The 57,523-nt window shown below is 62.0% G+C and carries 53 protein-coding genes and 2 pseudogenes (1 of these 55 cut by a window edge); 29 read left to right on the forward strand and 26 right to left on the reverse strand.

Annotated features, from left to right (window positions below):
• Positions 1–812 (forward strand): annotated as a pseudogene (locus tag C100_RS26990) (septum formation inhibitor-activating ATPase); the annotation flags it as partial.
• Positions 813–1,008: 196 nt separating this feature from the next.
• Here C100_RS26990 and C100_RS26995 read toward each other — a convergent pair.
• Entirely contained in the window at positions 1,009–1,752 is a 744-nt protein-coding gene (locus C100_RS26995; RefSeq protein WP_148564661.1) for a hypothetical protein, read from the reverse strand.
• Between the two features lie 178 nt (positions 1,753–1,930).
• Here C100_RS26995 and C100_RS27000 point away from each other — a divergent pair, with 178 nt between their 5' ends.
• Positions 1,931–2,713: a hypothetical protein gene (locus C100_RS27000; RefSeq protein ID WP_019054343.1), complete on the forward strand. Its 783-nt coding sequence runs from the start codon at positions 1,931–1,933 to the stop codon at positions 2,711–2,713.
• Between the two features lie 34 nt (positions 2,714–2,747).
• Here C100_RS27000 and C100_RS27005 read toward each other — a convergent pair whose 3' ends face one another.
• The 3 genes from C100_RS27005 to C100_RS0123855 form a co-directional block, all read right to left on the reverse strand.
• Positions 2,748–3,266 (reverse strand): hypothetical protein, encoded by a 519-nt coding sequence (locus C100_RS27005; RefSeq protein WP_019054342.1) that lies wholly within the window; start codon positions 3,264–3,266, stop codon positions 2,748–2,750.
• 205 nt (positions 3,267–3,471) lie between these two features.
• Entirely contained in the window at positions 3,472–4,188 is a 717-nt protein-coding gene (locus C100_RS27010; protein ID WP_026149955.1) for a hypothetical protein, read from the reverse strand.
• A gap of 94 nt (positions 4,189–4,282) precedes the next feature.
• On the reverse strand, positions 4,283–5,971 hold the full coding sequence (locus C100_RS0123855; protein ID WP_349255103.1) for a strawberry notch C-terminal domain-containing protein: 1,689 nt from the start codon (positions 5,969–5,971) through the stop codon (positions 4,283–4,285).
• 312 nt (positions 5,972–6,283) lie between these two features.
• Between C100_RS0123855 and C100_RS0123860 the strand changes: the two genes are divergently transcribed.
• Positions 6,284–7,588, forward strand: a complete 1,305-nt coding sequence (locus tag C100_RS0123860; protein ID WP_082737013.1) for a hypothetical protein — start codon at positions 6,284–6,286, stop codon at positions 7,586–7,588.
• On the opposite strand, the gene C100_RS27015 is transcribed toward C100_RS0123860, so the two are convergent.
• From C100_RS27015 to C100_RS27040, 6 genes are all read right to left on the reverse strand, one after another.
• Positions 7,578–8,594 carry a tyrosine-type recombinase/integrase gene (locus C100_RS27015; protein ID WP_019053426.1) on the reverse strand — a complete coding sequence of 339 codons (1,017 nt, stop codon included), beginning with the start codon at positions 8,592–8,594 and terminating at the stop codon, positions 7,578–7,580. The two genes, C100_RS0123860 and C100_RS27015, sit on opposite strands and share 11 nt — an antisense overlap.
• A complete protein-coding gene (locus tag C100_RS27020) occupies positions 8,591–9,505 on the reverse strand; it encodes a tyrosine-type recombinase/integrase (RefSeq protein WP_019053427.1) in 915 nt (304 codons plus the stop codon). Before C100_RS27020 ends, C100_RS27015 begins: the two co-directional genes overlap by 4 nt.
• Positions 9,499–11,046: a tyrosine-type recombinase/integrase gene (locus C100_RS27025; RefSeq protein WP_026149763.1), complete on the reverse strand. Its 1,548-nt coding sequence runs from the start codon at positions 11,044–11,046 to the stop codon at positions 9,499–9,501. Before C100_RS27025 ends, C100_RS27020 begins: the two co-directional genes overlap by 7 nt.
• 145 nt (positions 11,047–11,191) lie before the next feature.
• Positions 11,192–13,642: a strawberry notch-like NTP hydrolase domain-containing protein gene (locus C100_RS27030; RefSeq protein WP_024018136.1), complete on the reverse strand. Its 2,451-nt coding sequence runs from the start codon at positions 13,640–13,642 to the stop codon at positions 11,192–11,194.
• Positions 13,643–13,779: 137 nt separating this feature from the next.
• Entirely contained in the window at positions 13,780–14,358 is a 579-nt protein-coding gene (locus C100_RS27035) for an NAD(P)H-dependent oxidoreductase (protein WP_019054338.1), read from the reverse strand.
• 80 nt (positions 14,359–14,438) lie between these two features.
• The gene (locus C100_RS27040) at positions 14,439–15,275 is read right to left on the reverse strand and encodes a DUF7146 domain-containing protein (RefSeq protein WP_024018137.1); all 837 of its coding nucleotides are present in this window, start codon (positions 15,273–15,275) and stop codon (positions 14,439–14,441) included.
• An 868-nt stretch (positions 15,276–16,143) separates the two neighbouring features.
• Here C100_RS27040 and C100_RS27045 point away from each other — a divergent pair.
• A complete protein-coding gene (locus C100_RS27045) occupies positions 16,144–17,277 on the forward strand; it encodes a replication initiation protein (protein WP_019054795.1) in 1,134 nt (377 codons plus the stop codon).
• A 45-nt stretch (positions 17,278–17,322) separates the two neighbouring features.
• On the opposite strand, the gene C100_RS27050 is transcribed toward C100_RS27045, so the two are convergent.
• The 3 genes from C100_RS27050 to C100_RS27060 all read right to left on the reverse strand — a co-directional run bounded on the left by C100_RS27050 (position 17,323) and on the right by C100_RS27060 (position 20,856).
• On the reverse strand, positions 17,323–17,718 hold the full coding sequence (locus C100_RS27050; RefSeq protein ID WP_019054794.1) for a hypothetical protein: 396 nt from the start codon (positions 17,716–17,718) through the stop codon (positions 17,323–17,325).
• Positions 17,711–18,397, reverse strand: a complete 687-nt coding sequence (locus C100_RS27055) for a ParA family protein (protein WP_019054793.1) — start codon at positions 18,395–18,397, stop codon at positions 17,711–17,713. Before C100_RS27055 ends, C100_RS27050 begins: the two co-directional genes overlap by 8 nt.
• Positions 18,398–19,644: 1,247 nt before the next feature.
• Positions 19,645–20,856 (reverse strand): hypothetical protein, encoded by a 1,212-nt coding sequence (locus C100_RS27060; RefSeq protein WP_024018138.1) that lies wholly within the window; start codon positions 20,854–20,856, stop codon positions 19,645–19,647.
• Positions 20,857–21,011: 155 nt separating this feature from the next.
• On the opposite strand from C100_RS27060, the gene C100_RS27065 reads away from it, so the two are divergent.
• Together C100_RS27065 and metB are read left to right on the forward strand one after the other, a co-directional pair.
• Positions 21,012–22,250 carry a tyrosine-type recombinase/integrase gene (locus C100_RS27065; RefSeq protein WP_024018139.1) on the forward strand — a complete coding sequence of 413 codons (1,239 nt, stop codon included), beginning with the start codon at positions 21,012–21,014 and terminating at the stop codon, positions 22,248–22,250.
• A gap of 81 nt (positions 22,251–22,331) precedes the next feature.
• Positions 22,332–23,483 carry a cystathionine gamma-synthase gene (metB, locus tag C100_RS27070; RefSeq protein WP_024018140.1) on the forward strand — a complete coding sequence of 384 codons (1,152 nt, stop codon included), beginning with the start codon at positions 22,332–22,334 and terminating at the stop codon, positions 23,481–23,483.
• Between the two features lie 191 nt (positions 23,484–23,674).
• Here the strand turns inward: metB and C100_RS47680 are convergent.
• Positions 23,675–24,620 (reverse strand): IS630 family transposase gene (locus tag C100_RS47680; protein WP_442800297.1). Its coding sequence is split into 2 segments (ribosomal slippage): positions 23,675–24,281 and positions 24,280–24,620, totalling 948 coding nucleotides; the frame shifts between segments, so codons are not numbered across the junction.
• A gap of 118 nt (positions 24,621–24,738) precedes the next feature.
• Here C100_RS47680 and C100_RS27075 point away from each other — a divergent pair.
• Positions 24,739–25,761, forward strand: a complete 1,023-nt coding sequence (locus tag C100_RS27075; protein ID WP_024018141.1) for an IS110 family transposase — start codon at positions 24,739–24,741, stop codon at positions 25,759–25,761.
• A gap of 457 nt (positions 25,762–26,218) precedes the next feature.
• Here the strand turns inward: C100_RS27075 and C100_RS27080 are convergent, their stop codons facing one another.
• Positions 26,219–26,644, reverse strand: a complete 426-nt coding sequence (locus tag C100_RS27080; protein ID WP_024018143.1) for an Rrf2 family transcriptional regulator — start codon at positions 26,642–26,644, stop codon at positions 26,219–26,221.
• Between the two features lie 115 nt (positions 26,645–26,759).
• Here C100_RS27080 and C100_RS0123875 point away from each other — a divergent pair, with 115 nt between their 5' ends.
• From C100_RS0123875 to C100_RS27130, 12 genes are all read left to right on the forward strand, one after another.
• Positions 26,760–27,209 carry a group III truncated hemoglobin gene (locus tag C100_RS0123875; RefSeq protein WP_031308568.1) on the forward strand — a complete coding sequence of 150 codons (450 nt, stop codon included), beginning with the start codon at positions 26,760–26,762 and terminating at the stop codon, positions 27,207–27,209.
• Positions 27,202–27,477: a DUF1971 domain-containing protein gene (locus C100_RS0123880; protein ID WP_031308569.1), complete on the forward strand. Its 276-nt coding sequence runs from the start codon at positions 27,202–27,204 to the stop codon at positions 27,475–27,477. Before C100_RS0123875 ends, C100_RS0123880 begins: the two co-directional genes overlap by 8 nt.
• Before the next feature lie 40 nt (positions 27,478–27,517).
• Positions 27,518–28,729 (forward strand): NO-inducible flavohemoprotein, encoded by a 1,212-nt coding sequence (gene hmpA / locus C100_RS27085; RefSeq protein WP_024018144.1) that lies wholly within the window; start codon positions 27,518–27,520, stop codon positions 28,727–28,729.
• An 11-nt stretch (positions 28,730–28,740) separates the two neighbouring features.
• Positions 28,741–29,205: a hypothetical protein gene (locus C100_RS27090; RefSeq protein WP_024018145.1), complete on the forward strand. Its 465-nt coding sequence runs from the start codon at positions 28,741–28,743 to the stop codon at positions 29,203–29,205.
• A gap of 180 nt (positions 29,206–29,385) precedes the next feature.
• Entirely contained in the window at positions 29,386–31,029 is a 1,644-nt protein-coding gene (gene ccoN, locus C100_RS27095; RefSeq protein WP_024018146.1) for a cytochrome-c oxidase, cbb3-type subunit I, read from the forward strand.
• Between the two features lie 3 nt (positions 31,030–31,032).
• The gene (gene ccoO / locus C100_RS27100) at positions 31,033–31,785 is read left to right on the forward strand and encodes a cytochrome-c oxidase, cbb3-type subunit II (protein WP_024018147.1); all 753 of its coding nucleotides are present in this window, start codon (positions 31,033–31,035) and stop codon (positions 31,783–31,785) included.
• A 15-nt stretch (positions 31,786–31,800) separates the two neighbouring features.
• Complete coding sequence (locus tag C100_RS27105; RefSeq protein WP_024018148.1) at positions 31,801–31,971, forward strand: cbb3-type cytochrome c oxidase subunit 3; 171 nt, start codon at positions 31,801–31,803, stop codon at positions 31,969–31,971.
• Positions 31,962–32,840: a cytochrome-c oxidase, cbb3-type subunit III gene (gene ccoP / locus C100_RS27110; RefSeq protein ID WP_024018149.1), complete on the forward strand. Its 879-nt coding sequence runs from the start codon at positions 31,962–31,964 to the stop codon at positions 32,838–32,840. Before C100_RS27105 ends, ccoP begins: the two co-directional genes overlap by 10 nt.
• 198 nt (positions 32,841–33,038) lie before the next feature.
• Complete coding sequence (locus C100_RS27115; protein WP_031308570.1) at positions 33,039–33,857, forward strand: DUF2189 domain-containing protein; 819 nt, start codon at positions 33,039–33,041, stop codon at positions 33,855–33,857.
• A gap of 2 nt (positions 33,858–33,859) precedes the next feature.
• Positions 33,860–36,115, forward strand: a complete 2,256-nt coding sequence (locus C100_RS27120) for a heavy metal translocating P-type ATPase (RefSeq protein WP_024018151.1) — start codon at positions 33,860–33,862, stop codon at positions 36,113–36,115.
• Positions 36,112–36,312, forward strand: a complete 201-nt coding sequence (gene ccoS, locus C100_RS27125) for a cbb3-type cytochrome oxidase assembly protein CcoS (protein ID WP_024018152.1) — start codon at positions 36,112–36,114, stop codon at positions 36,310–36,312. The genes C100_RS27120 and ccoS overlap by 4 nt, the downstream gene beginning before the upstream one ends.
• A 630-nt stretch (positions 36,313–36,942) precedes the next feature.
• Positions 36,943–37,278, forward strand: a complete 336-nt coding sequence (locus C100_RS27130; RefSeq protein WP_024018154.1) for a cupin — start codon at positions 36,943–36,945, stop codon at positions 37,276–37,278.
• Here the strand turns inward: C100_RS27130 and C100_RS27135 are convergent, their stop codons facing one another.
• From C100_RS27135 to C100_RS27165, 8 genes and pseudogenes are all read right to left on the reverse strand, one after another.
• A complete protein-coding gene (locus C100_RS27135; protein WP_024018155.1) occupies positions 37,279–38,478 on the reverse strand; it encodes an NnrS family protein in 1,200 nt (399 codons plus the stop codon).
• Positions 38,475–40,724 (reverse strand): nitric-oxide reductase large subunit, encoded by a 2,250-nt coding sequence (locus C100_RS27140; RefSeq protein ID WP_031308574.1) that lies wholly within the window; start codon positions 40,722–40,724, stop codon positions 38,475–38,477. Before C100_RS27140 ends, C100_RS27135 begins: the two co-directional genes overlap by 4 nt.
• Before the next feature lie 350 nt (positions 40,725–41,074).
• Positions 41,075–41,206 (reverse strand): annotated as a pseudogene (locus tag C100_RS48110) (IS3 family transposase); the annotation flags it as partial.
• 348 nt (positions 41,207–41,554) lie between these two features.
• On the reverse strand, positions 41,555–41,797 hold the full coding sequence (locus tag C100_RS27145; protein WP_024018157.1) for a hypothetical protein: 243 nt from the start codon (positions 41,795–41,797) through the stop codon (positions 41,555–41,557).
• A 210-nt stretch (positions 41,798–42,007) separates the two neighbouring features.
• Positions 42,008–42,331 carry a four-helix bundle copper-binding protein gene (locus C100_RS27150; RefSeq protein ID WP_235218991.1) on the reverse strand — a complete coding sequence of 108 codons (324 nt, stop codon included), beginning with the start codon at positions 42,329–42,331 and terminating at the stop codon, positions 42,008–42,010.
• A gap of 451 nt (positions 42,332–42,782) precedes the next feature.
• Positions 42,783–43,169: a Cu(I)-responsive transcriptional regulator gene (gene cueR / locus C100_RS27155; protein WP_024018159.1), complete on the reverse strand. Its 387-nt coding sequence runs from the start codon at positions 43,167–43,169 to the stop codon at positions 42,783–42,785.
• Positions 43,166–45,535, reverse strand: coding sequence for a heavy metal translocating P-type ATPase (locus C100_RS27160; protein WP_037529499.1), 2,370 nt, complete (start codon positions 45,533–45,535; stop codon positions 43,166–43,168). Before C100_RS27160 ends, cueR begins: the two co-directional genes overlap by 4 nt.
• Before the next feature lie 100 nt (positions 45,536–45,635).
• Entirely contained in the window at positions 45,636–46,550 is a 915-nt protein-coding gene (locus tag C100_RS27165) for an NAD(P)/FAD-dependent oxidoreductase (protein WP_024018161.1), read from the reverse strand.
• A 285-nt stretch (positions 46,551–46,835) separates the two neighbouring features.
• Between C100_RS27165 and C100_RS27170 the strand changes: the two genes are divergently transcribed.
• Positions 46,836–47,108, forward strand: coding sequence for a flagellar biosynthetic protein FliQ (locus C100_RS27170; RefSeq protein ID WP_024018162.1), 273 nt, complete (start codon positions 46,836–46,838; stop codon positions 47,106–47,108).
• Between the two features lie 112 nt (positions 47,109–47,220).
• The gene (locus C100_RS27175; protein ID WP_024018163.1) at positions 47,221–48,504 is read left to right on the forward strand and encodes a hypothetical protein; all 1,284 of its coding nucleotides are present in this window, start codon (positions 47,221–47,223) and stop codon (positions 48,502–48,504) included.
• A gap of 11 nt (positions 48,505–48,515) precedes the next feature.
• Here the strand turns inward: C100_RS27175 and copD are convergent, their stop codons facing one another.
• Entirely contained in the window at positions 48,516–49,451 is a 936-nt protein-coding gene (gene copD, locus C100_RS27180) for a copper homeostasis membrane protein CopD (RefSeq protein ID WP_031308578.1), read from the reverse strand.
• A gap of 3 nt (positions 49,452–49,454) precedes the next feature.
• Complete coding sequence (gene copC, locus C100_RS27185; RefSeq protein ID WP_024018165.1) at positions 49,455–49,847, reverse strand: copper homeostasis periplasmic binding protein CopC; 393 nt, start codon at positions 49,845–49,847, stop codon at positions 49,455–49,457.
• Between the two features lie 216 nt (positions 49,848–50,063).
• On the opposite strand from copC, the gene C100_RS27190 reads away from it, so the two are divergent.
• The 7 genes from C100_RS27190 to C100_RS27225 all read left to right on the forward strand — a co-directional run bounded on the left by C100_RS27190 (position 50,064) and on the right by C100_RS27225 (position 56,133).
• Positions 50,064–50,660, forward strand: a complete 597-nt coding sequence (locus C100_RS27190; RefSeq protein WP_031308581.1) for a c-type cytochrome — start codon at positions 50,064–50,066, stop codon at positions 50,658–50,660.
• 113 nt (positions 50,661–50,773) lie between these two features.
• On the forward strand, positions 50,774–51,055 hold the full coding sequence (locus tag C100_RS27195; RefSeq protein ID WP_024018167.1) for a hypothetical protein: 282 nt from the start codon (positions 50,774–50,776) through the stop codon (positions 51,053–51,055).
• On the forward strand, positions 51,052–51,489 hold the full coding sequence (locus tag C100_RS27200; protein ID WP_024018168.1) for a periplasmic heavy metal sensor: 438 nt from the start codon (positions 51,052–51,054) through the stop codon (positions 51,487–51,489). Before C100_RS27195 ends, C100_RS27200 begins: the two co-directional genes overlap by 4 nt.
• The gene (locus C100_RS27205) at positions 51,486–52,055 is read left to right on the forward strand and encodes an RNA polymerase sigma factor (RefSeq protein WP_024018169.1); all 570 of its coding nucleotides are present in this window, start codon (positions 51,486–51,488) and stop codon (positions 52,053–52,055) included. Before C100_RS27200 ends, C100_RS27205 begins: the two co-directional genes overlap by 4 nt.
• A 95-nt stretch (positions 52,056–52,150) precedes the next feature.
• Positions 52,151–54,103 carry a copper resistance system multicopper oxidase gene (locus C100_RS27210; RefSeq protein WP_024018170.1) on the forward strand — a complete coding sequence of 651 codons (1,953 nt, stop codon included), beginning with the start codon at positions 52,151–52,153 and terminating at the stop codon, positions 54,101–54,103.
• Positions 54,100–55,323: a copper resistance protein B gene (locus C100_RS27215; RefSeq protein ID WP_031308582.1), complete on the forward strand. Its 1,224-nt coding sequence runs from the start codon at positions 54,100–54,102 to the stop codon at positions 55,321–55,323. The genes C100_RS27210 and C100_RS27215 overlap by 4 nt, the downstream gene beginning before the upstream one ends.
• Before the next feature lie 366 nt (positions 55,324–55,689).
• On the forward strand, positions 55,690–56,133 hold the full coding sequence (locus tag C100_RS27225) for a DUF411 domain-containing protein (RefSeq protein WP_024018174.1): 444 nt from the start codon (positions 55,690–55,692) through the stop codon (positions 56,131–56,133).
• Positions 56,134–56,206: 73 nt separating this feature from the next.
• Here C100_RS27225 and C100_RS27230 read toward each other — a convergent pair whose 3' ends face one another.
• On the reverse strand, positions 56,207–56,866 hold the full coding sequence (locus tag C100_RS27230) for a class I SAM-dependent methyltransferase (protein WP_024018175.1): 660 nt from the start codon (positions 56,864–56,866) through the stop codon (positions 56,207–56,209).
• 93 nt (positions 56,867–56,959) lie between these two features.
• Between C100_RS27230 and C100_RS27235 the strand changes: the two genes are divergently transcribed.
• Positions 56,960–57,523, forward strand: partial view of an AraC family transcriptional regulator gene (locus C100_RS27235; RefSeq protein ID WP_024018176.1) — the 5' portion only. 159 nt of this gene lie beyond the right edge of the window; only the first 564 of its 723 coding nucleotides appear in the window; its start codon is at positions 56,960–56,962; the stop codon falls past the right edge of the window.

A 57,523-nucleotide genomic window follows, 5' to 3' on the forward strand; every position in this document is an offset into this window, starting at 1 on the left:
GGCGGCAACCACCCCATCTCGGCGGTGAACGGGCAGCTCCAGCCCGTCAGAAGGGTGTCGCGCTGGTCCAGGCGGCCTATGCGAATCTCGACGACGAGGAAGCCACCTACGAGGACATCAGGGTTCGGATGGCCGATCGCGCCGAAGCCTGGGACAGCGCGAGTGACCGCCCCCTGGCAGCGGACGAATGGCGCGCGGTGCAAATCCGCCAACTGTTCCGTCTTGCCCTCGAAGGCATGTTTTATTGGACGATCGGCGCACTCCTGCCTGGTCCTCGCTCGACGACACAACTGGCCCGGGCCTTCATCGGCGCTCTCGATAAGAAGTCATTGGCGGATAGTGCCGAAGCCTGGATTCTCGCATCAAAGGACGCAACCAACCCGGTGGAACGTCTTCGCGCCCTGCAGGGAGTCTTGCGTGACCAGGACCAGCTTCCAGCCGCTATCGTCGCTGCCCTCGCGCTCTGCCTGCGGGAAGCGCCGAACCAGGGTCATCCGTTCGAAAATCCGGATCGCTTGCCCCTGAGCCGGGCCAAGCGGGAGGCGCAAGGCTGGGGTGAGCTGACGCCGGCCGGTTTCGTCTGCCACATGCTCGAGATCTGGATCATGGCTCAGCACGCCTATTGGTCGGTAGGAAGAGGCCTTGCCGATGCACGCAATCGGGGCAAGACGATCCTGCGGTTGCGGATTGTCATGGACGAGGGCGGATGGACGCTGACGCCGGGCACCACCCGGCAGGGCAATCCGCCGGAGCCGACGCCGGACCGGCTGGAGACAGCCACCAGCCTGCTCGTCGAGTGCAGGCGACTCTAGAGAGCCGCTAGTGTCGCATCCGTGCAAGGAAATGGATGCGCGCTGCGATACAATGTTGCTGCGACCCGAGGGGCCTTCGAGTCGAAAGTTTCGGCGGCCTCCCACTTCCAAGCCTGTCCGGTCCTTACCGGGCAGGCTCTTTTTATGAGGTACGGGCGTGCCGCCAGCTCATGCCGGCAGCGCGCAAAGTCGGGCTTCAGCCGAACGCCGCCTCGTAGAAGGCAAGCCTCAGCGGCTCGTCCAGATAGGCTTCCTGCTCGATCCTGAGCGCTGAAGGGAAGACATCGCCGCCCGCGAGCCAGGCGGCTTCGGCATCCGGCGCCGCGACTACATCGGCGAGCGCAGTGGCAAGATCGAACCGGTCCACCGCATAGCCGGCGTTGAGCAGCGCGCCCTGCAGCGCGATCTCGTAAACCGCGCGCAGGGCGACCGACGCCAGCACGGAGGGGATAACGGCTTCCTCGGGATTGCTCGTGGCAATCCGGCACTGCTCGGCGTCAAGCGACACGGTGGTGCGGGATACGATCGGCCGGCTCGGATGCGCGGTGCAAAGGCCATCGGCGAGAACCGCGCAGGGCGCCAGGCTCTCGAGCAGCGGTCGATCCCAGCCGTCGCGGCGCCGCGTGGCCAATGCGGGAACGGCCTCCACGACCCCGGCGGGAAGGCTGCGCGCGAGGAACAGGATTTCCGGTGCGGTCGCCGCGACGCGCGTGTGACAACACCAGGCGCAGCGCGGACCGCATGCAGCTTCGGTCCGGATCTGCGCTGGGGTTCGCCGCTCGATGGTCGCATAGAGATAGCCGAAGAGCGGGTCGAGGGTGCCGGCGGAGCGCGCTTCGTCGATGGTGCGCCGTATCGAGCGCATCTCCCGGACGATCTCGCTGTCCGGGCTTATGTATGGGCGAGCCTCGCCAACAGACGAGGAAACCACGTCCGTCACGGCATGTTCTCCCGGCTATATTATCGTTATTTGCGCGCATTGAGATAGATAGATCATATCTGCCATTACTGCTACGCGCCGGTCCTCATTTCTTGTAATTTTACAGTGTTTTACAAAAGCAGCCCGTGACCCGCCGGGTTCGACCATGGAAGTAACCTGCGTAGCTGAAGGACGTCGAATGTTCAGCCCTGCGTTCAAACCAGACTGGCCTGCCGCCGCCGAACTCGGGCGGCAACTTCGCTTCGTCGACCCAGTGGCGCTCATGCACCTCTCGCGCGGCCTTACGTTCAATCCGCTCCGGTCAGCTGAAGTGCTGGACGATGTCCTCGTCCATTTCAACGAGACCAGCGGCTATGTCGCCGAGGTCGAAACCTGGGTTCGCGCAGGGGGGCTGCAGGCCGGGGCTTGCCCGGCTTATCCCGGCGGGCGGATCATCGCCGATGTAAGAGAGGCGGCGAACGCCGAGGGAAAGACAGCACACACTGCGGCTATCCTCAAAGAGGCGCGGGAGGCGGGCGTCGCGCCGGCCGTCTTCCTCAGCATGGTCTCGCCTCTCCTCGACGTCGCCATGCGCGTCGAACTGCCGATGCGCGCAATTCTGCACGGGAATCCAGCTCTCGCGTGCACTTACACGCTCTATCTCCACACGCTGTTGACCAGCGAGGGGGAGGCCTATCTATATTACGGGATCACCAAGCGGGGCTGGAACATCCGTTTCCACGAACACACCCGCGCGGCAGTCGCGACAGCGTCCAAACGCCTTTTCGCGCGCACGCTCAACGCGCTGATCGATGCGCGGATCGCCGAGCGCACCGGCAGGGCCGACGATCGGCCCAAGCTAGCGGGGCTGATTACCACCATTTGTGCCACCGGCTCTCTCGCCGGGAAGCGCATGACGCGGAGGCGGCTATGGTCGAGAAATATAGCCTCGCGTCCAAATATCCCCTCGGTCTCAACATGATCTCCGGCAGCGCAGCCGGGGCGCACAAGGTAGGTCAATCAACATCTGGGGAATGATAAACAAGACGCTCCGGCATGGCTCGCCAGAACGCCTCTAACGCGCCCGCGAAATCGTCGAAGTCGCTGTCAGTGATTTCGAGCCACCGATAATCGAGATAGAGCGTGCCGGTCCACGACTGGACGCCGAGCTTGCTCATAAAGTGCGGATAGGCCTTGTGCAGGCGGGTAAGCGCGGCACCCTTGCCATGTTTGTAGACGTTCACGACGAGGTTGCAGGCATCGATCTGCGGGTAGAAAGCCTGCTGCTTTGCCTGCCATCCAAACTCGCCAAACATGTCGAAAATCTCGATGGTCTTGGCGTTCCAGATGTTCTTGTCGATCCATTTCGTATCGACATAGTGCCGGAATTCATTGGCGAGATATTCGCGCAGCTCCTTGTCCCACTGATGGAACATGGCGGCCGTGGTGGCGAGGCGGACCTGTTTGCGCATCTCATCGAGCAACATGTAATGTCCGGCGGCATCACTCGTCACCGCATCTGCGATGTCGCCCATATCGGGCTCTTCACCATGATAGGGCGCTTTAATAGCCGCTTGCCAGGCATCCTCCTGATAGCGTTCAGCTTCACCTTCGATATCGTCGAACTGGGTGAGCAGGCGGCTTTTCGCTTCAGCACAAAAAACAGATGCCGCTCCACAATGACGGAACGGATATAATCGTGCATCTGCAACTCGATGGATCGTCGCCGCAGCACGGGAGTCACCGTATCCTGGCGCGATAGGCAGCGATCGCCCTGTTGCAGCCAGCTAGAGTGCCAATCGTGGAAGGATCGGAAAGACCCTCGTCGAATGACTTGGAATAGTAGTCCCGAACGCGGGGATCATCCGACTGGCCATATTGCCTGACCAGAGCGTCCGACCGCAGGGCTCCGATCTTCGACCGGCAGGTGCCGGCCAGCATCATCAGATCACCGCGTGCCTGGATCTGCGGGGTCTGCCAACTCGCGAGGCCACCGACCTCCAGCATGCTGTCCGTTAGTTCGGTCGCTGCGGTCTCGAGATTGAAGCCGGGTGGCGGAACGATGAGGGAAGAGAAGATAGGTTCGCCGGACGCCTCCATGCACGTGCGGCCATAGCCCAAAAGTGTATGCTTCAGGTCGCGGAGCTGAGCGTCGGTTTTCGCGCCGTCGGCCGCTGATTGAAGATCAGTCGCAAGCATGCGGCTCTGACGGTTGATCGCTTCGCCCTTCAAGCGCGCCACCGTCGCGGGCGCGACCGCCCAGGCCGCTGTCTCGGCGTTCAGCGCGGCTTCCGCCTTCACTGGCAAGTCCGGGTCGAGTTTCATGCCGAGTCTTTCGCACATGGGTGCCGTCACGACGAACTGCCCCACGCGGTTTAGTCGGTCCTGCTGCGCCTGGGTCTGTGCCATGGCCGGCAGCGACAGGCCGAGTGCAATCAAAAAAGAAATTATGCGCAATGGTTTCCCCCGAAACGGCCCTGCTCGGTCTAGCCCAATGAGACAAGACAGACCATCCCGGCCCACATACTTTAGGCAGCGTCTCCGAGCGCCGTCATCTTCCTTCGAGTAGCTTCCCCAGGACCGCCTCCGCCGTCGCCATGGGTACGAACATCCGCGTGCGATACTGGATGATCTCGGTGAAGCAGCCGATCGACTTGAGCCACGGCAGACGGTCGTGCGGGCAGCCGACGAGCTCGATCCGCTGGGAGCCGTTGACGACCGAGCGCTTGATGGTGAGCGGGAACGGATGCGACACGTCGACGCTGCGGCCCGCGGACACCGCCTTCGCGACCGCGTCGGGCGGCAGCGTATCGGACCGATCGATCCCGAGCTTGGTGAAGAGCTGGGGCACATGGTCGTCGAAGACGAGACGGCCGAGCCAGGACTGCCCTTCCCCGTCGACGATACGGTTGACCGCCATGTGATCGCTCGGAAGTGCCGACCAGATCGGCAACAGCAGCCCCGTGGCCAACCGGATCGTCTCGCTGTCGACCGTCTCCCGGGCGATGTCCACTTCCTCCGACCAGGTCGCCGTGAAGGCCTCGCGGGTCACCTCCTCCCAGGAGGATTCGTAGAGATCGTCCTCGCGCATATATTCGTTGCGCGTAGGTCGCATCATCTCGACGCGCGGGATCGGCGTGCCTTCCTTCTCCTCCATGAGCGAGCGCGCCCGCGTCCTGAGCGCCGCCTTGCCGGACTTGCGGTTGATCATGAAACCGGCGCTGGCATCGCCGTCGGCGATCCTCAGGATGCGCTCGAGGGAAACAGGGTTGCGGCGCCGCGCGATCTCGATGGTGAGAAGATGCGAGGTCGCGCCGGTGCGGGGATCGGTCCGCAGTACGACGTCGTCGAGGAGGGTCGCCTTGTCGACGAGGATCGTCTCGACGCCGACATCGAGCCGTCCCGCCTCGCGCGCGGCCGAGACGCGGGTTTCGATCAGCGACAGGAACTCGTCGAAGATGCTGTTCTGCAGCGCGATCGGCAGGGCCAGGATGCGGTTGAGCCAGCGCTGGATCGGCGGCATCTCGTCCTTGAGCACGCCGTCCTTGTCGCAAAGCTCGAGCCCGGTGCGGTGCTGGAAATCGTCGAGCGTCGTGCTCGAAAGCTTGCCCGCGGCGAGCAGGTCGAACCAGGAGAGGAGCGCCGCGCAGGCATATTCGCTCTCGAGATTGTCGGCCGGGTCGAAGAGCCCCTGCCCGCCCGTCTGCCGCTGGCCGCGCGTCAGCGCACCGAGACTGTCGAGACGGCGTGCGATCGTGCTGGTGAAGCGCAGCTCGCCCTTGCAGTCAGTGGTCACCGGCCGGAACAGCGGCGTGGTCGCCTGGTGCGTGCGGTGGGTTCGGCCCAGGCCCTGGATCGCGCGATCGGCGCGCCAGCCGGGCTCGAGCAGAAGGTGGACGCGCTGCTCCTGGTTCATCACGTCGAGCGAGGCGTGGTAGCTTCGCCCCGTGCCGCCGGCGTCAGAGAAGACCAGCATGCGTTTCTTGCCGGCCATGAAGGCAGCGGCCTCGGCCTGGCTGGTGCGCGCCGAGCGGCTTTCCAGTTTCTGGCGGCCGTCGCTTACCGTGATGAGGCGCTTTGTCCGGCCCGTGACCTCGGCGACATTGTCGTGCCCAAAATGTTCGAGCAGCGCATCAAGCGCCGACATGATCGGCGGCATGGCGCAGAGCTTCTCGATGAGGTCATCGCGCGCGGCCTGAGCCTCGGGATTGTAGACCGGGTGGCCGTCGTCATTCACCATCGGCAGAGAACGCGGCGTGCCCGTGTCGTCCTTGAACACGCGCATCTGACGGGTCGGGAATGCGCGCTCGAGGTAATCGATGATGTATTCTTTGCAGTCGCAGTTTATGTCGAGCGTGGCGGCGGGGGGCGCAGGGTTCCTTCGGGTTTCCATGATTTCACTCCAGATAATTGCCTGACAAGGTTGAATGCTGGGGCCGTTAGGATTGTCGGCACCGCTGGAATGGTGCAGGTTGTAGAAAATCCCCGAGGCAGTCGTTCGTCGCTTTCAATCGAGGTCCCGATGCAAGGCTGTCCGCCATGGAGATCTGCCATGCCGAACAAACTGCCCAAGCGCCCCATTATCGTTTTTCTCGCAGGGATTTTTCTGGGCTTGCCCGGCGTCGCAGGCGCAGTGACATTGACGTCATTAAAAGGCATGGATCTCGAAGGAAGCTATGGCTCGTATGCGCCGCGTGGCGATTGCTCTCGAGGGGCGAGCCTTGAGATCAACGAAACCGGCTTTACTTTCAAAGCGTCTGGTCAGACTGTAAAAAGCACCCGGTTTGAGTACGCGGCTTCGTTTCTTGGCCCGACCTATGAAGGCGTTAGCGCGGTCTTTTTTCCTTTTCCTGTCAATGCCAACGATTTCGGACGCGTGATCTTGACGGTCAATGACGACGAAAAGCGAGGCGTAGTCCGCCTTGAAGCAGACGTCGCGCCTGGACAGCGCCTGGATCCGTTCAAGTCAGCGCTCGTGTCGCAATCCCCACTGCTCTTGTGCAAGGGGTCTGGGCCGGCATCTGCTGCTTCAAAAGCACCTCTGCAAGCAAGGCCAGTCTTGGGAAAACCGACGCCGCTAGCCTGGACCAATCTTGCGAGTTCCATAGGAAAATTCCAAAGTGATTCCGATCCCAACGGAATAGATCTTTTGACAAGTGGTCCGATAGCTGACGCGATACGTTCGCGTTTGGGCCGCAAAATAGACCTGCTGGCCAGCAATCTTTCGGCGATATCCGGTCTCCAACGACAAGGATCTCTCTATTGGGTTACGGGAAATGCGCCGCATCAAGGCGGTGTAGAGCAAGCCTATGTTTTGCTTGATGCAAATCGCCGTGCTGTTCAAATTGGCCTTTGGGAAAAGGGAAAGTTGACGGTCTATGCGCCTCAAGGAGGCCGCTTGCCCGTGCCCCAGGACATTGCTCGCCTGCTTATGGACAGCCCACCTGAGGACGCAGTGCCGCTGCCTGGGACTGCTTGGGAGGTCGTGCCGGTCCAAGGTCGCGCCCCAATGGCCTATGTCGATGTAGCTGCTTCGCCAAACATCAAGTCGTTTAGCCTGTTTTGTGAAGGCAACCGCCCCATGATGGCCATGCTCCTTAACAAGCCCGCGACGGTGCCGCGCGTTACGGTTACATGGAATTTTGCTGGTCGATTAATTGACATTCCGACCGGCCGCGCGAACGCTCAGAGCACGTTTTGGCAGGCCAACCTCACTGGTTCCCAACTCATTCCGATGCTTCTCCGTCAAAACGGTTCGGTTATGCTACGCATCAACGGCCGCCTCGAAGGCGAAGCTTTGTTGGCGGGAGCGCCACTGGCGCTTCGAACTGCGATGCGGACCTGTGTCAAATTTTGACATGACCTCCTGCACGTATTTCCTGAAGCATTGATAGTAGATCGTCGCTTTGCGGCTTGAAGCGCCCGGGCCTGATGGCGGGTGCGCCGTGAGCCGCGAGGATTTGCAGCTTCTCCTCGGGATCGGCGCGCAAATAGGTCTCGGTGCTCTGGATGCTGGCGTGGCCGAGCCACAATGCAACCTTGCGAATGTCCCCGGTCGCCGCGAGCGTGTGCATCGCACAGGAATGCCGCAGCACGTGCGGCGTAACCCGCTTGCCAAGGATCGACGGCTGCTTCGTTGCCGCGGTCTTGACGTGCTCGGCCAAACGGAACGCAAATCCGTCGCGGGTCATGGGCTGCCCGTTGGCATTGAGGAATATCTCGGCAGCTTGCGCGTCGGGCCGTATCGCAAGCCACGCGCGCAATACGAACTGGGTCTCTTTCCAGAGCGGCAGGACCCGTTCACGCCGACCCTTGCCCATGATGTGCACGGTGGACAGGGAGCGGTCCGGGAAATCGCGCAGCTGCAGCGTTACGAGTTCCGACACTCTCAGCCCGCCGGCATAGGCCAGATGCAGCATCGCGCGATCGCGGGTGCCAAGGCGTGTCCGGGGATCCGGGGCATCGAGCAAAGCCTTGATCTCGGCCCGGTCGAGGTAGTCGATCAGCGCCTTGTCGGTCTTCTTGGTCGGGATCGATCTGACGCGGAGGGCCAGATCCAGGCAGGCCGGAATCCGATACTCGATGTACCGGAAGAAGGACCGGATCGCGGCGAGCCTGCCATTGCGGGTCCGCACACAGCTGCCGCGCCCGGTCTCGACATGGTCCAGGAAAGCCATGATCATGTCGGGGCCGAGATCCTCGATCTCAAGATCGGTCGGCCGACGCTTCAGCCGATCGGCAGCGAACTGAACGAGGAGGACGAAGCAGTTGGCATAAGTCTTCACTGTGTGCGGGCTGACAGCACGTTCGCGTGGCAGATGCTCACGCAGGTATGCCGAGAGATGCGGAGCGAGCGCCGTCATGCCGCCTCTCCCCGGTAAAGCTGCTCGCTCGCAGCCGCAATGTCGCGCAGCAGCACCGGAGTGGCCTCGAGATACCAGTACGTGTTGGCGACCGACGCGTGCCCCAGATAGACACTGAGACCGGCCATGTGGTGAGCGATGGCCTCCCTGTCAGGTGGGCAGGACTCAAGGGAACGGACAGCGAAGGTGTGCCGCAGATCGTGGAGTCGCATGCCCGCCGTACCGGTTGGTCCACGATATCCGAGCTGCCGGGCCAATCTGACGAACACGACGTGGGCGCGCACCTTGTGCGGTGCCCGTCCCCGGATAGTGACGAACAGGTCGTTGCCCCTGGCCGCGTGCTTCTCGCGGAGGGCGAGATAGGCTTCGAGTGCTTGGCGCGTCGATGGCTGCAAGGCAATCAGCCGCTGCTTGCCAAACTTGCCGTTGCGGACGATCAGGCCATCCTCGACCAGATCTTTGCATTGTAATGCGAGGGCCTCGGAAATCCGGAGACCTGTCGCCGCCAGCAGCCCGAACAGGTAATGGTACGTGTGTGGGCTGATCGTGCCTTGGGGTGGAACGTCCAATGCAGCAGTCATGATCGCCCGCACCTGGTCCGGCTCAATGATGGTCGGCGTCGGGCGTGGCCGCTTGCCCCGACCGAAGACGCCGGCAGGCGGAACTTCGTGGCCTGAATCTTCGGCGTGAGCGAAAAGGCTGAAGTTACGTGCGGTGTCGAACCTCCGGCGGGCCACATATTGTGAGCTCGACGTATGGCACCAGTCGTAGATGCGCTGGACCTGAGTGTGCCGATCGCCGAAACCCCCGGCGTAGGCGGCGTACAGGCGCAGCATGCGTTCCTGTTCAGAGAACTTCAGCCCGAGGCTGCGATGCAGCGCCACGTATCTGGAAATGTGGATGTTCAGCATGACTGTTCTCCCGGCCAGGGCTGCGCGATCTTCATGAGCATCGGCAGATCGACCTTGGCGTAGATGGCAGTGGTCTCGGGCGAGCTGTGACGCAGGATGGTCCCGACGGACTCCAGGCCTGCGCCCGCGCGCAGCAGGTTGGTGGCAAGCGAATGCCGGAATATGTGCGACCCGGTCGGCACTCCTTCGATCCCACCGCGGTCGCGCGTACGAGCGACGATGCCCGCTATCTCAGCGGACGAGCGGAATGGCCGAAACGGTGCTTGTGCACGCAGGAACAGATGCTCTTCGGCGGCCTTCGGGCGGGCTGCCGCAAGATATGCCAGGATCGCGTCGCCAACATCCTGCGGCAATGGCAGGCGGTCCGGTCGACGCGTCTTGCCCTTGACCGTCAGGTGGCCGGATCGCCAGTCGATGTCGTCGAGACGCATGTTCTGAATATCGGCAGCCCGCAGGCCGAGCCTGGCGAGCAGGAGAATGATGGCCTTGTCCCGGACTTCCACCGGACGATCTGTCGGACAGGCCGCAATGATCCTCTCGATCGTTGCCGGGTCGACGTGGCGCGGCAGCGTCGAAAGGCGGTAGCGCTGTACTGATGGAACTGCATGCAACAATGCCGGCCGGCACTCGCCACGCACGACCAGAAACCGGATGTAGCTCCTCATTATCGTGACGAGCAGCGATGCCGACCCCGGCGTCTCCTTGCTTCGTCGTTGGAATGCGCTCCTGAGTCCGGCGGCATCCCATTGCGAAGGCTCGCCCAGCATTGGCATGAGCCGTCTGATATCGGTCCGGTAGCGCCGGATCGTCTCGTCCGTGGCGCCGCGGTGTTGCTTGAGCCATGCCAAGTAAGCCGACATGTGCGGGTCATCGTCCGCCACCGGTTCAACCAATGGGATGGCGCCCCGGCCTCGCAGGAACTCGACGAAGTGCCGTGCGCATCGCCGCCGCCGCTTGGTGCCCGTTGCGACCAACTTGCCCCGCTTGCGCCAGACCGGGCATCGGCAATCATGCGCTGCATAGTGGTCGATGATCGTGTCATCGATATCGATCCATTGGCGCCGCGCCATGCGAAGCCAGGCCACGAAATGCTCGGCCTCGGACCGATAGGCCTGTGCCGGTCCCTCGGCAAGTTGCAGGCGATCGATCGCATCGGAATAGTCGGCGAGGTGCCGTGGCAGATCGTCGATCCCGTCGTCGACTTCGACGTAGCCTTGATCTTCCAGGAACCGGACGAAGCGCCTGACCCTTGCTGCTTGGTCAGCCTTGTAGTGCGCTTGCTGCGCCGAATACCGGTGGCACCGGCACCCATGCTTTTCGAACCGCCGGACAGCCCGATCGTCAATCGTGCGGATGGCGATCCTATGCAGGCCCAGCCAATGCAGGAAATGGCGGACCGCCGCGCCATACAGAACCGCACAGCCTGACTTCTCGTCGAGCGACTGAGAGGAGAGGAATGTGGTGAGAAGGGTGCCGTGACTGGGCGGGTCTTCGACCCGGAGCGGGGCCGCTCGAAACGGCAATGATGATCTTGATCGCATGTTGGTTCCTTCGACTTGTTGAGGTCGAGGGAACCGTAATTATCTGGAGTGAAATCATGGAAAACCGAAGGAAACCTGCGCCTCCCGCCACCACGCTCGACATAAACTGCGACTGCAAAGAATATGTTTAATGTTGAGCTCAACATTAAACGTACTCACGCGGACTCAGATCAATCTCCAAATTCGCGCGCTCGTCGGGAGAGAGGTCGCCAAGGCGCCGGTCGAGGATCGATTCCGCGGTCGTCACCAGCTGAAGGACCACCGACTGCCCGGCAGCGAGATGGGCCTTCGCCGCCGCGATCACGGTCGGAAGCTTCATGGAGAGGAGGAGCTGACCGAAGAAGCGCTGCTTGGTCGACTCGAAGCGCGAGCGCGCCGATGCCTTCGCCCCGCTGTTGAGGGTCGCATTTTCGAGCCCGTCGACCACCGCGGTCAGTTCGAGCGCATGCTCCATGTTGCGGTGGATGATGCCCCAGGCATCGGCATAGGCGTCGTAGATCGCGATCTGTTCGCGGGTCAGCTCATGGCGCAGGATGTCATATTCGACGCCGGCGAAGCTGAGCGCGCGGGACGTGTAGAGGCCGAGCGCCTTCAAATCGCGGGCCACCAGTTCCATCGCCGCGATGCCGCCCTTGCGTATGCCCTGGATGAACTGCTCGCGGTTGCTGAACGCCGTTTCGGGTCCCCAAAGGCCGAGCCGCACGGCATAGGCAAGATTGTTGACGTCGGAAGCGCCGGTCGCCGAGGCATAGAGCACGCGTGCCTCGGGCAGGTGGTTCTGGAGCAGCACGCCGCTGATGCCCTGCTGCGAGCCCTCCTTCTTGCCGAGCGCGCCCTCGCCTCCCGCGACACCGCCCATTTCATGGGCCTCGTCGAAACCGATCACGCCTTCGAAGTCGTCGCCTGCCCAGTCGATGATCTGCTGCAGACGGCTATGGTCGCCGCGTGCCGAACGAAGGGTGGGATAGGTGACGAAAAGCACGCCCTGTTCGAGCGGGATCGCCTGATCGATCTTCCAGTTGGCGAGAGGCTGGATATCGGCCGCAAGGCCGCCGAGCGCAGTCCAGTCGCGGCGGGCGTCTTCGAGCAGCGCCTCGTTCTTGGAGATCCAGATGTTGCGGCGCCGACCCGCAAGCCAGCTGTCGAGGATGCAGGCCGCGACCTGCCTGCCCTTCCCCGCCCCGGTGCCGTCGCCGAGGAAATAGCCCATGCGGTAGGCGCGTCCGTCGTTCGCTTCCTCGAGACCGACGCCCTCCTTGGCGGGCCTGAACTTGCCCGGCAGGAACTGGTCCCAGGCATGGCCGGCATAGACGACAGTCTCGAGCTGCGAAGCCGATAGCAGGCGCTCGGAGACGGTCCGCTCGGGAAGCCTCGGGATGTAAGCTGGGATCGGGGCGGCGATCGAGCCCATCGCGACCGATTCGACAAGCGCGGTCGGATGTTCGCCGGCGGCGTCGAAGGTGATGCGGCTCGGGCGATAGGGAAGATAGACGCCGACCTGGTCGAGCAGCGGCGCGGGCGTGTCGAGCGACATGTAGTCGACCGGCAGCACATTGTTGCGCACGGGAGCGTGATAGGGCCGTGGCTGCGCGCGATTGCTCTTCATGGCGCGGAACAGCGAGGGACTGCTCGATCGCTTCGGGGCGGGCGCGGCCGCGGTGCCGAGCATCCCGCGTTCATGGATCGAGAGCGCGCCGATGAGTTCGCGGATCGAGGTGCGCTGGATTGTCGCGGGGATGGTTGTCCCGGGAACCTTGTCGATGACGAAGAGCCGGACCGCGATGCTGGTGCCGTGCTTCAGATAGCATTTCTCGAGCCGCACCAAGGTCCGCACGGTCACATCGCGCAGCGTGGTCTCGAAGAGGTCACGCATGCGCGCATTGGGTCCGAACCAGTCAGGCATGATGGCGACCAGCCGCCCACCAGTGCGCAGCCGGCGAAGCGCTGCCTGAAGGTGACGCACGGCGGCATGGGCGTCGGCGCCGAGCCCCACCGAGCGCGAGAAAGGCGGGTTCATGAGGATCAGGCTGGGACGCGGTGCCGCGGCCAGGCTCGAATTGATCGTCGCACCGTCGTGGCCGGTGACTACCGCGTCGGGGAAAACGTCGGCGAGGCGCGCGCGGCGAGCCGGTGCGTATTCGTTGAGCTGCAGGGCGGCGAAGCCTCGGCAATGTGCCACGAGGAGTCCGTTGCCCGCGCTCGGCTCGAGGATGACGTCATCGTTCTGGATATTGGCGAGCAGAACCGCGACGGCAGCGAGATCGACGGGCGTCGAGAATTGCTGCCATTCGATCTGGTCCTCGCTGCGCACGGTCTGCGTCGGCAGCCGGTCGAGCAGATCGCAGGCGGACGCAACGTCATCGAGCGAGCGCAGGGGATAGGGCCCGAACTGGAGGTGATGGGCAAGCGCGTGCTCCAGAATCTCGAAGCTGTCGCGCTGCGTCCAGAGCCCGTCGGCGTCCGTCCCGCCATAGCCCTCGACCATGGCCGCATTGAGGTCCGCCCTCGTGATCGGGTCGCTGGAGCGGAGACGGTCGACGAGAAGCGTGGCCGCGCGGCGTTCGGCCGCGGTGGCGGTATCGAAGAGATCGGACATTGAGGGGTCTCCGGACTGGCTGCCCCATCGGCAGCATCAATCCTTCGACCCCCCTTCCCTTTTCACGATTGCCCGACTGCGGCGAGGCTTGGTTGGCGCTGGCGGGACAGGGCTCGGGCCCCGCTGTTTGCCGAACGCTATCGCGCGTCCCGGCCGAACTGGCTGATGAGGCTCAGCCAGTGTTGCCGTTCGCCGTCGCTCGCCTCGGCGTCCCCGATGATGGAATGGCGAACGGGCGCGATCCCAGTGAAGCCGAGTAGATTTCGCGCCCAGCTCTTGAGGCTGTGGGCACGGTAGTAGAATCGATAGAAAGGGGCCGGCATTCCCATGGTCACCGCGACACGTGCCGGTCGGCCGCAGAGCAGCTTCGCATTCCGATCCGACACGGTTTCGTCGATCGCGAAGCCCGGCCGCATAACCTGTTCGAGAAAGGCCTTGAGGAGCGCCGGTAGGTCGCCGAGCCAAAGCGGAAAGAGGATGACCAGATGGTCGGCCCATCTGATGTCGATCTGCGCGTCGTGGATGGCTTTTGCGGGATCGGTCTCGCGCCATTCGTTTGCCGAGCGCAGGATGGGGAAATCCAGAGTCGCGACGTCGATCCGCCTCACTTCATGGATGGCGTCTTCTGCCCCGGCCGCATAGGCGTACGCGAGCGCATGGATGAACCGCGCGCGGTCCGGATCGGGGTGGCCATCGATGATCGTGATGCGTGCCATTCGAGCCTCCAGGCAAGGCGTTCCTCCGAAGCGCAGCCTCCCGCAATCCGGATGTTTCCGAATGCGTGCGCGGCAGTCGGTTATCGCCGGCTCAGTTCGAGGACCTTGGCCCAATCCTTGACGCGCTCTGGCGGCATGCTTCTGATTTTGAGGCCAGGGCGGGCATAGCGAAGGGTCGCGCGCTCCGCGGCGATCGCCCCTTCGGCGTCGTTGTCGGCGGCCAGGATCAGCGAGGTCAGCGTCTCGGGCAGTAGGATCTGGTCGAGACGACGTGCGCCCAGGCTCGCCCAGCAGGGGATGTCGTGAAGGAGCGTGAACGCCCGGGCCGTTTCGAACCCCTCGGCGAGTGCCAGGACATCGCCTCGCCCTCCCCCTTGCCAGGCACCGCGCGCCGGTCGGCCGAGCATGAGCTTCATGCGATAGCGCGCCGTCACTGGATCGAGGAATATGCGCTGCACCGCTGTCAGGCGCCGGCCCTCGCGAACCGCGACCAGCAAGGCGGGATGGTAGGTCGTCCACGGCTTTGGCCGGTAAGGGCAGCGCGGGTGAAACCGCAGATCCTGGCTGATCGGCATGAGGTGCCTGATCCCGAGATAGCGCTCGGCAAGCGTGCCGGCGACGGAAAGCGCCTCGTCCCATAGCCGGCTCGCATTGCCCGCCTGAGCCGCCGGGTTGTCGGTGTAGGCAAACCGCCCCCGGCTGGGCACGCGGCGCAGTTCCCGAAGGATGTCGTCACGGTCGCATCCGGCAAAGCAGGTGACGAGGATGCCTCGATTGCCTTGCCGGATGGAGAGGCTTGGGGTGCTGTCGGCGTGGGCCGGACACGGACACATCGCCGTGCGACCGTGCCAGGTTCCGCCCAGCGAGCCGACAAGATCGACGAGTTCCTGAGTGGGTTTGAGCGCGACCAGGGCCATTGGCTGCTCCTTTCGCGGTCCTTGCTCCCCCTTGCCTCTCTCCTTGGTCGCTCTATCCTGGCCGCCAGCCTGTCGGTGATGCGGAACCGTCGAGCTGCTACTCTCAAAGAATCAAATCTTAAAAACGCCCAAGCGGAGCGCGGGAGCTTCATAGATTCATGGATTCTAAGATTCGGGCACCATTTGTGACGGCAAACCAATAGCTTGAGTGCTCTCCTTGTGAGGATGCGGGGGCTTCTGCGTGAGTTCTCGGGGGCGTCTATGCGAGGCGATGGGGGCAAGAGCCTGAGCGATCGGGGGATAATGTGAGTTTTCGGGGGAATCAGGCGAAGCGGGCGAAGCGGGCTTAAGAGCAGTTTCGAAAGCCCTGAATCGCTGGGCGTTTTGCTGTCCATACGATGGCTGGCCGGCGATCCCGATGTTTATGTGAGCATGTGGGGGACCGAATTGGCGGGAGGCCGATCTTTGTGTGAGCGCACGGGGGCGGAGCCTTCTGTGAAGAGTATTCGAAATAAGGAATTCCCCCGCCTTTGTGTGAGCGATGGGGGGTGGCCAAGAAAACTCAATTAAAACAGCGGGATGTAGGGATCTATATGTGAGTCGCCGGGGGCATCGGCTCGTCGGGTCGGAATCCCCTCCCCGGCCCTTTCCAGGCGGACAAAAGTTCTATGTGAGTTTTCGGGGGAGCGGACGCGACTCGGCCTGTTTGTGCGAGTCGGCAGTTGGGGGCCCTTTGTCTTTATGTGAGTGCGTGGGGGCTGTCGGCCGAATGGTGCCAGCGAGGTTTATGTGAGCGCTCAGGGGCACGTCTATGTGAGTGAACGGGGGGGCTGTTCTCTTTATGACAAGCTGATGTTATGCAACTCACATGAAGCTCGATTCGGACACGGTTGAAATCGAGGTTCCGCCTGACCTTGAGGGTCTGAGCCGGACGTTGCGGGTGGCTGACGTGATTCGCCGCCGCGACCTCGACTTTGTAAGTAAACCCGGGGAATTAGTCGAATCCGAGTTCGAGACCGGGTCGTTGAGCGCCGCGGGAAGAAAGGCTTTTGCGCTGATGTTGCGCAAGGCTGGACCGGAAGCCGGGGAAGACAGCAAGACCTTCACGATCACCAAGAAGGAACTGCGCGGCACGCATAAGGGCAATGAGCGCATCCAGCCGGTGATGGATGAACTGCTGCGCGTCATTGTTCGTATCCGGACGACCTCGAAGAAGGGCAAGCCTGCGATCATGTCGCAGTCTTTGCTGTCGAGCTGCGTGGAGGAAATCTCCGAGGACGGCATGAGCGTCGTCGAGTATCAATTCTCCGAGAGTTTCAAGCGCGTAATCCAGCGTTCGGATTATTATGCGCGGGTGAATCTCGGCGTGATGCTTGCGCTTCAGTCGCGCTATTCGCTCACGCTGTATGATCTTGGCTGCCTGATCATCAATCGCCAGAACCGTGTCGTCAAAATGAACGTCGATGAACTGCGGCGGCGGCTCGGTGTGCCTGACGGCAGCTTCAAGAACTTCGCCGAATTTCGGCGCGACGTCCTCGCAAAATCGAAGGCGGAGATCGACCAGCTCGCCGATTTCATCGTGGAGTGGGAAGAAATCAGGGGATCAGGGCGTGGGCGGCCGGTTGAAGCGGTCAAGCTGACCTTCAGTCCCAAGGATCCTGTCGATCAGGAAGAGACCGCCAAGGAGCTCGATCGGCCGAAGGTCGGACGGCGGGCCAGGCGCGATGGCAGCGTCGAGCAGATCGCGGCGATCCCGGCGGCGGCTCCGGTAGCGGCGCTGGCTTCGAGCAAGCCCTTCCCCACAGGATCCATGCATTTCTGCGGGGATCAGCGTTTGCTCACGATTGTCGCCGATTTTGGAGGTGGTTGGGACAAGGACCTGATCGCCGGCGCGTTTCGGGAGAAGATGGGAGACAAGCTGAAGACGCTGACTGGCGTGCCTCTCTACAGATCGTGGGAAGGGTTCTGCAAAGCTTTCGTTGGAGCCCGGGGTCGGCCCTAGGGGAAGACCCCCTCCCCCGATTCCTCACATAAAGCGTAATAGCGCCTATTTGGGCGTGCCGCCCTCCCCTTCTACCAGATCGATCAGCGCCATGATTCCGTCCGGGAGGCTGAGATTGCGATCGTCGCACCAGCGCACGAGGCGGTCGCGCTCCGGGGGCGACAAGCGCATGCTGATATGCAGAGAACGAGCTGGCCCGCGCTGCGGTTTGCGCTTGGGCGTGACGCCTAGTTCTGCAGGAATTTGGTGGAAATAGTTCGCCGGCACAGCCGTGCCAGCGGGTTCACGTTGCACAGGAGGTGCGCCGCCGGGCTTGGGCGCTGCGGTTGCGGCTACGAGGCCCCGAAGGCGGTCGGCTGGCGCTTCGGGCTGTTCCAGTCGCTGGCGTGTAGAGCTGATGATATCGCCCATGCTGCTTGCGGCGGCCTTGTCTTCAGGCATCCACGGCCTCCTTGTTCTGAATTTCGCTGAGAATATCGGCAAGGACGCTTTGGGCGATGCGCCTGGCCTTTTCCGTCTTGGCGAGGTTGGCGGCTTCGACTTCAGCGAGAGTCATCCGGTAATTGGACATGGCGCGGAAGGCATCGAGCGTGAACATCTGGTCTGTGAAAGTTGGCAGGGCCTTCCTGATCTGCCCGTCGATCTCCCATTCGGCCTTCGAGCGGGCCACCTGCCCCGTCTGCGTGATGAGCACGCGGTACGGCACGCCACGGCACATCTTCTCGAGCATGTCGCTGGTTTCGACGGTCCGCTCGAGATCGAGCCGCGAGGAACGCGTGGGGATGACGACGAAATCCGAGTCCATGGCGGCGTAGGCCGTCTTGAAGTTCGAGGTTCCCTCAGAATCGACGACGACGAGCTGGGCCACTTCTCGGGCCCGAGCGATTGCGCCGCCAATATCGGAATCTCGAAGCTGCGAGGCGTCTTCGACGGCGATGCGCGAATCCCCTCCCCTGCCCGCTGCGATCCGATCCCGGTGCCAGTTGAGCAAGCTGTTCTGGCGGTCTGCGTCGAGCATGAAGACTGAACCGCCAAGCGCTTCGAATTCTGATGCCAGGGCGAGTGCGAGTGTCGTCTTGCCCGCCCCTCCCTTGCTCTGCGCGATAGTGATGACTGGCACGAAGGAACTCCCTGTGGGTCGAAGGCGCGGCACCCATGTAGCGTAAGATGGGCAGCGCGACACAATTGATATGCGCGGTGCATAGCGCCTGTGGATGCGCGGTGCAAGGCGTGGGCGCGGCTATAGTCGCAGGCGTAGGGCAAAGCGCGTATGCGAGCACATTGGCCAGCGCGTGCGCCATCGACAGCGCACGCGCTGGGAAAAGCGAGGTAGAAGGTGACAGCGCTGGGTACAGCGTCGCAGCATTACACGGCGTGAGCGCGTCACCTAGCGCGATGGCGTTACAACCCGCCAGCGCGACACCCAGCGCACGACAAAGCGCGGCACACAATGCGGCACATGCCAAAAGCCCGCAGAAATCAAGGAATCCGACGATGCCGACGCTGTGAGCTAAGGGACCCGGAGCGTTGCCATAGCGGAGTCAATGGCGCGCAAGCAGGCGATCGATCTCGGCCATTTCTTCGTCAAAGGTGTCGAAGATTGCCGACAAGCTCGGATCCGCGGGTAGGGGAGGGGGGCCAACCTTGGTCGGCCGCGCTTCGGGGATGCGTATCCGAACGTAACCGCAAGATTGGCCGCCAGGAATCTCCCCAAGGTGCGCGGTCGGGTAACCTCGACCACCAGACTCGCGGCAACACCACGGACCAGAAGCTTGCTGACTCCGGCCACGCTCAACTTCAACGCCTCCGGGACGAACTGCGGCGAAAGAATTGGACGATGAATAGAGAGAGGCAGGGGAGGGAAGGGTCCCTGCGCGAGAGAGGATAGCGTGCTGGGCGTCGCGATAGAGACGCTTGAGCTCATCGAGCCGTTCGGACCCTGAGACAGCCGCACCATGAAGCGATCGTACGCCCGCCAACCAGTCCGCGTCGGAAGGACGTGGCTTCAACCGCAACGTCTTCGCACCCCCGCACAGGCAGGGGAGGGGGCCTGCTCCACGCGATAACGGAGAACATCGGTTTCCCGCCGATCTGATATGTCCATTACCCAGCGCGCGGAAGCGCGGGGCGAACCGATCGGTCGCCCCCCGGGGCCTGAAGCCAATTATGGCTTCTATCGCTCGACGAACCGCGCATTGGTGCAAAACTGGGCAAATGAACGTGGGTGGACGGGCTCGGCTGGCAAAATCGTCCTCAGAAGCCCGCACAGCGCGATTAGGGGGTGCTCCCGTAGTCGGGGCTGCTTCACGCTCGTGTTGGCGCTGTAAGGGGCGTTTGCAGGGACAAACTTTTTGCCGGTTTTCAGGCCTAGTCGTCCGATCGATCGTCATAGCGCGCCAGCAGAGCATCAATCCGGGCGAGGGCGGCATCATAGTCCTCAATCGCCTCGCTGGAAAACCGGACCGGGTCATCGGCCAGCGGTGTAGGCGCAACGGCTGGTCTGCCGCGCATGACCGAATAGAGCTTGACCCCCGACAGGGTTTCAACGGCCAGATCGCCTCCGTCTGCCAGCGCGGCCAGCATGGTCCGGACCCCGAGCCGGGTCGCGCCGAGCACGGCCTCGATCTGGGACGAGCGCAGCGGGCCAAAGCCGGAGAGGAGGCCATAGAGCTGCTGCGCGCGCGAGTTCGTCCGTTTCGCGCGGTAGCGCTCGGCGAGGTGTTGGCGCGTGTCGCGGGCCTCAGCAACCAGGCGGTTGAGATGATTCAGGACATCGCGCAGCGCTTCGGCGTGAACGATGGCGGCGTGCGCCGGGTTGTCGTCAACTTCGGCCGCGCGCACCGTATCGAGCCGGATCAGGCCGTTGAGCGGCAGCGCCGCGCTATGGGCGCCGGTGGCTTGCAGATACGCGCCAAAGGCGCATTCGATCGCCCAGCGCGGGGAGGGCGGGCGAGGGCGCTCGATCACGACTTGCCGCGTGGCGAGCGTGATCGTCTCGGTCGCGCGTTCGGCCGGGGCGAAGCGCGGGCTTTGGCCGATGGCCCGGTGGAGGGCGGCCAGGGCGGAGAAGGGGAGGGGGGCCGGCTCGAGCGCCGTGATCAGCGCTGCGGCCTCGTCGATCGCGGCCCGTGCGGTTTCGACGGCGGCAGCGCTGTCAGGGTCGCGCAGCGCCAGGCAGGCTTTTTCCAGCCCCAGTGCCGCGTCGATGAGCGGCACCCAGCGGCTGCGGGTCATCTCGGCGAGCAGGGTGGTCGCGAGCGCGCGGGGGGCGAGTGCGAACTGGAGTGGTTCGTCGGAAAGGGGTATAAGGCCGGCGTACCAGGCATGGAAGCGCGCGTCGGTGAAGAGATGCCCTTCCTGCCGGAGCGCCGAGATCAGCGTCTCGCGGATCAGGCGCGCAGCGAGGATGGGGTGGATGTCGGACGGGCACCAGGTGAGGGCGGCATCGAGCCCACCGAGCGCGAAGGCCGCTTGCGCCTGGGCTGTCCCCAGCGCCTCGAGATCCGCCATCGAGGGCGGTTCGGTGGTCTCGAAGCCAGGAAACCCATGCGACACGGCCAGAAAATCCAGTAAAAACAATCGTATATAATCTATGTATAGCAAAGGAAAGATTGCTATACAACCGCTCTGATGGTTTTTAGCATCAACATGCGATAATTGCAGTTATCATATAAGCGGAATTGACGCCTCTTTATAAGATAAGCTACAAGCGACGTTGAGGAGCGTGGCGCATCATGGGCACCGAAACTGCCCGGGAAGGGCCGAAAACCGCTGTAGCGCCGTCGGAGGCGGACCTGCCGGCTGTCAGGGCCCCGGTCGACCTTGCCTGGACGATCGTGCAGATGCGCGCCGGCGAGCGTATCACCGTCAACGAGGCGCTGATCGCAGCGTACCAAGCCGCCTCGTCGCCGCACAGCATCCGCGCTCTAAAATCCGATGTCGAAGCATTCGATGCCTGGTGCCGGCGCTCCAACCGGATTGCGCTGCCGGCAACGGCCGAGACCGTGGCCGATTATCTCGATGCCCGGGCGGGGAAGGGGAGCCGGCCAGCGTCGCTCTCCCGCTACAAGGCGTCGATCGCCAAGATCCACCAGCTGCTCGATCTGAAGGATCCGACGCCCGCCCCATTGGTCAAGCTGCGGCTGCAGGCGGTCCGCCGCGAGAAGGGGGCGGCACAAAAGCAGGCGCGGCCCTTACGGTTCAAAGGTCCGGTACGCGACGTCGAGCGCGACAAGGCGCGCGGGCTCAACATCCGCGCCTTGCTCGAGAGTTGCGGAGACGATCTGCCGGGCCTGCGTGATCGGGCGCTGCTGTCGACGGCTTACGACACCGGGCTGCGGGCCTCCGAGCTGGTGGCGGTCGCGGTCGAACATATCGAGGAGGCGATCGACCCCGAGGCGCGTCTGCTGCAGATCTTGCGCAGCAAAGGCGATCAGGACGGGGAGGGGGCAACCGCGTTTCTGAGCCCGCGCACCGTCGCGGCGATCGCGGCCTGGACCGAGGCGGCCGGGATCACCGCAGGGCCGCTGTTCCGGCGGGTGCAGGTGCGGCGCTACAAGGCCCGCGCTGCCGTGCGGGGTCGGCCGATCGACAGCATCTCAGGGCGAGAGACGTGGGATCTGCGCAAGACCCTGTCGAAGCCGGCGCTACCGGCACGGGTCGAGTATGACCTCGGCACCGTGGCGCTTCATCCCGCGTCCATCGGCCCAATCTATCGATCGATGATCCAGCGGGCGTTCGATCGTGGCGCTCTGCCCGATCTGACCGCGGATGATCTGGCGCGGCTGCTCAAGGGGATCAGCGCGCATTCGACGCGGATCGGGCTCAACCAGGATCTGTTCGCGAGCGGCGAGGATCTGGCCGGGATCATGGACGCGCTGCGCTGGAAAAGCCCGCGCATGCCGCTCGCGTACAATCGCAATCTTACAGCTGAAGCCGGCGCAGTTGGACGGCTGATGGCCAAATTCCGGTAGCGGGCCCATCGGTGGCGCAAGCCCACAGCCTGGATCGTTGATTGGCTTTATCGTGCGATCCGCGGCGTATAAGAGGCCCTGATGACGAAAGAACAAGCACCCGAGACGATTGCCGCAACGTACGGCGTGGCAACCGATGCGGCATTTGGGGCGGTGGCTCCGCCGATCTATCTGACAAGCACCTTCACTTTCGAGGGCTTTGAGCAGCCGCGCGAATTTGATTATGGTCGCGCGGGAAACCCGACGCGGGCGATGCTCGCCGAAGCGCTTGCTCGCCTCGAACATGGCGCGGGTGCGGTCATTACGGCAAGCGGCATGGCCGCTGTCGATCTGCTTCTGGCGCAGATTGATTCCGACGATCTCGTGTTGGCACCTCACGACTGCTACGGCGGAACCCGCCGCCTCCTGCTGGCGCGAGCCGCAAAACGGCAATTCCGGGTAACATTTATCGATCAATCGGATGGGGATGCGCTCGCCGTTGCCTTCTCCGACAAGCCGGCGCTAGTCTTGGTGGAGACCCCGAGCAATCCGCTGATGCGCGTTGTCGATATTCGCGGGATCTGCGCGCTCGCCAAGGCCGCCGGCGCGCGAGTTGCAGTCGATAACACCTTCCTCTCGCCAGCGCTGCAACGGCCGCTCACACTCGGGGCGGATTATGTAATCCACTCCACCACCAAGTATCTCAACGGCCATTCGGACGTGATCGGCGGCGCTGTCATCACGGCCGATGCCGACGAATACCTGAAGCTCGCTGTCTGGGCGAACGTCGTAGGGGTGACGGGCGCCCCCTTTGATGCGTGGCTGACGTTACGAGGATTGAGGACGCTGTTCCCACGTATTGAGCGGCAGCAGCGGACCGCAGGCATGATTGCCAAATATCTGGAGCAGCACGCCCGAGTGTGCGCTGTGCACTATCCCGGCCTCGCCTCCCACCCAGGCCATGTCATTGCCACATCTCAACAGCACGGTTTCGGCGCCATGTTGAGCTTTGAGCTCGAAGGCGGGGTCGAGGCGGTGGGCCGCTTTATCACCGCGATCGGCACCTTTACGCTCGCAGAATCGCTGGGAGGCGTCGAAAGCCTCATCTCTCATCCGGCGACGATGACGCATGCCGACATGGGCGTTGAGGCGCGACAAATGGCCGGCATCAACGATGGCCTGCTACGGCTTTCAATTGGGCTTGAGCATTTAGACGATCTGATTGCTGGTCTGGAGAAGGGGTTCGGCGCATGAGCGAGGCCTCGGATTCGGTCCCGCTCTGTCGCTATGAAGAGTTGGTTCGCCGAGAAAACCGGCAAAGGGCGGCGCGCAGCTCAGCTGCGGTCGCAGCGCTTGAGCAACTCGCCGGTGCCGATAACCTCAAAAGTGGCGGGGTCGATATACCGGACAGGCTGTCCGGTGGAGAGAGCTAGAGTCTGTCCTGCTCATATTGAAGCATATCCGGAGTTTCGCAGGTAGCTTGCGCATTCGGCTGGAGGGAATGCGTCGAGGAGGGATCCGATCCGACGCCATGTGGCTTCGACCGATCGCTCAGCGGCCTTGCGGAGCAGGAGCTTGAGCTTCGCGAAGACCTGCTCGATCGGGTTCAGGTCCGGGCTGTAGGCTGGCAGGAAGAACAGCTTGGCCCCAGCGGAGCGGAGCGCCTTGCGGACTGCAGCGCCTTTGTGGCTGCCCAGATTGTCCATGATGACGATGTCGCCAGGCTTAAGTGTCGGCACCAGGAACTGCTCGACCCAAGCGGTAAAGATCTCCCCGTTTATCGGCCCATCGAGAACGCAGGGTGCATCGATCCGGTCATGCCGAAGCGCCGCGATGAAGGTGAGGGTGCGCCATTTGCCGAAGGGCGCCCGCGCCACCAGCTTCTGGCCGCGCCGGCACCAGCCCCGGATCGGCGTCATGTTCGTCTTGGCCCAAGTCTCGTCGATGAAAACGAGTCGTTTGGCTTCAAGCAGGTGCTGATACTTCTTCCACTGCTCGCGCCGTCGGGCGATCGACGGCCTCAACTGCTCGTCGGCGAATAGCGTTTTTTTTTAAGCTGAAACCGGCCGAGTGCAGCAGCGCCCAAACCGTGTTGTGACTGATCGTGCGGTATCCCCGCTCGCGCAGCTCGATCGCCAATGCCCGTACCGTCAGGTCCGGCTGCTCGGCCAGTCGGCCCAAAAGCCATGACTGCTCGGATGCTAGCAGCCGACCTGGTCGGCCAATCCTCGGCCGCGATGCCGCGGTGCCCGTCCCGCGCCAACGCTGAGACCATCTCACCGCGCTCGACACGCTTACCCGAAAGACACCAGCCGCCTCACGAACCGTTCGGCCTGACGCGACGAACTTCGCCACACGCTCCCGCAAGTCGTTTGAATAAGGTCTGGCCATTCCTGCTAGCCTCCACTCCAGCAGGAAGCTTGATGAGGTGGACGGCCCCTGACCCAGCGGCATCGATTCGTGCCAGGATGATGCTGTCAGCGACCATCAACGGGAAGGAGCCGTCCGGATGCAGATTACCACGATTGGCCTCGACATCGCCAAGAACGTTTTTCAGCTTCATGGCGTCGATGATGCAGGGCAGCCGGTGTTGCGTCGGAAAGTTCGACGGGATCAGTTGCTGGCGGTTCTCGGCGGCTTTGAGCCGTGCCTGATCGGCATCGAAGCCTGCGCGACAGCGCATTACTGGGCGCGGCAGCTCCAATGCCTGGGCCATGAGGTGAAGCTGATGCCGCCTGCCTACGTGAAGGCTTATGTGAAGCGGAACAAAAATGATGCAGCCGATGCCGAAGCGATCTGCGAGGCGGTGAGGCGACCGACGATGCGCTTTGTGGCGATCAAGTCGGCCGACGCGCAGAGCGTGCTGATGTTGCATCGCGCCCGTCACCTGCTGGTCCGGCAGCGGACCGCGCAGGTTAGTGCGCTGCGCGCGCATCTGGCCGAATATGGGATTGTGGCACCCAGAGGCCGCGCCCATGTCCGCGAGCTCGTCGGCGTTCTCAACGCGGGCGAAGCAGCGATCCCGGAACTGGCGCGGCAGACATTGCTGCTGATCGCCGGCATGATTGATGGCTTGAGCCAACAGATCCGTCAGATCGAGATCGAGTTGATGGCTTGGCATCGCGCCAATGCCGCGTGCAAGCGTTTGGAGACGATCCCCGGCATCGGGTTTATCACCGCCACCGCGCTCGTTGCGACCGTCGGCGACGCCGCTATCTTCCGTTCCGGTCGCCAGTTTGCCGCCTGGCTGGGGTTGGTACCCAAGCAACATTCCTCCGGCGGGAAGGAGCGAATGGGCGCGATATCGAAGATGGGGGATCGCTATCTGCGCCATTTGCTAGTCGTCGGCGCAACCGCCGTTGTCCGCTACACCCGGCGCAAGCAGACGACCGTCAGCATCTGGGCGAACCAGCTGCTCGAGCGCAAGCCCGCAAGGCTGGTGACCGTCGCGGTCGCCAACAAGATGGCCCGGATCGCCTGGGCCGTGATGGCGCGCGATGAAAATTACCGCGCCGGTCCGGTAACCGCCTGACCTGGCGCCAACCACTTTGGGCAGGAGAGAACGACACGCGTGATGCCGATCCGGGGCTTGCCGGGGATGGAAACAACCTGAGTGATTCAACGCGCATCACAGCGCGCCAGCTTGATGAGGATCCCATCCACCGACACCATCATGGCCAGCGGCCTTTCACGCCGCGCAAACAGGCCGGACACATGAATGAACCTGACCCGGCTCAGATCAACGCGTCAATTTCCCCCTTGCCCAACAGGGGCCGTCCACACATGAATCACATCTTACCCCGCTTGGGAATCCCGCAACCGATTCAAATCAGCCAGGACAGACTCTAGGCGCTGCGCACCTGGGTAACGGCGTCGGCCGGGTTTCGTTTCAGCTTGACCGAAGTATTGAAACTCCAAAACGGTGATCGGCGAGCCATCTTCTCCCTCACAACGATAGCGCGCGCATTCCTCCTCCATCGGCAGAGCCTCTATGCCGCTTCGGGTGCAAAGAGACTGAGCATATCGACCCGCCTCGCCAACAGGTCGTCGAGCGTGTAGCTGTCGAGCACGGCCATGAATGCGGCAAGCGCCTCGCGAAGAACGCCCGTCGCTCCGCACGCCGGCGCGATGATGCAGCTTCCGCAATCGACCAGATCGAACCCATCCTCCGTGTGCCGCACGACCGATCCGATGATAATCTCACCCGGCGGTCGCGCGAGGCGAATTCCGCCAAGACGCCCCCGAGCGCTCGCCACAAAGCCCGCTTTTCCGAGGTCGTGAACCACCTTCATCAAATGGTTTTGCGAGATCGCATAGGCACCCGCCATCTCGGAAATCGAGCATAGCCGATCAGGCCGCGCTCCAAGGTAAAGCAGCACCCTAAGGGCATAGTCGGTGTAGCGCGTCAGCTTCATGTCGCTTCCCGGTCACAGCGCCCAATCGACGCTGCACTAATATATATGCATTCTTGTTGCATGTTTCCAACCCGGTGATACATGTAGCGTAGATACATGATTTCGGAGTCGGTCAATGGATGACGATACGCAGGTTGACGAGGAAGGGCTAAGCCGTCTCGTGACGCTGTTCTATGCGCGGGTCCGCGAGGATGCCGAGCTGGGGCCGATCTTCAACGACGCGATCGCCGATTGGCCGGAACATCTCGAAAAGCTGGCGGCATTCTGGTCATCGGTGATGCTCACCAGTGGTCGATACAAGGGTCAACCGGTGCCGGCTCATTTGAAGCACAAATCACGAATTACGCCGGCGCTATTCGACCGATGGCTAACGCTTTGGGCTGAGGCGACCAACGAAATGATGTCGCCCGAAGCCGCCGCCGCTTTGCAAGCGAAAGCGAAGCGGATCGCCGAAAGCCTGCAGCTCGCCGTGTTTTTTCGGCTCGATCGGCAACGCGCGGAAGGCTCGGCAATCAATTCCGATACGCTGGATTGCCCAAGGCGGAGAGTGCAAAGCCATGCCTGACATCCTTCCCTATCGTTCCACACCGGTGTTTGATCAGGATACACTACCGGCTGCCTTGCGGGCGCGACACGATACCAAGGCCGGTGTCTGGGGCCTGATCCGCGTTTTGGAAGGCGAGCTTAAGCTCACCTATCTCGATCCGCCTTCGGAGATCGTGCTGACACCGAACCAGCCAGGATTGGTTCTGCCGCAGCAGCCGCATTTCGTGACGCCGATGGGGTCAATGAAGATGCAGGTCGATTTCTACGATCAGCCGCCCGCGCGCTGACATTGCCGGAAATTTCAACGCATTTCAGAAGGAGAAGTTCATGTCGCAACCTCTTAGCGATCAGACGATCGCGCTCGTCAAGGCGACCGTTCCCGCGCTGGAAGCGCATGGTCTGGACATCGTACACGAAATGTATTCCCGGATGTTCCAGAACCCGGAAATCCGCGACCTTTTCAATCAGTCGCATCATGGCGACTCCGGATCGCAGCCGCGTGCGCTCACGGGCGCCATTCTCGCCTATGCCAGCAATATTGAAAATCTCGGTGCGCTTGCGCCTGCTGTTGAGCGGATCGCGCAAAAGCATGTGGGCCTTCAGATTTTGCCCGAGCACTATCCGCACGTTGCCGAGGCGCTCCTTGGCGCGATCAAGGCGGTGCTGGGAGATGCAGCAACGGAGGAAATCCTTGCGGCATGGGGCGAGGCCTACTGGTTCCTCGCCAATATCCTGATCGCACGCGAGCAGCGGGTCTACACAGAGCAGAAGGACGCGGCGGGCGGATGGAATGGCTGGCGTGACTTCCGCGTCGAAGACGTCTTGCGCGAGAGCAGCGTCATCAATTCCTACATTCTCCGCCCGGTCGATGGCGGACCCGTCATGCAGCACAAGCCGGGGCAGTATCTGACTTTCTGGCTGGAGATTCCCGGTCATCCGCCGGTCAAGCGCAACTACTCGATTTCGGCGGCTGCCAATGGCGAAACCTATCGCATTTCGGTGAAACGCGAATCGCAGGGCCTGGCTTCGGGATGGCTTCATGACGAGGTGAAGCCCGGAACCGTGTTGAAGGTCGCCGCGCCGGCGGGCGAGTTCTTCCTTTCCGAGCACGTCGAACGTCCCGTGGTCCTCCTCTCCGGCGGTGTGGGCCTGACGCCAATGGTGGCGATGCTCGAGGCGCTTGCGCAGAGCGGCGCCGATGTGCCCGTTCACTATATTCACGGAACCCATGATCGCGACACGCATGCGATGCGCGATCATGTCCGCACCGTAGCTGGGCAGGGCAGCGCGGTGTCGGTTACCGATTTCCATCAAACTCCGCTGGAAGGCGAAGCGCAGGGCCAGGACTATGATGTCTCCGGCATCATCACCGATGAGTGGCTCGTCGCCAACACGCCGGTCGGTGAGGCCGACTACTATATTTGCGGACCGCGCCCGTTCCTGCGTCACGCGGTTTCGACCTTGTCGCTCGCCGGTGTGCCGTCCGACCGAATTCACTACGAGTTCTTCGGCCCGGCGGACGAACTTCTGGCAGCCTGACGGGAGACGTTATGGACGACATCACCATAGCTCGGGCGATCCATGTTCTCGCGGTTCTGCTCTGGATCGGCGGCGTGGCGTTTGTGACACTCGTGGTGATGCCGTCCATTCGCGCCGCGCATCCGCCAGCTGACAGGCTCGCGGCTTTCCACAAGCTCGAAGGCCGTTTCGCGGCGCAAGCGCGCATCTGGGTGCTGCTTGCCGGCGTCAGCGGCTTTTGGATGGTTGAGCGCGGGCAGATGTGGGATCGGTTCGCCGACCTGCGTTTCTGGTGGATGCATGCGATGGTTGGCCTCTGGGCGATTTTCGCTGCCATGCTGTTCGTGATTGAGCCGTTATTTCTTCATCGACGCATGGAGGATTCATCGCAGCCCGCCGCCGACTTCGATCGCATGGAGGTCGTTCATCGCGGGCTTCTGGGGTTTGCGGTGATCACGCTTCTCGGCGCCGTGGCAGGCAGTCACGGATTGTTGTGAGGGCATTGATTGGTGACCCCAATTGTGCCGTATGACTTGTCGGAAAGCGGGCGTGGCGGGAACCCGGAGCGGACTAAGGTGTTGCAGCTTATGCGCAAGTTCCGTGGCCCGCTCCCCGGAGTCAGTGCTGCGCTGAAAAAAAGCCGCGTGGCAGCGACCAAAGGGGGATATTGATCGGGCATGGTTAAAAGTTTGACCGAGGCCGAGCGGCAGATCGCGCTCGCAATTTCTGTTGCTGTCGCCTTTTGCGGTTTGGTCCTCGCCGCCGCAGGCACCCAGGACACGATAGAAGTTCACGGATGGCTGATCCTGATCTTCGGCGCCATTTGCGCAGTTGTTGTAATCCGAGACTTATGGGAGCCGGAGCCGCCAAAATCCCGCCTCGAAAGCTATTATGACGACCCGATCAAGGCCGGCATTATCGCGAGCATGGCCTGGGCAGTGGTCGCCATGTTCGTGGGAGTATGGGTGGCAGCCCTGCTCGCGTTTCCCGATCTGACATTCGATAGCGCCTGGGCGAGCTTCGGCCGCCTGCGACCGGTTCACACGAGCGGTGTGATCTTTGGATTTGGCGGCAACGCGCTCATCGCCACCTCGTTTCATGTCGTGCAGCGGACCTCGCGTGCCCGGCTCCCCGATCAGCTTTCCCCCTGGTTTGTCCTTGTCGGCTACAATCTGTTCTGCATCCTGGCCGCCAGCGGATATCTGCTTGGTGTCACCCAATCGAAGGAATATGCCGAAGCCGAATGGTATGCGGACATCTGGCTGGTGATCGTCTGGGTGACCTATTTCGTCCTCTACATCAGGACGCTGGCGCGCCGCAAAGAACCCCACATCTATGTGGCCAACTGGTATTTCATGGCCTTCATCCTCGTCGTCGCAATTCTGCATATCATCAATAATCTCGCTGTCCCCGTCTCGCTGGGGCACGCCAAAAGCTATACGATCTGGTCGGGCGTGCAGGACGCGATGGTGCAGTGGTGGTATGGCCACAATGCCGTCGCCTTCTTCCTCACGGCCGGCTTCCTGGGGATGCTCTATTATTATCTGCCGATACGGGCGCAGCGGCCGATCTTCTCGTATCGGCTGTCGATCCTGAGCTTCTGGGGCATCACATTTTTCTACATGTGGGCCGGCTCGCATCATCTTCACTATACGGCGCTGCCGCATTGGGTCCAGACGCTGGGGATGACCTTCTCGGTCATGCTTCTCGTTCCGTCCTGGGCCTCGGCCGGGAATGCCTTGCTGACGTTGAACGGCGCATGGCACTGCGTGCGTGACGATGCCACGCTGCGCTTCATGATGGTCGCAGCCGTGTTCTACGGCATTTCTACCTTCGAAGGATCCTTCCTGGCGATCCGCCCGGTCAATTCTCTCTCGCATTATACCGATTGGACCGTGGGCCACGTTCATGCAGGCGCACTCGGATGGGTCGCGCTCATTACCTTCGGCTCATTCTATACGCTGGTGCCGTCACTCTGGAAGCGCGAGAAGATGTATTCGTCGGCGCTGGTCGAGTGGCATTTCTGGCTCGCTCTGGCCGGGACACTTGTCTACATTTTCGCAATGTGGAATTCCGGCATTATCCAGGGCCTTATGTGGCGGACCTATACGGAGGAAGGCACGCTCGCCTATTCGTTCCTCGACTCGCTGCGCGCGATGTATCCCTATTACATCGCGCGTACCTTCGGCGGCCTGTTGTTCCTGATCGGAGCAGTGATCGGCTCTTACAATATGTGGAGGACCATTCGCGCATCGCCATCCAGCGCGGCGATAGAAGGCGACGTTCCTTTGAACGTCACCACCGCGGTGGTGAGGGGCTGAGCAATGGCGGAACTCTTTCATCGCAAGCTTGAGCGGAGCACCATCGGCTTCGTGCTCGCAATTGTCGCGGCTGCCAGTGTCGGCGGCCTTGTCGAAATAGCCCCACTCTTCACGATCGATGAGACAGTGGAGAAGGCGCCTGACATGCGGCTCTACACACCACTCGAACTGGCAGGTCGGAATATCTACGTTCGCGAGGGCTGCTATGCCTGCCACAGCCAGATGATCCGCACCTTGCAGGATGAGGTCGAGCGCTACGGGCCTTATTCTCTGGCGGTCGAGTCCAAGTATGACCATCCGATGCTCTGGGGCTCGAAGCGAACCGGCCCGGATCTTGCCCGCATCGGCGGCAAATATTCGGATTTCTGGCACGTCGCCCATCTGACCAATCCGCGCGAGGTCGTGCCCGATTCAAACATGCCCGCCTATTCCTGGCTGGCGCGCACCGCACTGCGGGTCGATGATCTGCCTTTGCATCTGAAAGCCCTGCGCGCTGCCGGCGTTCCCTACACCGACGCGATGATCGAAAACGCCAGCATCGATGCTTACGACCAAGCGACGCCGGAAAGCTCGACGTCGTCCGGTGTTGCGGATCGCTACGGCAAAGAAACGCAAGTGCGCGTGTTCGACGACGTGGCGACCGAAGTCACCGAAATGGACGCTTTGGTGGCTTATCTCCAGGTTTTGGGACGGCTGACCGATGCGCCGTATAAGAATACGGCAGCGCCGCAAAAGCCACCTGGGCCGGTGAAATGAGATGAGGAGAGACCCATGGATTTAAGCCACGACGCTCTCGTCGCATTCTCGAAAAGCTGGGGGCTGTTCTACCTCATCGGGCTGATGATCGGCGTGCTCATCTACACGTTTCGTCCTTCCAACCGAAAGAAGTTCGACAAAGCCAAGCAAAGCGTTCTCGATCAGGATGACAAGCCGTGGACGTAGAACGCGATCCCGTCAGCGGCCGCGAGACGACCGGCCATGTTTGGAACGGCATCAAGGAGCTTGATACGCCAGTCCCCAAAGGCGTGTTGATCTTTCTGATTGTCACCCATCTTTTCGCCTTTGCCTGGTGGATCCTCATGCCGACCTGGCCGGTGGGCCATACTTACACCAAGGGCATTCTCAACACGGACCAACGCACTTCGGTCGAGAAGCATTTGGTCGATGCGCAGGCGGGACGCGCGGCCTGGATGAAGCGGATCGAAAGCGAGAATCTCGAACAGATCGCGGCCGACCCGCAGCTCATGTCGATCGTGCGCAGCACCGGTCACCGGCTTTTCGGTGATAATTGTGCCGCCTGCCACGGCATCAATGCCAAGGGCGGTTATGGCTATCCCGATCTGACTGATGATGACTGGATCTGGGGCGGTGATCTTGAAACAATCGCGCAGACTATGCGCGTCGGGGTCAATGAACAGCATCCGCAGGGTCGGAACTCGCAGATGCCTTCTTTTGGTCGGGATGGCATTCTCGACGCCGATCAGGTCAGTCTGGCGGCCAATTACATCTATTCCTTGTCGCATCCCAAATTCGTGACGGCGGCCAACCGTGCCTCGGTTTTGTCGGGGCGCGAGGTGTTCATGTCGAATTGCGCGATTTGCCATGGCGAAGATGCGCGCGGCAAACGCGATGTCGGCGCGCCCAATCTATCGGACACGCGCTGGATCTATGGGGGCGACCTTGATCAGATTGTCGAGACTGTGCATGGCGGTCGCCAAGGCCATATGCCGACCTGGGATGAACGACTGAGCGCCGCCGATATCAAGATTTTGGCGCTCTATGTTCACTCACTGAGCTCGCCCGCGCCATGAATGTGACGCGAAGCAGATCGCGATGGATTGTTTGGAGCTTCGTAGCGGCCGGGCTGCTCCTGTTCGTTCTCGCCAATGCGCATTTGATTTACGTCGCGTTCCAATCGCAGCCCAATTGCGTTGGGCATTTGAAGGAGCGAGCGAGCGAGAGCGGCCAGTATCGCGCGGCGAAATCGGCATGCTGAAAGGTTGCTGGACATGACTGAGGAGAGCGCCTCTTACGGATTGCTGACCGAAACGTCGGGAATCGATGAAACCAGGAACGCCCGGCTTCAGCGCCACCTCCCGCCGCTCGTTGGCTTGCGCTGGCTTGGAGCGGGTTGGCGCGACCTAATGGATCGACCGGTGCCGAGCCTTCTTTACGGTCTGGGCACCTTTGTCCTGTCGGTCGCCGCGGTCGCGATCCTCGCCCTGTACGGGCGAGACTATATTCTTTTTCCCGCGCTCGCCGGCTTCATGATCGTCGCCCCGCTGCTCGCCGTAGGACTCTATGAAAAGAGCCGGGCTCGTGAGCAGGGCGAGACAATCGGCCTGCGCGGCATGCTTTTCGTGAAACCCGCAGCGGGCCCACAGGTCTATTTCACCGGGTTGCTGCTCAGTCTTCTCATGCTTTTATGGATTCGCTCGGCAGTCCTCATCTATGCCCTATTCTTCGGCGTCCGCCCGTTCCCCGGCATTTCGCATATTACGGCTTTCCTCCTGGCCGATCCCGTGGGCTGGATCATCCTTGGTGTCGGTACGGCAGTCGGTGGATTGTTCGCTTCCTTCGCCTTCGCGATCAGTGTTTTCGCGATTCCGATGTTGCTGGACCGAAAGGTCGATGCGCTCACGGCGATGGGGACCAGCATGGCGCTCGTATGGAACAACCTTGCGCCGATGATCGTGTGGGGAGGAATCGTTCTGGCGCTTTTCATTCTTTGCGCGGCAACAGGACTTCTCGGGCTCATCCTTATTTTCCCATGGCTGGGTCATGCCACCTGGCATGCCTATCGTGGGGTCGCCGAAGCGGACGCCTAGGAATGGCATCGCGTGCCGCTTTGAACGATATCGCGTTGCGACGAACACCGGCCCGCCAGTCGGTCGATGAACTCATCCTCGCCAGCAGAGTGCTGGATGATGGCCTCCTTCAGACCCAATTGTCGGTACCTACCGCGCACTGCGGCGGGTGCATGGCGAAGATCGAGCGGACCTTGGCTCAGCTCGATGGGGTGGTGTCGGCACGCGTCAACCTTTCGACGCGGCGGGCTACGGTTACGTGGAAAAGGACGGGGACTGCCCCCCCGCTGCTCGAAAGCTTGTCCAAAGCCGGCTTCGAAGCGAATCTGCTGAACAATCTCGAGGGCCAGCCGGATCGCGAAAGACGCAGGTTGATCGTTGCCATGGCGGTCTCGGGATTTGCGGCGATGAACATCATGCTGCTCTCGGTGTCGGTATGGTCAGGCGCTGACGCAAGTACGCGCCATCTCTTCCATGCGATATCGGCGCTGCTGGCGATTCCGACGGTAGCCTATTCGGGGCGCATCTTCTTTCAATCGGCATGGTCCGCCTTGCGTGCAGGTCGCACCAACATGGACGTGCCCATCTCGATCGGCATTCTCCTCGCGCTTGGCTTGAGTATCTTCGACACATTGCATTCCGGCCCGCATGCCTATTTCGACGCTGTCGTCACGCTGATCTTCTTTTTGCTGATCGGACGAACGCTTGATTATCTGATGCGCGACAAGGCGCGTTCCGCAGTGCTCGGCCTCGCGAAAATGATGCCTGCGGGCGCGAAGGTCATCGCCGAGGATGGTGCACGCACATTCGTGGCGCTCGACAGCATCGCGGTGGGCGATGCCATCGTCGTCGCGCCGGGAGAACGCGTGCCGCTCGACGGAGTCGTCATTGCCGGAGAGGGCGATGTCGACACTGCCGCTGTAACGGGCGAGGCGATGCCGACGCCCGTAATGGCTGGCAGCAAGCTTCTGTCCGGCATGCTCAATCTCAATGGCTCGTTGGAAGTCCGCGTCACCAGCACGAGCGCGCAGTCCTTTCTCGCGGAAATGGTCCTGATGATGGAGGCCGCCGAGCAGGGCCGCGCACGCTACCGGCGCTTGGCGGATCGCGTGGCGACCTATTATTCACCGATCATCCATTCGCTGGCCGTCGCCACCTTTGTCGGGTGGTTTCTGTCGACCGGCGATTGGCATCGGTCACTCACGATCGCGATTTCTGTGCTCATCATCACCTGCCCGTGCGCATTAGGCTTGGCCATTCCCATGGTGCAACTCGTTGCGGCGAAGCGCTTGTTCGAGCGCGGTATCGCCCTGAAGGACGGAAGCGCGCTCGAACGCTTGGCTGAGGTCGATATTGTCGTTTTTGATAAGACGGGCACGCTGACCATCGGCGATCTGCGCGTAACCGAAGCCGATATCGACAAGCGCTACCGCGAGGTCGCCTTGGCCATGGCGTCGCGATCCGACCACCCTGTGGCGCGCGCCATCGCAGCAAGTGGCGAGGGCCGTTCAGGCGTCAACCTGGAAAGCTTTTCCGAGCTTCCGGGAAAGGGGTTAGAAGCGCGCCGTGCCGGCCATGTATTCAGAATAGGCCGATCCGATTGGGCGCTGAGCACCAATGGCGATATCGACAGCCTCCACACGGTCTTTTCAGTTGATGGCGAACTGGCAGGCCATTTTCGCTTTTCCGACCGCGAGAAGGCCAGCGCGCGAGATGCGGTGCGTCAGGTGAGGGAACTTGGTCTGGAAGTGGAGTTGCTTTCGGGTGATGACCCGGGAGCGGTATCGGCGGTGGCGGGCTCGATCGGTATCGCGGAATTTCGCGCCGGCCTCCTGCCTCAGCAGAAAGTGCAGCGTCTCGAAGCGCTCGCCGATAAGCAGTGCAAGACCTTGATGGTGGGCGATGGATTGAACGACGGACCAGCTCTCTCCGCCGCGCATGTTTCCATGGCACCGTCCAATGCCGCCGATATCGGCCGCGCTGCCGCCGATATCGTGTTTTTCGGACAGGATCTCACAGCTATTCCGCAAGCCCTCCGGGTTTCCCGCGCTGCCCGTAGGCTTGTCCGGCAGAACCTCGTTTTTTCAGTCGGATACAACTTAGTGGTGTTGCCGATGGCCGTCACGGGTCATGTCAGTCCTTTGCTCGCGGCAATCGCAATGTCGCTATCCTCCATTTCAGTAGTGGCAAATGCTCTGCGCGTCCCTTCTCAGAGTGAACCCAGCCCAAATACGGCTCGTCGAGAGCGCGTGCTGGTTCCTACAGGGGGCGCGGCATGACGGCTCTCGCTTGGTTAGTGCCGATTGCGCTGGTAATGGGTTTGGTAGGCTTGGGCGCCTTCCTGTGGTCTATGAGCAGCGGGCAGTATGACGATCTTGATGGCGCGGCAGAACGCATCTTCATAGATGCCGATGCCGACATGCCCATGGTGAATACCCAGGAACAGGCGACCGAGCCGAAACCGTCCAGATCGTAGCGAGTTAATGAATGGGGATGATATTTGGCAAAAATGCGATCGAGGAAAATCTGATGACGCGCACACATGGTGGGAATTGGGTCGGCATCCTAGCCTTCGTCTGCGGTGCGGCGGTCATATTACCCAGCTTGGTCGCATTGGCGCTGAGTCTGCTTGCGGTTGTCCGAATTATATTTTGAAGCCCACTGAGGCCTCCAAATGACCCGTATTTCGTATTTATTCCGCCGTCAGAGCTTTTGGCACAATTCGAGGTTAAGTTAGTGGACTGCGGACGAGTTTGTCCCCCTAATCAGCGTCAGGTTTGTGGAGCCGTCGCCGAGCCGTTCCTGCATCACTGCGACGCTCAGGAAGCGCCGCTTCGGCAGGCGTTCTTTTCGGCGGCTGCTAGCGCGCGGTCCATCTCTTCAATTATGTCTTTCCGAGCCGGTTGAAATTTCAGATCACATGGCCGCCTTTCGAATATTTCGCCATAGCCTCCTCGTTAGCAAGTGTAACGAGCGTTTGGGCCTATCTCTTCCAGGTTCCCGCGTGTTTGGATGTTTGCTGGCGTATTCAGTGGCGCCGGTGACTTCCACGCCGTTCGCGTGTTGTCGGATATGATCGTAAAAAACTGTTAAAGAGGATCTGAGAATGGCGCTCCAGCATGCAAAGCCCGGCGAAGTGGTCCATCTTCCAACGCTGGCTCCTGAGCGCGGGACCACCGGGACGACCGCGCTGGTCAAATCCGACCGGTTCGAGGCCATTCACCTCGTCGTTCCCGCGGGATCGACCATACCGCCACATCATGTTGCCGGTTATCTGACGCTGCATTGCCTGGAAGGTCGGGTCACGTTGGGACCAACGAATATTGCGCTCGGCGCTGGCGATTGGGTCTATCTGGAGCGCGGCGATCAGCACTCCGTCCAAGGCATCGAAGATGCGCGGCTGCTGCTCACGATCTTGTTCGATACGCCGCCAACGCCGTGATCAGGCTTGATCTCTGGCAGGCCGTTGCAACGCCATGCGGCCGTAGACGAAGATGAACAGCAGGAAGGCGCCGCCCCACAAGCCGCCGGCCAGACGAATGCTCAGCATATAGTCGAGCGGCAGCAGCGGCGCGGCGACCCGCAGCAGCGCGCCGAGATTGACCAGCACATAGATGGCGACCGTGCCGCCATCCGCTTCCAACGGGCGGCCGGTATGACCGCGTGTCGCCCGCGTCATCACCGCCAGTGTCATTCCCGCCATCGCGCCGGCGCCCAGCGCATGCATTGCGCTCGATACGGGCACGACCGGCCACAGGATAGCAGCCCCGAGCAGCAGCAGGCCCGCCGGCAACCATGCGTAGGCGAGGTGCAGGACGAAGACCAATGGATCGCCGATCGCACTCAGCCCGGCCCAGCGGGTCTGCCGCACGGCATGCGATGCGCCGGCGACGAGCAGCAGCCAGGGCACCGGATGCGCCGCCGGTGCGAACACCCAGCCTGCCAGGGCAATCGCCGTGACCGCGAGCACGGCATGGTCGAACCGGTTGGCCATGATCGGCAACCCGTCCGTGCCGCCATGCTTGTTCAGCCAGTTGCGGGTAAAGGCCGGGATGATCCGTCCGCCGATGATCGCGATCAGCATGAGGACAAGCGCGAAGCCGGCCCGCATCCCGATCGCCGGATCGGTGGTTAGCCCCATCGCTGCGGCATGATCCAGCTCACAAGCGGCGGCGAACAGGAGGAGGACGATCAGGATCGGCTTGTTGCGGTTGCGCGCCGCGAAAATCTGCCGCGCCGCATAGCCGAATAGTGCGAGCAGGAAGCCGACATCGAGCACCGAGCCGACGAGCGGCGGCACATAAGCGGAGAACAGCACCGCGAGTCGGGCGGCCGCCCACAAGCCGACGAACGCCGCCACCGGCCAGCCCGTCATCACCGGCCGCCCGGTCCAGTTGGGGATCGCCGCGCTCAGGAAGCCGGCGATGACCGCGCCGAGATAGCCGAACAGCATCTCATGCTGATGCCAGACAAGCGGCTCCATTGCCGTCGGCACGGACCACGCTCCACCCAGCGCGCCGACCCAGAACGCGACGACGACAAGCGCCCAGAGCGCGCCGCCGGTGAACAGCAGCCGGAAACTGCCCTGAAGCCAGATCGGCGCTTCGGCAATGCGGTCCCGTTTGGCGGCGGCCTTAGTCATACGCGAGCACCCTTCCTCCACAGACCCAGGATCACCACCTGCCATGCGATAGCGATGGCGCCCACCATGAACACGACATCCCCGAAGGTACGGACCCAGCGCAGGGTTTCAAGGAAGCCTTGCTGCAGGAAGAAGTCGCTGCGCGCGTACCACATGCCGGTGGTGACGCTGGCCTGGAACTGGAACAGCCCGACCGGGAGCAGGCTGGTGAAGATCATCAGCACCAGCCCGGCGTTGAGCCCCCAGAAGCCGGTGGCCAACAACCGGTCGTTGAACCGAATGTCGGGCCGGATATAGCGCAGCACCAGCAGGGTGAAGCCGAGCGCCAGGAAGCCATACACCCCGAACAGCGCGGCGTGGGCGTGGACCGCCGTGGTGTTCAGCCCTTGGAGATAGAACAGCGCGACCGGTGTGTTGATCATGAACCCGAAGACACCGGCGCCCAGCATGTTCCAGAACGCCACGGCGATGAAGCACATCAACGGCCACTTGACCGCGCGCATCCAGGGCGTGCGCTCGCGCAGACTCCAATGTTCGAATGCCTCATAGCCGAGCACGATCAGCGGCACGACTTCCAGGGCGCTGAACGCGGCACCGACCGCCATGATCGGCGTGGTGGTGCCGGAAAAATACATGTGGTGGAAAGTGCCCGGCACACCGCCGACCATGAACAGCGAGGCCGAGGCCAGGCTGGCCGCCGTTGCAATCCGTCGCGAGACCAGGCCCATGGTTGCGAAGATAAAGGCGATGGCCGAGGTCGCAAAGACCTCGAATATGCCTTCCACCCACAGATGGACGACCCACCAGCGCCAATATTCCATGATCGTGATGTTGGTGCGTTCGCCGTAGAACAGCCCCGTGCCGTAAAACAGGCCGATCGCGATGGTGGCGATGGTGAGCAGCGCCAGCAGGCTCTTGTCGTCGCCCTTGGTGCGCAATGCCGGCACCATTCCCCGCAGCATCAGCACCAACCAGAGGAGCAACCCGACGAATAGCCCGATTTGCCACACCCGGCCGAGGTCCAGATACTCGTAACCCTGATGGCCCAGCCAGAAGCTGAGTTTCGCCGGTAGCGCATGGGAGAGCGCCAGATAATTGCCGATGAACGATCCGGCGACAACGACGATCAGCGCCCAGAACAGGATGTTGACGCCCAGCTTCTGGTATTTGGGATCGCTGCCGTGGATGACCGGGGCCAGGAACAGGCCGGCCGCGAGGAACGCCGTCGCGATCCACAGCACCGCACTCTGCACATGCCAGGTGCGGGTCAGCGCGTAAGGGAAATATTGCGAGACATCCAAGCCGTAAAAGCTCTGGCCCTCGATCGTATAATGGGCTGTGAAGGCGCCGATGAAGACCTGGAATATGAACAGCGCCAGCACCACGAACAGATATTTGCCGAGCGCCTTTTGCGATGGCGTCAGACCGGCGACTTGCAACGGGTCGTTCGCCGCCGCGACCAAGGGGGTATCATCGTGGCGGCGCAGGAACGCCCAACCCCAGATCAGCGCGCCCACTCCCGCGATCAGGATGACGACGCAGGCGAGCGACCACAGGATATTTTCCGGCGTCGGATAATTGCCGATCAGCGGCTCGGGCGGCCAGTTGTTGGTATAGGTCGCGACCGTGCCCGGCCGCTCGGTCGATGCGGCCCAGGCCGTCCAGAAGAAGAAATTGGTCAGCTTCGCCCGCTGCGCCGGATCGGGCAGCGTGCCTTCCTTCATCGCATAATTATCGCGGGTGGGCCGCAGCGTGGGATCGGAGCCGTAGAGCCGCTCATAATAGCTGGCGGTCTGGGCGAACGCTTGGGCGCGGCGGTTCGACACCGTCACCACGCCGCTCGCCCTATCATAGCTGTTGTGGCGATATTCCTGCTTGAGGCGATAGGTCAGCGCCGCCTTCTGTTCGCCGTCGAGCGCCTCGAAGGACTTCCCTTCGGTCTCCCGTGCCGCAAGATCGAGCCAGGCGACAAGTTCGCGGTGCAGCCAATCGGCGGACCAGTCCGGCGCCTGATAGGCGCCGTGCCCCCAGATCGAGCCAAGCTGCATGCCGCCGGTGCTCTGCCAGGCACTCTGGCCGTCGAGGATGTCCTCGCGCGTCATCAGCACTTGGCCCGTTGCGGTGACGATCTGTTCTGGGATGGGCGGAGCCTTCCGATAGATCTCCACCCCGGACACGCTCAATATGCCGAAAGTCACCGTCAGCACGGCGATCAGCGCCAACCACAGAACCTTATAGTTTCCCACGGCGCGATCTTTCTTTTCGATGGTCAAAGCCTGTTCGCCAATATGCCCAGAGCCCAAACTTGGCCTTCGCCGATGATGGGGCTCCAGTCGTTCGTCAGTACGGCTGGCAACCCTGGACAGATGGGGCGCGAAGATCGCGCGCCACGTCCGGCAGCGATGCTGGCTCGCGCCCGAGGCTTGCCCGGTAGCAGGGCGCCGCCGCCGTGTGCTGCGCTTCGAAAAGGAGCGTGGTCCAGAATCCGCCTCCGCCGACAGGCGCGAGCGCGATTGTCCCCCGTCACGAGATGCCTGCAGAGAAGGCCCAAATGATGACAAGTACGTAGCACAGTTCGTCCACTAAACCCATCCAGCGAGCAGCCGATCTTCGCCGCGATCGACTTCATCACTTCCCATTCCGAGCCGTACTCAGCCCGCTGCTCCGCGACCATAAGGACCGCGCGTTCCCGTACTTCGGGTGAAAATTTGTTCGTCGTCTTGCTCATAACGGCTCCTTGTCACAAGTGGGAGCCTCCTGAAAACCCGGGGCGCTTCGGGGACCGACTTGGTTTGGTCGATATCGGTCATCGCCAGCGCCGACATAGCCTGGTCCCCCTGTGGGAAGACTGAACACCGCGACCGCCGCCGAGGCCCGAGAGTGTCATCTCTTCTGTGGATGGCTCCCCTTTGCGAGTGCTCAACGAACTTATGGCAACGGTCAGTTGCAGTCTTCTGTTCGGCCTTTTGTGCAGCCTAGAATTCGACTGCTGGCCCTGATGAGGTCCGCGGACAAGATCCCAAACTAACTATCAGGCAGCGCTGTGCCAGTCCTCGCGTCTACCAGGCGAGTGCCGTCAGCCGTCACGACTTCGGCGACAGCTCGGCCAAGCCACATGCGATAGGTGACGGTCGACGGGCGCGGCAGTGGCGGCGGTGATCGCCGATGGCGATGCGAGCGCGAGGTGGCTGGGCAGGGCCGTGGTGGCGTTGCGCTCCACCAAGTGATCGCCATGCACGCGGTCGATGGGCAAGAAGCTCATCAACGCGCCGCTCGTGAACCAGAGGAGGAGCTGCGCACCGATGATAAGTGCAACCATTTGTGGGTGCGGCTCGCGAGGAGGTGCAGCCTTAGTTTCGCGCTTTTCAGAACCGCCCCTCCATAGTCGCTGCTGGCATCACTTCATGCCGGCATGTCTTTCATCATCTCGTCGTGATCGGCCGGCACACTCGCCACAAGCCCTTGTACTGCTCGCGCATCGTTCCCTGGAGCCTGGGCACGAACGCGAGCATACCCCGCGCGAAGAAGTTTAGGCGGCCATCTTTTCGCAGGCGTCGGCGCACTTGCGGCACGCGGCCACGCAATCCTCCATGCCGTCCAGGGATTCGCAGCTCGCGGCGCACGCTCGGCAGACCTCGGCGCACTCGCGACAGATATGCTGATGGTGCGACGACTTGCGCGCCATGAAGTCGATTGCGACTTCGCAAATCCTCGCACAGTCGAGCATGATCTTGATATGCTCAGGTGCGGCATGCTGGCCGCCCATTTCAAGGCAATGGTTCATTGCCATGTGCAGGCAGGTCACATGACACTCGTGGCAGGCGTCCATGCAGGCCTGCATGTCGGGGTTCATCTGATGCATCGATCCATCTCCGTCTGAGTCCCCCCACTAGAAGATACGCGCTTTGCGCGATAACCCCTTGCATAAAAATTCCAGCGGCGCTTGCCGGTTCCAGACCAAGCGATGTCGCCACCATAATTCCGCCGGCGAGCGCAAGCGGCGTCAACCGTCATCGTCGAGATCTGGCCCGCGCCCGCGCCCGCGCCCGGCTCTGCTGCCATGTCGGCCATCGGACCCGGAACCTGCTGAGCATGGGAGCGGCCATCTTTTCGGGCGTGACACTCTGCCCGTGGGGGGCCAGCGCGCGCATCGTGCCGATGACGTGCTTCAGCCACACACCCACGAGCCACAGGTCAACGCGATGTACCGTTGCGTACCGACAGCTTCGACAGTGCTTACGACACTCAAATGGGGAGCGACCTGAGGTGCGTCATCGAGGACAAGGCCGAGCCGCCAGATAGGCTCAGGACGCCAGACGCGTGAGTATAGGGCATTCGGGCCGCTCGTCCCCATGGCAGGCATTCGCAAGGTCGAGCAGTGCTTCGCGCATGGCATTGAGTGCATCCGCCTTCCGACCCAGGTCTCCCGCGCGCGATTCCGCCAGAGCCTTGACCTCCGCGCTCGCGCGCTCGCGGTCGGACCAGAGATCAAGCAGCACGCGGATTTCCCCAATGGGAAAGCCGAGATCGCGGGCGTTGGCGATGAAACGCAGGAGGTGCACGTCGGCTTGCGAATAGTCGCGATACCCGCTGTCACGTCGCGGCGGCGACGGGATAAGCCCGATCTTCTCATAATGGCGGATCATGCGCTGCGACACAGCGCTCGCATCGGAGGCCGCGCCGATGTTCACAGCGTCACCCGATTGAGACGCAGCGCGTTGGTGACGACGCTGACGGATGACAGGGCCATCGCCGCAGCGGCGATGACAGGCGACAGAAGGATGCCGAACACCGGATAGAGCAGCCCGGCGGCGATGGGGACGCCAGCGGCATTGTAGATGAAGGCGAAGAACAGGTTCTGGCGTATGTTGGCCATCGTTGCCTCGCTCAGGCGCCGCGCCCGCACGATGCCGTTGAGATCACCCTTGAGCAGTGTGATCCCGGCGCTTTCGATGGCGACATCGGTGCCCGAACCCATGGCGATGCCGACGTCCGCCGCCGCGAGAGCGGGCGCGTCGTTCACCCCATCGCCAGCCATGGCAACGACATGGCCTTCGCGCTGCAGCCGCAGGACGACAGCGCTCTTCTGATCGGGCAGCACCTCGGCTTCAACCGCATCGATGCCTAGTTTCCGGGCCACCGCCTCGGCGGTTGTCCGGTTGTCGCCCGTCAACATGACGACGCTCACGCCCTCTTTTCGCAAGGCGGCCAGCGCCTCCGCTGTGGTTGCCTTGATCGAGTCCGCAATGGCGAGAATTCCGGCGACCCGGCCATCAACGGCCGCGAAAATCGCCGTCGCTCCGTCCGCCCGCAGCTCATTGGCGCGTGCAGCCGCGGCTGACACATCGATGCCATTCTCTTTGAGATAAACGGCGCCGCCCAGAAAGATCCGCTTGCCGTCCACGGTCCCGACCGCGCCCTTTCCGGTAGGCGAGTCAAAGTCGGAAACCTCGGGAACGTCGATGTCACGATCCTTCGCGGCCGCGACGATCGCGAGCGCCAGCGGATGCTCCGACGCCCGCTCGACGCCCGCCGCCAGGCGAAGAAGATCGTGCTCCGAAAAGCCGTCCATCGCCACGATATTCGTGACCGATGGGCGCCCTTCTGTCAGCGTGCCGGTTTTGTCGACGACGATCGTGTCGACCTTTTCCATGCGCTCCAGCGCCTCGGCATTCTTGATCAGGACACCGAGGCCGGCCCCCCGTCCGATCCCGACCATGATCGACATCGGCGTCGCGAGACCCAGCGCGCAGGGACAAGCGATGATCAGCACCGCGACCGCGGCCACGAGGCCATGCGCCAGTCGCGGTTCTGGACCCCATATTCCCCAGATCGCAAAGGAGAGCAGTGCGACGGCAAGCACTGCCGGCACGAACCAGCCCGCAACCTTGTCGGCCATGCGCTGGATCGGCGCGCGCGAACGCTGCGCATCTGCCACCATCTGGACGATCCGCGCCAGCATCGTATCCCGGCCAACCTTGTCCGCGCGTATGACGAGCGATCCTGTTTGGTTTATCGTGCCCGCCACTACATGGGCATCGACCGTCTTCGTCACCGGCATCGACTCGCCAGTCACCATGGACTCGTCGATCGAAGAGCGGCCGTCCTCGACAATCGCATCCACAGGCACCTTTTCGCCGGGGCGGACGCGCAACCTGTCGCCGACCACGATCAGGTCAATCGCGACTTCCTCGTCGTGACCATCCGGCAGGATCCGGCGGGCAGTCTTGGGTGCCAGATTGAGCAGGGCCTTGATCGCGCCCGATGTCCGCTCTCGCGCGCGCAGCTCGAGAACCTGCCCAAGGAGCACGAGGACGGTGATGACCGCGGCGGCCTCGAAATAGATGGCGACCGTGCCATCCATCATGCGGAATGCCGCCGGGAATATTCCGGGGGCAAGCGTGGCCACCACGCTATAGGCCCAGGCGACACCGGTTCCCATCGCGATCAGCGTGAACATGTTCAGGTTTCGCGTCCGAATGGACGCCCAACCGCGCTCGAAAAACGGCCAACCGGCCCAAAGCACGACGGGGGTCGCCAAAGCGAGCTGAACCCACCCTGATATTCGCTCGGGGACGAGTTGATGAAGCGCGGGGAAAAGGTGTCCGCCCATTTCGAGTAGGAATATGGGCACCGTCAGCGCCAGGGCGATCCAGAAGCGCCGTGACATATCGACGAGTTCAGGGCTCGGGCCTGATTCCGCCGTTATGAGCTCGGGCTCGAGTGCCATGCCGCAGATCGGGCAAGGACCGGCACGATCTTTTCGGATCTCCGGGTGCATCGGACAAGTCCAAATCGTGCCAGGTTCTGCGGCCGTGGGCGTGTCGCCCCCGCTCGACAGATATCGTTCCGGCTCGGCGACGAACTTCGCCCGACATCCGGCACTGCAGAAGTGAAACTCCTGGTCGCCGTGTGAGGCATGGTGCGCGGTCGCGCCGGGATCGACCATCATGCCGCAGACAGGATCCTTCGCTGTCGTCGGACCTTGCGGCTCGCGGTGCTTTCCAGCGCAACAGTTATGCGCACCAGATGTGTTCGCGGAAATAGGATCGGTCATGGCTCGTCTCCTTGTCGACGCTAAACAATCTGGGGTCTGACATCGTGTCAGGGTCAAGGCCCCGGTTCAAATATTCTGTCCGCCAGACGCTGGAGCCTGATTATTCGAGCAAGAGATTGTGGATCGCGGTCGCTGCCTTGGCCGCCTGACCCGCCGCGACGGCAATCTGGTCCAACCCTTCGACGACGTCGCCGGCAGCGAACAGGCCGCTGATCGATGTTCGCTGGTGGTCGTCGACGATGATGCAACCCGACGCGCTCAACGAAGCACCGGCTACCCGCGCGAGCTCTGATCTTCCGGAACTTCCGAGCGCGACATAGAGCGTATCGAAGCTGAGCGATTGGCCATCGGACAGGCGCACGAGAACATCATCATCGTTTATCGATAATGTTTGTATGGCGGCACGTTCGACCGCAATTCCGCCGTCCGCAAGATCAGCTTGGTCGGCAAGAGAAAGCTGCACGGATTCTTCAGTGAGCAGGGTAACGGTTTCGCTGTAGCGCCGCACGAAGATCGCCTCGGCCGCTCCATGCTCCGAGCAGCCCAGGACTGCCACGCGCTTGCCGCGCACCTCGTACGCATCACAAATTGGGCAGTAGCGGATGAGGCCGCGCGAAACGCCTCTGTCATGTGCAGCTTGGGCGAGGTTGGGTCGGTGGTTTGCAACGCCCGGCGCAAGCAACACCGTCCGCGCCTCGAGGGTGCGGGAACTCATGCCCACGGCAAAGCCTGTCTTGGACTGCATGATACCGAGGGCCACGTCACTGACCAATTCCGCACCGTAGCCGACAGCGTGCTGACGCATACGCGACAACAACTCCTCACCAGATATCCCTTCCGGGAAGCCGATGAGATTATGCGTCGTGGGAATGCTGGCGGCACGTCCGGCCCCGGCGTCGATAACCAACGTGGCACGCAGAAATCGACCCAGGTAGGTGGCAGCTGTCAGGCCTGCGGGGCCTCCGCCAATGATAATGCAGTCGTACATGCGCACCTCGCCGACGGTGATCCTCATTTCTATTACGCGCGCTCGCCCATCTTCCCTCGCATGCCCTTCGATGTTTTGAAGAAATTGCTGGCCGGGGCGAGGGGTGCGCGCCGCCGGTGCGTAAGTCAGTAGTAGCCCGTCGAGAGACTCGATGGGCCATTCGGGAGCCCACGGGTCGCAGCGTGGAGCGGGGCGAGCGTCCAAGGGAAGACCTGATCGAACCAACGATCATCCGCTTGGCCGTTCGTCCCGCGATGGGCGGAACTGTTGGCTCCTTGGCACTTGCGAGCGCAAGTGCAGGGGGAGGTATAAATGGAGACCTACAGTCCTTTTTCTGTGTCGATGGGACGTGCGCTTTGGGTCATGGCCATGGTAGCGGGACCGCCTTTGATCATCATGGGTGTCGTGGGGCTGGTCATCTCGATTATTCAAGCCGCGACGTCGATCAACGAGCAAACGGTCAGCTTCGTGCCTAAATTGCTCGCGCTGCTGCTATTCCTGGTCCTCTTTGGTACCGCGATGGGAGCATTGCTTGTCGATTATACGCGCGACCTCCTCATCCACATTCCAGACGACATCCAGTGAACAGCGAGGCAATCGACTTCCGCATGGCGTGGCAGGGATCAGGAATCTGGCCTGCCGTCGACCACAATGCTAGCCTCTCGAGCTCATCGAGTAATCGACAAAGGGGGACGGTTTGGCGGATTTTGAATTGCTGGCACGGCAACTCATTCAGCGATGGAAGGAAGATCCGAACGCGACCTATCAGAGCTGGTTTTTGTGGGACGAGCGGATCAAGAATTTCCGCTCCATCCGCCGCGGTCTGGCCCAGGTGGTCGCCGAGATCGAGACGGGACGATTTGGCGTCGCTTATCGCGGCTCGTCGCTGGAAACCGTGGTTCATTCGGTCGCGGAACAACGGCAGATCTTCAAGGGGGCAGATCATGCCTTTTTGTGGAAGCCAAAGCTGCGGATACCGGACATTTATGAGAACGCGGCGCATCAGCGCGCCTTTGGCCGGTTGCTGGATCACTGCGCGTGCTGCGATACGGCGGAAGAAATTATTTCCGGCATCCATACGATCGACCGGCTGAACATTAAGGGGCTCGGGCCAGCGGTCGCCAATCTCCTGTATTTTCTGCATCCGACGCTGGTGCCGCCGTTCAACACGGCGATCGTTAACGGGTACAACAAGCTCACGGGCGGAAAGGTCAAGCTGGGGAGTTGGCCGCATTTCCTGGCAATGCGGTCGGAGGTTCTCGATCTCAATGAACAATTCCGGGATCTGCTGTCCAACGATCTTGGCGCCATTGGCGGTCTATTGTTCGACATCGGCTCAGGCCGATATCCGGCCCCGCCCCGCGGTGAGGAGGATCAAAGCGCTAGCGGCTGGACAGCTCGTCTCGAGCAAGCCCGGGCAGAAGCGCAGAACCTCAATAAGGCTGTTCAGAAGCAGGGCGAAAGCGATCGCACCCATTCGGAAATTCAAGCCTGGCTCCGCGATATCGGTCGGGCGCTTGGCTATGATGTCTGGATAGCGGCCAATGATCGCGGCCGTCTTCATAACGGGATACGCCTTGGGGAGGGGTGCCTTGAAAGCTTGCCAGCTTCCATTTCCACCTCGACCGGCGGCGACGCCATCCGCCTGATCGATGTGTTGTGGCTCGAACAGGGCGGTGATCGTGTTGCGGCGGCTTTCGAGGTGGAGCACTCGACTTCGATCTATTCCGGCATAGTGCGCATGCTCGACCTGGCCCTGAGCGGGAGCGCACTACACGCAACCGCTGGGCTGTTCCTCGTCGCCCCGGACGCCCGAGAAGCCGACGTGCGGGCGCAACTGGCGCGCCCCGCCTTCAGCCGTGTCGCCGATCTCGAGATCGCCTATCTTCCCTATGGCGAGCTGGAGCGGCACAAGGAGGCAATTTCGCGGTTCGGATCAGGGCTGAAGGCGATCAAGGCCATAGCCCGCACACTGCCCTAAAAATCTCTCACTCACATTCCCGATGCTGGTGGCGCAAGCAGCCCAAGCCACGCGACCAGCGCGAGGATCGCGATTGCGCAACTGCTTTCGATCAGGAGGCTCCGGCGTAATGCTCCGACTGCGGCTGCGCCCTCTCCGCGCTCCAACGCAGCCGCGAGCGCCGGCGTCAGAAAAAAGCGGTTCGCCGCGGCCAGGAGGAGCATCGCACCGAAAAGCAGCAACTTGCCTAGAAGCAGGATGCCATAGAGGGTGGTGAAAAGTGCGCCGAGTTTCGATGGCCCAATCAATATCCAACTATTTACGAGGCCCGAGACAATCAGCAGGCCGACGACAATCGAGCCAACTCTTGCAAATCCGTCCAATGCCCGGTGGGAAAGATGGATATGCTCGGCCGCCATGCGCGTAGCGGACCGGAAGATCAGGAGACAGAGGCCACATAGCGCCCCTATCCAGGTCCCGGCCGCCAGCAGATGGGTGATGTCTGCGGCCAGGTGGAGCCAGCCAAGTGCGCCTTCATCGGCGGCTCCATGGCCGGTCCACGCCAGCGTAGAAAGTGCCACGGCGGCCGTGATCGAGAGCGAAGCCAATGCGAAGGTCGGCCGCTGCCATCCCACGATCGAGAAATACAACACTAACAGGAGAGCGGCGATACGCAGCTGCCAAACGGTGCCGATCGTCGTGCCCGAGATTACCAGGCTGACCGTCGCGCGGTCGACCTCGCCGATGGCGACTCCGCCCATCGATGCGGCCAATACCATGACGCCCAGGATCGACAATCCGATGCCGACCAGAGCGATGGTGGCGAGAACGGGACGGAAGCGCAGGACCGAGCCGGATTGCCGCTCGGCCCCGCGCAGCGTGTAGAGCCCGAACATCGGCAGCCCAAACAGGAGCATGAGATCAAGATATAGCCCCAGCCTGACGGCGGTCGCTACCGTGTCTGGCACCCCTTACTTGACCTTGAACGTGTAGCTGCCCTGGACGCGATGCGTGTCGGTGGACACGATGTGATAGTCGACCTTGTACGTCCCGGCAGACAGCGGCTTGGCGAAGGTCGCAACAAGCGTCTTGCCATCGGGGGCGAGGGCAACCTTGACGCCATTCATCTTCATCGGCCCCATCTTCATGCCGGGCATTTCGGTCATGGTCAGGTCGATGCCGGAAAATTGAGCAACGAGCGCCTCGGAAAAAACGAGCTGAACTTTTGTAGGGGCGGTGACCACCGCGTCGGCGGCGGGCATCGCAGTCGCCAGCCTGGGGTGTGCCTGAGCGGCCGTGGCTACGATTGCAGAGGCGGCCAGCGCAACCGCAAAAACTGTCTTACGAAACATCGATTTCTCCATGCGCGGCGGTACTGCCGACAATTCGAATTACGCACGGCCGCCCGTGACCCCTCAACGATGCCGCCACAATTCTTAGGCGAGCGCCGCACCCGACCTTCTGAGTTCGGTGAACGAGGATGATTTTCATAGGCCATGAGGGGTCGAGGCGCCCCGCGCGTATGATCAAGTGGACGGCTTGGACACACCGGTCGCCCGAGATTTTGTGGGGAGGATGCAATGGCAGATCCGCGGATGACAGGCATAAGGCGGCATTTGCCGAGCGGCCCCTTTCTTGCGATCGCGGCACTCGCCGTCGCTGCGGTCGGCGGTGTGGTGGTGTATGTCGGTGCATATGACATCGGCGCCGACTCGCCGCATAGCCGGCCTATCTACTGGATGATCGAGCAATTCCGGGATCGTTCTGTCGCTGTGCGCGCACGTAATGTCGTCGTCCCTGGCAATCTGATGGATGTAAAGCGCCTAGAGAGCGGCGCGGGGCTCTACACGGAGATGTGCAGTGGCTGTCATCTAGGGCCGGGCCTCGAGAAGACAGAGATCAGCCAGGGCCTGTATCCACGAGCCCCAGAGCTATTCCGGGAGCCACAAAGGTCGGCCAAGGAGCAGTTCTGGATGATCAAACATGGCGTCAAGCTCACGGCCATGCCGGCGTGGGGGAAAACGCACAGCGACGATTTGATTTGGGATATGGTGGCTTTTGTTCGTCAGCTACCGAAGATGTCGGCTGCGCAATATCAGGCCGCTGTCGCCAGCGCGCCGGAAGATCATGATGCGATGATGAAAGACATGCCAGGTATGGCGAAGACGGCGCCTTGAATGGGTACTTGCGTCGGTCAGCGCGAGATATCGCGTCGCGTGCTGCCGGGTGACCAGGCATTGGGTAGCGTCGTCAGGCGCCAACGGGTGAGATCGAATGATGGGAATAGACGATGAACATTGACCTTGACGGGCTTTTGAGCCGCTTGCGCACCGACGCCGTTCACCCAGGGCTTTCCGGTCTGGAGGAGGCTGTGTTCAGGCGCATTGCGGCGCGTCCGCAAGTTTCCACCGCGCAGCAGCTGACCCTTGGCATGGTGGCGGCGTTCGGCGCTGTATTGCTCGGCGTCGCCAGCAATGGTCTTGCAACGCCGGCCGAAGCGTCCGTGACATTATCTCCATTTGGGCCGTCCAATCCGCTTGCGCCATCGACGCTGTTGGTGGGATCGCGATGAAGGCCAAGCTGCTTTTGCTGGTCGCAGTGGTGGCCTTTATCGCGGCGGTCGCTGGCGTCTTTCTGGGCCGGTATTTCTTTCCGCAACCGGTGGCTGCGGGTGTCGAACTGCATGAGGTGTTGCACGGAAAACTTGATCTGGACGCTCGTCAAAAGAGCCAGATCGATCTTCTTGAACAGCGTTTTGCTGTCCGCCGGCGGGCACTCGAACTTGAATTGCGGGCCGACAACGCACGGCTTGCAGATGCCATTGAAGCCGAGCACGGCAACGGTCCGCGGGTAACAGCCGCTGTCGATCAATCACACCAGGCAATGGGCGAACTTCAGAAAGAGACGCTTGGCCACATCTTCGCCATGCGCCAGATCCTGCGCCCGGATCAGGCCAGGACGTTCGATCAGGCGGTGGTTCATGCGCTCACCGACGACGTACGGTGAGTCTGGATCTCAAGGCGTGTTCGGACGGTGAACTCGCGGCGTTGACCTTGGGTGGTCGCCAGGCGGCGTTCGCCGAGATTATGCATCGCCATCAGACACCGATTTTCCGTCTGGTTCGCGGTCTCGTGGTCAACGCGGACGAGGCGCTTGATCTGACGCAGGATTGCTTTGTCTCCGCCTTCGGCCATTTGCAGAAATATGATGGCGATCGCCCGCTGCGCGCCTGGCTGTCGCGCATCGCGATCAACAAATGCCGAGATTGGCGTCGCCGGCAGAAAGTGCGGCGATTGTTCACTTTCGGAGCGGGTCCAACAGAGCAGGAGCGCGAAGCGGTCCCGGACGATAGCCCCTCTGCCCATGAAACGGTCTCGGGAAGGATGGAGCTCGCACGCCTCAATGCGGCGATCGCACAGCTTTCGGCTCCGTTGCGCGAGGTACTCTTGCTGAGGACGGTAGAGGGAATGACCCAGGCGGAAACTGCGGCCGCGCTTGCGATCAGTGGCAAGGCTGTCGAGACGCGCCTGTACAGGGCTCGAAGCCGGCTCGCGGAAATATTGGCGGATTGATGAGGGGTCCGCCCAGGTCGTGCGTAAGCCTCAGAGAGTATGGTGCATAAGGCGTTCGCTGAGCCTTGCGCCTGATTTTGAACAAGGGAGACGACATGAGCCCGGTATTGACCCGCCGCGATTTAATCCGGGGAGCCTCGCTTGCTGGCGGTGGCTTGGCATTGTCCGCGTGGATGCCGGCATGGGCGCAGCCCGTATCAACCGGCATCGCGACGCCGCTCCCGACGGTTTCCGGCAATGACATCGAGCTTAAAATTGCTCAGCAGATGATGACGATCGACGGTCGGAAAATGCGGGCCATTGGCGTCAACGGCACAGTTCCGGCGCCGTTGATCCGGCTGCGCGAGGGACAGACTGTTCGCCTGCATGTGACCAACGATCTCGATGAGGATAGCTCGATACACTGGCATGGCGTGCTGGTGCCGCCGCAATTCGATGGCGTGCCGGGTATATCCTTCCCGGGCATTCGGCCCAAAACCACTTTTGTCTATGAATTTCCGATCATCCAGAACGGCACCTATTGGTATCATAGCCATTCGGGCCTTCAGGAGCAGCTGGGGCATTATGGTCCGATCGTGATCGACCCTGCCGGTGTTGACCCGGTGAAATATGACCGCGAGCATGTCATCGTGCTGGCCGATCACAGCGCCATTTCGCCAGAAGCGATCTTTCGGGCGATGAAAGTGGACCCCGGGCATTTCAACTTCCAGCGCCAGACGCTTGCCGGTCTGCTGTCCAAGCGCGACCAGGCTCTGAAGGATCGCCTCGATTGGGGCAAGATGCGGATGGATCCAACCGATATTTCCGACGCGACGGGTTCGGCTTATACCTACATCGTCAATGGCTACGGGCCTCGAGACAATTGGACCGCTCTGTTCACGCCGGGCGAACGCGTCCGGCTGCGCTTCATCAACGCCTCGGCGATGACGACCTTCAATGTGCGGATACCGGGCCTCCCGCTGACGGTGGTGCAGGCTGACGGCCAGAATGTGCGGCCCGTGATGGTCGAAGAATTCCAGATCGGAGTGGCTGAAACCTACGACGTGATCGTTACTCCGCCCGATGATCGCGCCTACACGCTGGTCGGTGAGGCCATCGACCGTTCAGGCATGGCGCGGGCCACGCTCGCGCCGCGTGCTGGGATGACGGCCGAAGTGCCGCCGCTGCGTGAACGGCCGCTCGCCACGATGAAAGACATGGGCATGGACATGTCATCGATGCCGGGCATGGAAGGCATGGACATGTCCGGAGGCGGCATGTCGCCGATGCGGGGCGTCGACCCGACTGCGGAGAAAAATGCCTCGGCGAAGCTGACGGTGGCTGGTGCCGGGGCCATGGCCATGGGCGCGGCTCCTGGCGGGACCGCCATGGCGGGCATGGATCATTCCAATATGGCGGGCATGGCGGCAGGCGGGGGTGCGATGGCCGGCATGGATCACAGCGCCATGGCGGGGCAGCCGGGCATGGATATGGGCTCCATGGAAATGGGGCCGATGAACATGCGTGACTTTTCAAAAGCGCCGCAGGTCAAAAAGTCACCGGGCGTGCAGACGATCTCGCCTATGCCGATGGACCGCACCGGAGAGCCCGGTCAGGGTCTCGAGAATGTCGGCCACAAGGTTCTCGTCTACAAGGATCTCATGGCGCTGGAGCGCAATCCTGACGTGCGTGCTCCGGACCGCAGTCTCGATATCCATCTCACCGGCAACATGGAGCGGTTCATGTGGTCGTTCGACGGCGAGAAGATGTCGGATGTGCATGACCCGATCCCCTTCATCGAGGGTGAGAGGGTTCGGATCAATCTGATCAACGACAGCATGATGGGTCATCCGATCCATATCCACGGCCACTTTTTTGAACTGGTCACGGGTCATGGCGATCATGCGCCGCGCAAGCACACGGTCATCGTGCAGCCGGGCGGGAAGGTCACATGGGATTTTACCGCTGATGCGGTCGGCGACTGGGCGTTCCACTGCCATCTTCTCTACCACATGCACGCCGGGATGATGCGCGTCGTCAGTGTGCGGCCGAAGGGAGACGCAGCATGAAGCGCGTTTTGACGACACTGCTCGGCGGGTCGGCGATGTTGCTCGCCATTCCGGTAACCGCGCAAGCCCAGTCGATGCAGGGCATGGATCATTCCAGCATGCCCGGTATGGCGATGCCCGCGAAAAAACCGGCTTCCCCCAAGCCTGCCAAAAAGCCTGCGGCAAAGAAGCCGGCTCCTAAAAGGGCCGCGCCGGTCAGAGTGGCCCCGGCAAAGCCCGCGGCTCGCCAGGATATGGAAGGCATGGATCATTCGACCATGCCTGGAATGGCGATGCCTCAGCCGGGACCAGCAGCCGCGGCAACGGCGCCGACTATGGACCATGGCGCGATGCCGGGCATGGATATGGGCAACAGCGGTTCTACACCGATGGCTGGCAGCATGCCCGGCATGAATATGTCCGGGGATCATGGTGGCCACGATATGGCTGCCATGCCGGGCATGGAAATGACCGGAACCGCACTCCCGGCCGGAAATGCCCCTGCGCCAAAGCCTCCCATGGACCACTACGCCGATCGGCAGTTCCCGCCCGCTGCGATGACACAGTCGCGAATGGCTATGATGCACGAGCAGGGGGGGCAAGCCTTCTATCAAATCATGTTCAATATCGCGGAGTATCAGGTTCGCAATGGGCGTGACGGCTACCGCTGGGATGGAGAGGCTTGGTATGGCGGGGACGTCAATCGGTTGACGCTGAAGAGCGAGGGCGAGGGTGTCCTTGGCGGTCCTGGCGGATCGTTCATGGAGACCGCCGAGGTCCAGGCGCTCTACAGCCGGGCGATCGATCCGTATTGGAACCTCCAAGCTGGCGTTCGATACGATTTCAAGCCCAATCCGTCCCGAACATACGCTACTGTCGGGGTGGAGGGCCTCGCACCCTATTGGTTTGAAACCGAAGCGGCTCTATTCCTTTCCAACAAGGGTGAAGTTCTCGGTCGTGTTGAGGGTTATTATGACCAGCGCATCACGCAGCGAATCATTCTGCAGCCCCGAATTGAACTGAATCTCTCCGCGCAGGACGTGCCTGAGACACGGATTGGGTCTGGAATCTCCAACGCCGAGTTCGGATTGCGCCTGCGCTATGAGATCCGACGGCAGTTTGCGCCTTACATTGGCGTATCCTACGATCGAAAACTGGGCAAAACTGCCGACTATGCAAGGGCTGATGGTGAACGCATTAAGGCGACCAGCTTCGTCATTGGTGTGAGGACCTGGTTTTGAGCGTTGTCAGTGGAGTCAACGAAGGGGACGTAACATGATGAAAACGTGGATGCGAGCCTCGCGGTGCAGACGATAGTCGGCAGCACGGCCATGTATCTTGTCATGTTCTTCGTGGACGACAGGCTCGGCAGCTCTACAACAATCTGAACATGTTCTGCATGTCCCAGAGATGGTTGCGCTGAGAAAGGTCGCCAGGCGCCGTATGTTGGCCCAGAGGGATAAAGCTGCGCTGTGCAATGAGTTTATTCGGTCCCAGAGACAGGAAATTGACCAGGTGAAGGCGCTTCTTGCCCGCAATATAGTGTCGCAAGAGTGGTGCTATCGGCTCGACCGGCAACGCGCCTGCATGAAATCGAAGGAGCTACCATGATCAGCATCCGTACCCTCGCCGCCGCTTTGGCACTTGCCGTTCCGGTCGCAGCGATGGCGGCGAACCCGATTGTGGTTCACCGCGATCCTGGCTGCGGTTGCTGTGAGAAATGGGCGGCGCAGGTACGCGCGCAGTTCGGCCGGCAGGTGCAGATCATCGACGATGCCGGCCGCGCCGGCTTGAGCAGGCGTGCCGGCGTGCCCTCAGACCTGGCTTCTTGTCATACCGCCACCATCGACGGGATGACCTTTGAGGGCCATGTTCCGATCTCCGACATGAAGCGCGTGCTGGCCCAGCATCCCAAAGGCGTCACCGGGCTCGCCGTTGCGGGGATGCCGATGGGATCGCCGGGCATGGAGATGGCAGGCATGAAGGGCCAGCCTTACGATGTCATCGCCTTTGGCCCCGAAGGGCGTCGCGTCTTTGCGCACCACAGTTGATCGCAGGCATCGACGCTTCGCTGATTCCGAAGCCATCGCCGGGTGGGTGTTGGTCTCGTCTTGCCGCCCGGTGTCAGAACGGCTTGCGCCCGGTATAGAGCGAGATCGAGCCGGTCGGCGTCTGGACGACGCGAACTTCGGCGACATTTTCGAAGCCGGCGTCGGCGATGAGCTCCGGCAGGATGCCCTTTGCGTTGAGCCCGGTGCGCTCCCAGCCGTCGAGCGCCTGCACCTGACGAAACAGCGTTCGCATCAACAAGGTACGCTGAAGTCCGTAATCGGCAATCGCCACGAGGCCACCTGGGCAAAGCGTTCGTGCCATGGCCCGAAGGATGGCCGATTTCACCGGCAGGTCGCATTGATGCAGCACGAGGCTCGACACGATCTTGTTGGCGATCGTGCCGACCAGGACGTCGACCTGGTCGCCGAAACCTCGAACCCACTCGCTTTCTACGCCGGCCGTTTGTGCCTTTTGCCGCGCCAGCGCGAGAGCGGCAGGATCCGGATCGACCCCGATCACGCGTGCCGTGGGGACAGCCTGTTTGATCGCGATCAGCTGCGAGCCCGTGCCGGCGCCCACATCGACGATGACATCGCCCGCCTCGGGTGCAATCGACTCGAGCAATGCGCTGCGCCACCGACGCTCGCGGGTCATGACCGCAATCACCCGGTCATAGTCGCCCGTCAGGCCAGACAGCCCGAGTGCGGGGACGAAGGTTGGACTGTCATTCACCGTTATGCCTCCATGTGCTTCATGGCGATCGCAGCACCCCGAGTCTTGAACCTTTCGCTTGCATCTTCAGTTTCGCGACGGGAGTAAGCTCCGATGCCAAGCTATGGCGATTTGTGGACCGGCCATGTCCGCCTGGGCGACGGATGGGCGTGGTTCGAGGGTCGTTGCGGCGACACCCGACCCCATCGCCATCTCGCCGCGCAGATGATCGTCGGACTGTCCGAGCCGATCCATGTCGAGACGATCGCAGGTTCGTTGACTGGACCTGCCGTGCTGGTGCGCGCAGGCGCGCTTCACGCGGTTCGTCCCACCGCGACGCATGCGAGGGTGATCTATGCGCGATCCTTCAGCCCGCTGGGTATTGCCTGGTCCAGGCTTGGGGACGGTAAGGACGCGGCGTCGCCACCGGCAGCGCTATCCGAGCAGTTGCGCAGCTCCGATGACCTCGCTGGAACGCTTTACGAGCTTGCAGCGGCCTGCCCGACACCGCCGATCGACGCGCGCCTTTGCGAGGCATTGCGGCGCCTGAAGGACGCACGAGTGGACATAGCCGATCTAGGTGAAATCGCGCGCGCTGTCGGACTCTCTGAACCGCGGTTGCGTGCGCTTGCCGCGGAGCAGTTGGGCGCACCGCTCTCACACTGGCGGCTATGGTTC

The organism is Sphingobium sp. C100 (assembly GCF_000508185.1).
In the GTDB taxonomy this organism is placed as follows: Bacteria; Pseudomonadota; Alphaproteobacteria; order Sphingomonadales; family Sphingomonadaceae; genus Sphingobium.

Bases quoted from the DNA above. Each gene is read 5' to 3' on its own strand.
- C100_RS27000 (WP_019054343.1), top strand. From the start codon at position 1,931: ATGTTCAGCCCTGCGTTCAAACCAGACTGGCCTGCCGCCGCCGAACTC.
- C100_RS27005 (WP_019054342.1), bottom strand. From the start codon at position 3,266: ATGGGCGACATCGCAGATGCGGTGACGAGTGATGCCGCCGGACATTAC.
- C100_RS0123855 (WP_349255103.1), bottom strand. From the start codon at position 5,971: ATGGTGAATGACGACGGCCACCCGGTCTACAATCCCGAGGCTCAGGCC.
- C100_RS0123860 (WP_082737013.1), top strand. From the start codon at position 6,284: ATGCCGAACAAACTGCCCAAGCGCCCCATTATCGTTTTTCTCGCAGGG.
- C100_RS27015 (WP_019053426.1), bottom strand. From the start codon at position 8,594: ATGACGGCGCTCGCTCCGCATCTCTCGGCATACCTGCGTGAGCATCTG.
- C100_RS27020 (WP_019053427.1), bottom strand. From the start codon at position 9,505: ATGCTGAACATCCACATTTCCAGATACGTGGCGCTGCATCGCAGCCTC.
- C100_RS27025 (WP_026149763.1), bottom strand. From the start codon at position 11,046: ATGCGATCAAGATCATCATTGCCGTTTCGAGCGGCCCCGCTCCGGGTC.
- C100_RS27030 (WP_024018136.1), bottom strand. From the start codon at position 13,642: ATGTCCGATCTCTTCGATACCGCCACCGCGGCCGAACGCCGCGCGGCC.
- C100_RS27035 (WP_019054338.1), bottom strand. From the start codon at position 14,358: ATGGCACGCATCACGATCATCGATGGCCACCCCGATCCGGACCGCGCG.
- C100_RS27040 (WP_024018137.1), bottom strand. From the start codon at position 15,275: ATGGCCCTGGTCGCGCTCAAACCCACTCAGGAACTCGTCGATCTTGTC.
- C100_RS27045 (WP_019054795.1), top strand. From the start codon at position 16,144: ATGAAGCTCGATTCGGACACGGTTGAAATCGAGGTTCCGCCTGACCTT.
- C100_RS27050 (WP_019054794.1), bottom strand. From the start codon at position 17,718: ATGCCTGAAGACAAGGCCGCCGCAAGCAGCATGGGCGATATCATCAGC.
- C100_RS27065 (WP_024018139.1), top strand. From the start codon at position 21,012: ATGGGCACCGAAACTGCCCGGGAAGGGCCGAAAACCGCTGTAGCGCCG.
- metB (WP_024018140.1), top strand. From the start codon at position 22,332: ATGACGAAAGAACAAGCACCCGAGACGATTGCCGCAACGTACGGCGTG.
- C100_RS27075 (WP_024018141.1), top strand. From the start codon at position 24,739: ATGCAGATTACCACGATTGGCCTCGACATCGCCAAGAACGTTTTTCAG.
- C100_RS27080 (WP_024018143.1), bottom strand. From the start codon at position 26,644: ATGAAGCTGACGCGCTACACCGACTATGCCCTTAGGGTGCTGCTTTAC.
- C100_RS0123875 (WP_031308568.1), top strand. From the start codon at position 26,760: ATGGATGACGATACGCAGGTTGACGAGGAAGGGCTAAGCCGTCTCGTG.
- C100_RS0123880 (WP_031308569.1), top strand. From the start codon at position 27,202: ATGCCTGACATCCTTCCCTATCGTTCCACACCGGTGTTTGATCAGGAT.
- hmpA (WP_024018144.1), top strand. From the start codon at position 27,518: ATGTCGCAACCTCTTAGCGATCAGACGATCGCGCTCGTCAAGGCGACC.
- C100_RS27090 (WP_024018145.1), top strand. From the start codon at position 28,741: ATGGACGACATCACCATAGCTCGGGCGATCCATGTTCTCGCGGTTCTG.
- ccoN (WP_024018146.1), top strand. From the start codon at position 29,386: ATGGTTAAAAGTTTGACCGAGGCCGAGCGGCAGATCGCGCTCGCAATT.
- ccoO (WP_024018147.1), top strand. From the start codon at position 31,033: ATGGCGGAACTCTTTCATCGCAAGCTTGAGCGGAGCACCATCGGCTTC.
- C100_RS27105 (WP_024018148.1), top strand. From the start codon at position 31,801: ATGGATTTAAGCCACGACGCTCTCGTCGCATTCTCGAAAAGCTGGGGG.
- C100_RS27115 (WP_031308570.1), top strand. From the start codon at position 33,039: ATGACTGAGGAGAGCGCCTCTTACGGATTGCTGACCGAAACGTCGGGA.
- C100_RS27120 (WP_024018151.1), top strand. From the start codon at position 33,860: ATGGCATCGCGTGCCGCTTTGAACGATATCGCGTTGCGACGAACACCG.
- ccoS (WP_024018152.1), top strand. From the start codon at position 36,112: ATGACGGCTCTCGCTTGGTTAGTGCCGATTGCGCTGGTAATGGGTTTG.
- C100_RS27130 (WP_024018154.1), top strand. From the start codon at position 36,943: ATGGCGCTCCAGCATGCAAAGCCCGGCGAAGTGGTCCATCTTCCAACG.
- C100_RS27135 (WP_024018155.1), bottom strand. From the start codon at position 38,478: ATGACTAAGGCCGCCGCCAAACGGGACCGCATTGCCGAAGCGCCGATC.
- C100_RS27145 (WP_024018157.1), bottom strand. From the start codon at position 41,797: ATGGTTGCACTTATCATCGGTGCGCAGCTCCTCCTCTGGTTCACGAGC.
- C100_RS27150 (WP_235218991.1), bottom strand. From the start codon at position 42,331: ATGAACCCCGACATGCAGGCCTGCATGGACGCCTGCCACGAGTGTCAT.
- C100_RS27160 (WP_037529499.1), bottom strand. From the start codon at position 45,535: ATGACCGATCCTATTTCCGCGAACACATCTGGTGCGCATAACTGTTGC.
- C100_RS27165 (WP_024018161.1), bottom strand. From the start codon at position 46,550: ATGAGGATCACCGTCGGCGAGGTGCGCATGTACGACTGCATTATCATT.
- C100_RS27170 (WP_024018162.1), top strand. From the start codon at position 46,836: ATGGAGACCTACAGTCCTTTTTCTGTGTCGATGGGACGTGCGCTTTGG.
- copC (WP_024018165.1), bottom strand. From the start codon at position 49,847: ATGGAGAAATCGATGTTTCGTAAGACAGTTTTTGCGGTTGCGCTGGCC.
- C100_RS27190 (WP_031308581.1), top strand. From the start codon at position 50,064: ATGGCAGATCCGCGGATGACAGGCATAAGGCGGCATTTGCCGAGCGGC.
- C100_RS27195 (WP_024018167.1), top strand. From the start codon at position 50,774: ATGAACATTGACCTTGACGGGCTTTTGAGCCGCTTGCGCACCGACGCC.
- C100_RS27200 (WP_024018168.1), top strand. From the start codon at position 51,052: ATGAAGGCCAAGCTGCTTTTGCTGGTCGCAGTGGTGGCCTTTATCGCG.
- C100_RS27210 (WP_024018170.1), top strand. From the start codon at position 52,151: ATGAGCCCGGTATTGACCCGCCGCGATTTAATCCGGGGAGCCTCGCTT.
- C100_RS27215 (WP_031308582.1), top strand. From the start codon at position 54,100: ATGAAGCGCGTTTTGACGACACTGCTCGGCGGGTCGGCGATGTTGCTC.
- C100_RS27225 (WP_024018174.1), top strand. From the start codon at position 55,690: ATGATCAGCATCCGTACCCTCGCCGCCGCTTTGGCACTTGCCGTTCCG.